Below are 54457 nucleotides of genomic sequence, written 5' to 3' on the forward strand. Positions count from 1 at the left end.
GCGAACGTTCCGAGTGCGGCATCGATGCGGCTGACGGCGGTGGTGATGCCGACGGCGCTGGCGCGGACGTGGGTGGGGAAGATTTCGCTCGGGAAGGCCCACTCCAGGATGCTGGGTCCTCCGGAGAAGAGGGCGTAAGTCACCAAGCAGCCCACAATGATGGCCAAGGGGGCCGGCCGGACAAAGCCCAGGATGAAGGGCGGGATGGCCAAGTTGGCGAAGCACCAGCTGATCAGCGGCCTACGGCCCAGGTTTCGATCAGCGTCCGCGCCTGGTTGCAGCCGACGAAGAAGACGAAGTCGAGCATGACTGAGCCGAGCTTGGAAGGTTGCCTTCGCCCATTCCGAATGTCTTCAGGATGCTCGGGCCGAAGGTGAAGATCGCGAAGAACGGGCCGACGTGCAGTGCGTAGAAGAGGCGCAAAAGATGCTGCGCTTACCGAGTTGGCAAGGACTTTCATGCCCCTGGTTTCGTCTCTTCCGCGGCTGCCGCAGGTGACGAGCGCGAACTCCTGATCACGGACAGTTGTACCACCAGCGAGTGCAATTCATGACGTGCACATTGGGCACCAAATAAGTACACAGGGAAGAGTCGCCGTTCCAGCAAAAATACATGGAGCACAGCACTGGACAAGTCCCGCCCAGTTGTACTGGCAACAGGTACCGACTGGAGCACCATATGGCAGGCAGCAGCTGTCCCGAGCCGCGATCACGCCCTGTGACAAGAGGCCTTTCGAGTACTCGCTCGGCTACACCTCTCTAACAACGTCACCATCGGTCCAAAAGACCATGATCGCATCTCGATCGTACTTCCTGGCCCCTTCTCCTTCGTGTAAACGAACACAAATTCGTCACCGAGTGTCAATGCGCACTTACCAATTTGAGTTCCGCGAGGGCTTACAGAGATCATCGCCTGCGCAACGGCTGCCTCGACGGCTGAACGCGCATAGCCGGCATCAATCGCCGCCTTCTGGGCCCGCTTTCTAAGCTCGCTTAGCTCCCCCTTCGTAGCTTCGCGGGTGAGGGCACCTTCTGTCTGTCCCACGGAACAGTGTCACTGGGCGTTGGCGCCGCAGAAGCGGCGTTCGCGCCGGCCGTACCGAGCGCGACGGATGCCGCTCCTGCGAGTATTCCCTTGAGAATTCCTCTTCTTCCGAACATGATTTACTTCCTAATGTTTTGTCATTTGCCTAGGGTGCGATAGTTGACGGTACCGAGTAGCCCAATCAGCAACGCGCCCGAAATTGTGATCACGACGTTGCTGATACCTAGTGGGCCGGACGTGAACATTCCGAGAACGACAATGGCGGCAATTCCCAGGTTTCTGATCAAGAGGATCGGACGAACCTTCTGCCTTCCGGACCCCGCGCATCCACAATCTGTCTCGATTTTCCGAATGAGGACGGTGCCGATCGCGATCGAGAACACGAGTAGCAGAAGCAGCAGGATGACCCCAGCGGAAATCGTGAGATAGCCCGTGGCAAAGAGCATGCCCAGAACAAACTCGGTGGGAGGCAGATACGAGGCAATGAGTCTGGCTTGGATCGGGCTAGTGAGCCTGTAGCCCATCACTTGAGTCCAAAAGTCTGCAATACGGCCGAACTTTGATGTGCCCGACCAAATAAAGAATCCACCGCCAATAAGCCTGGCAACATCCAGGAAAATATCCACGCAAAACCCCCAATCATCCATACGTTGAACTGCTGTCTCCAAGCTGCCTCGGCGAGGCTCCGGGTCCGCCGTCGTCGCGACAAACCCAAGCTTTTCAAACCATTACCTAGGCGCTATTTGTTCTGGAATTGTTGAGGCGACCCCCTCGGCGTGTGAAGCTGAGATGATCCATCGCCGCAGGCCGTTTCCAAGGCGACCGCAGGACCGCCCACGAGCACCCCTCGAGTGCTCTTAGCAATGACCCGTATTCCGTATCCCTGGGAAGGTATTTGGGCAGTCGTTGCGGCCAAAACGCCTTAGATCGGAATCGTCGCCGCGTCGATGGGGTTGCTGCGCCCGACGATCTTCTCGTCCGCGACGGCGATGGAGACCGTCATGCGAACAACGAACCAGGTCGAGGCCACGACGCTGGTCGCGATGACGGTTCCAGACCTGCCTCTCTACGATCTTCTGGACGGCCATTCGGATCCCCGCTGCCGCATTTGTGAGTAGATGATCCAGGCAATGGAGCCTGCAAACGGCAACAAAAGGATCGCGACGGTAATCGCTACTTTGACTGGAGCGGGAATCCATTTTGACGCCATCAGCGACGCAAGCGCGACGATTACCAACACCAAATAGACGACCGCGAACACAGGAGTTGCCCAAGAGTTGACGGCTGGGTTAACCGGATCAGTTGGGCTCAACACGACCGACCTGCTTTGCTTGCTTCTTATAGACAACCCACGTCGCGAGGTTTGCCCCGGCTGCGGCTAGGGACAGTATCCCCATGATGATCTGATTGGTAGAGAACGCGATGGCGGCAACGATCAAGAGCATTGCAGCGGCGGAGAGGGTCAGAAGTTTCATGACGCCGTCATCCACATCCCGAGGCAAGCGATGGGCCGGCAAGTTGGTGCCGGTTCATAATCCCCCCAAGGGTTAGGTCGACATAGCTTGGCTAGGAAGACTGGTCAGTTGTTGAGCTAATGACTCCCAATCCTGAAAGAAAGATAAACCTGCGAATACCCGTCTCCGTGTGGATTAGTCGAATCTCCGTGCGTTTTACGCCAATCTCCGTGTGAAAATCGCCAAATTCAGTGGAGAAGAGCCGGCATCTACGTGTTTGGTGCTACGTGTGTCTATGTGTCACCCACAGCGCCGTCGTGCTTCACGACGGAACCACACAGAAAGTGAATGCATCCCGCCCACGTGCCGGGCGCCGTCGTACCCCTCGACCTCTGCGACGCAACGCGCCGCCTAGTCCTCAGCCTCCGGCAGTTCCTGCGTCCCGGACCCAGGGTCCTTCCTCGGAGACTCGCCGTCCGGGCTGAGCTCGTCGGAGTAGGGTGCGCGACCTTGGGGGAATGTGTCGATGAGTTCGTTGGCGGCCGTGGCCAGGAGGTCGCGCTGAAGGACGGGCAGGGAGAGGAGGCCTTGGAGGTAGGCTTCAACCTCGTACTCGCCAACTTCGCCCCCCAGGCTGAAGTACTTGAGCCAGAGTTCGCCGACGTTGATTTTTGCTGACTTCATGGCAGCTGCCAGCATGCGCTGCTGTTGTGGTTCGTGCGGATCGAAGCCCACGGGCTGACCAGGTCGCGACTGTGGAGGGACTCAGCCAAGGCTTCACTGGCCAGGATATTCGCAAGCAGCGTTGCAGCCGGGGCGGCAAATAGTTCCAGCACTCGGGCCGCGTCCTCGCAGAGGGGTGCTGACCACTGAACGGATAGGCATACCCTTCACGGCGTCAGTCCAGTCCGGCCACCGGGGATCGGCGCTTGCCAGGGGCTGAGCGGAGAAGGCTCAGACCTCACCTTTGGTGGTGCTGGCTCTAAGGTCCAGCGTGGGCTTGGGGGACTGGACGATGTTCTCGGTCGCCGCCCAGGAGGCGAGGAGTTTGAGGGCTTCTTCGGAGGCGCTGCCGGGAATGGCGGGGTAAACAGTCAGGGTATGGCCTGGGTCGTCTTCGAGGTCCATGGCCTGGTACGTCAGTTCAAGGAGCCCGACAACGGGGTGGTTGAAGAATTTGGTGCCTGAGTAGTGGCGGCGGACGTTGTGTGCCGCCCAGCGCGTACGGAATTCGTCGCTGCGCATGGAGAGCTCGCCAACGAGTGCTGCGATGTCCTTGTCGTGGGGGTTGCGGCCGGCATCGCGGCGCAGAATCGCCACGTTGACGTTCGCTGCACGGTCCCAGTCGGGGTAGAAGTTGTGGGCCCGGGAGTCCAGGAAGATGAAGCGCGAGTGGTTCGCGGGGCGTGCCGGGCCACGATACATCTCGGAGTAGAGGGCGTAGCCGAGGGCGTTGGCGGCGACGATGTCCATGCGGTTATTGCCGATAAAGGCCGGTGCGCCGGTGATGGCGTCGAGAAGATACTGCATCACGGGCCGCACTGCTGACGCAGGTGTGTCGGTGGAGAGTTTCCTTCCCGAGGTACCGGCCGCACGTGCCAGGTCATAAAGGTGGTCGTGTTCGGCGCGGTCAAGCTCCAAGGCCCGGGCGATTGAGTCGAGGACGCTGTCCGAGACCCCCGTGAGGTTTCCACGCTCGAGGCGGGTGTAGTAGTCGATGCTGACGCCGGCGAGGCGGGCGACTTCTTCCCTTCGGAGACCCGCCACGCGGCGCCGGCCGCCGATGGGCTCGATGCCCGCCTGCTCGGGGGTGATGCGTCCTCGGCGGGAGACCAGAAACTCTCGTACCTCGGCTCGGTTATCCATAAGGAAACGGTACGGCGTAACTAGGAACCGTTGGGAGGTTCTGTCATAACCCGTTTCGACAGGGCCCTCGCTACGCCTGCGCATTGCGGGTTTCATGGAAATCGAAGTCAGGCATTCGATGAAATGGAGCACCAGCGTATGCGCGCAACCATCATGCACGCCCCCGGAGACGTCCGCGTCGAGGAGCGGCCCAAGCCCGCCATTCAGCGTCCAACCGACGCGATCATCAAACTGGTCGCGGCCTGCGTATGCGGCTCGGACCTGTGGCCTTACCGCGGAGCCGACAGCATCCAGGCACCCAGGCCGATGGGACACGAGTACGTGGGCATCGTCGATGAGATCGGCGCGGACGTGCGGAACGTCCAGGTCGGCCAGTTCGTGGTCGGATCTTTCTTCGCCTCCGATAACACGTGCGAGATCTGCCGCTCCGGCTACCAGACCGGCTGCATCCACCGCGAGGGTATCGGCGGCGCCCAGGCCGAATACTTGCGCGTGCCACTCGCCGACGGCACCTTGGTTGCCACGCCGGAAATGCCCGACGCCGACAAGGTCCCCTCGCTGTTGGCCGCGTCCGACGTCCTGGGCACTGGATGGTTCGGTGCGAAGGCCGCGGAAGCAGGGCCGGGTAAGACGGTCGCCGTCGTGGGCGACGGCGCCGTGGGCCTTCTCGCGATCCTCGCGGCGAAGCAGATGGGTGCCGAGCGAATCATCGCCATGTCCCGCCACGCCTCCCGGCAGGCCCTTGCCCGGGAGTTCGGCGCAACGGACATCGTCGAGGAGCGCGCCGACGAAGGTGTGGCGAAGATCAAGGAACTCACCAACGGCCTCGGCGCACACTCGGTCATCGAAGCCGTCGGGACCCAGGAATCGATGATGCAGGCCATCCGTGCCACCCGCGCCGGCGGGCACGTCGGCTACGTCGGCGTCTCCCACGACGTCGAGCTCCCGGGACTGGAGCTGTTCTTCTCACACGTCCACCTGCACGGCGGCCCGGCCCCCGTCCGGGACTACCTGCCCGAGCTGATCGACCTCATCCTCCGCGGCGAGATCGACCCCGGCAAGGTCTTCGACCTCGAGCTGCCCCTCGAGGAGGCCGCCGAAGGCTACAAGGCCATGGACGAACGCCGAGCCATCAAAGTGCTGCTCCGCCCGTGAGCACCTCAATCACAACGCAGGCACGGTCGGCAGGGACTGTCCCGGCAGCACTCGTCGCCACTGTCATTTTCCTCACGGCTGTCGCGCCCCTCGCCACCGACATGTACGTCCCGGCGTTCCCACGCGTGTCAGAAGAATTCGGCACCTCTGCGTCATCGGTGCAGCTGACTCTGACGACGTTCTTTGCCGGGATGGGGCTCGGGCAACTGGTCGGGGGTCCGTTCAGCGACCAGCGCGGCCGACGCATGCCGCTTGTGGCAGGCACGATACTCATGACCATCGCGACGGTTGGCTGCGCCCTGGCCCCGAGCATCGGATTCATGATGGTTGCCCGGTTCCTGCAGGGCTTTGGCGGGGGATGGGCCATGGTGATCGGCCGCGCCGTCATCGTGGACCTCGCCCACGGCCCGCAGCTCGTCCGAGTGCTTAACATCGTGATGGGTATTGGCGGCGTAGCCCCCATCATCAGCCCCTTGCTGGGCGCGGTGATCCTGCAGCTAACCGGGTGGCGGATGACCTTCTGGACACTGGCGGCCCTTGGTATCCTGATGACCCTTTGTGCTCTGTTCGTCGTGCCGGAATCCCTGCCGCCCGGGAAACGTCACGCGGGCGGGCTGAGTGAATTCGGACACGCGGCGCGGACTGTCCTGGCGAACCGCCGGTTCGTTGGATACGTCATGGTGGCATCTTCGGCATTCATCGCGTTGTTCGCCTACGTCGCCACGTCCGCGTTCATCCTGCAGAACATGAACGGATTGTCACCGGTGGTGTACTCCATCGTCTTTGCCGCGAACGCCGGAGGGATGACAATCGCCGCCCTCGTCTCGGCGCGGTTGGCAGGCCGGGTGCCCACCCGACGAGTCATCCTCGCAGGGCAGACCATTGCGCTGGCCGCCGGCGTCGTCATGCTGGCCGGCGCACTTTGGTGGGGTACTCCCTTGCTCGTGGCCATGGGAAGCTTCTTCGCCCTCATGGTGGCCCAGGGACTGATCAATACCAACGGCGGTGCCCTTGCCTCGGCTGAAGTCCCTGCGCACCCGGGCACGAGTTCTGCCGTCCTTGGCCTGGTGCAGTGGACCACGGCTGGCGTCGTCGCGCCGATCGCAGGGTTGGGCGGCACTCACACAGCCGTCCCGATGGCAGCCATCATGATCGTCGGGGCCTTGCTGTCCCTCTTCGGCCTCCTCATCGTGGCCCGGCCCAGCACGGACGCTCGGCGTTCATCAGCCCGGATATGATCCGAAGCAAGCCGAAATTGGTTGATATGACGTGGGTCACTTATGCTGGTAGAGGTCAAGCAGCTGGCTTTCTCGATTTAGTACGAGGAGGTCAGTCATGGCACCTATTCACCCCAGTCACCCCCGCCTCCATGGTCAAGGGGCGGGCCATCGCGATGTTAGTAGCGCTGCGCGGCGCGGGGCATCCTGGACGCGGGACACCTCCAGTGAGGCTTGGCGGGGCCACCTACCCAGGCATAGCGCAGTTCAACAACTGTTTCGGCGATGGCCATTCGTGCCCTCGCGCGAATTGGAACGCATCCGCCTCGTGCTCCTTCACTGCGACGAAATAGCCTACCCGGCGGCAAGCCACCGACTCTCCGAACCAGCCCAGGCGTTGCTGGATCTCGTGACGGGCGAACTGGAACGACGACGCGAATCGGGACATCATCACCCGCTCAGCGACAGCTCGGCTACCGGGCCTCTCGCACTGCCCAAGCGTGCTCCCGCACGCCGTCGGGGAGAGCTTCTCTGATGGCGGGACACTTTGAAGTGTTCACTGACAACGGAGGCAGCTGCAGGGTGAGGCTGGTTGACGAGCTCGGGAAAGAGCTTGCCGTCTCCATCCCTTTCCGGGACACGGACACTGCAGCCCGGAGGATTTACGCCTTCCGTGAGATCGCGGCAAGCGGACTCATTGAAGACCACCGCTCGCGATTCTGAGCTTTTGTCCTTGCTGGGTGCGTCAGCGCGGCGGCGGCTACTTCTTCGACGAACGCGGTTTCGCGGCTTTCGGCGGAAGAGTTGCAACGTAGGCGAACGCCTTCTCGATCCAGTCCGCCGTTTGCTCTTCGTTGTCGCTCCAGGCTTCGGGCAGGCCGATGTAGCCGCCCATGGGGCGACCTTCCGGGCCGAATGGAAGCGTTTGGTGACCGGCCTCCAGTTCCGCGCGGTCGGCGTCGGAAAGCCTGACGCCGATCATCGGGCCGAACAGTCCGGCGAACATATTGCCGTTCACGAATGCGCCCAGGTTCCCGAACATCGGCTTGACGACGACATCAGGGTTCTCTGGCACCACCGCGCGGAAGCGGTCTTTGTCGGCGTCGGACGGTTTGGGGATCTGCATGTGCGTACTCCGCGGTAGGGGATCGAAAGCCTAGGACTGCATGCAGCATACGACGGCGGGATGCGGGCCGCCAGCGTCGGGGCACCGTTCTCCTTATGAAACGGGAACAGGTCAAACGAGGAAAGTAGGATGGGCGGATGTCGAGTTCACCGGAAAACGAACCTGCAGACCAGCTTCAAGGCATTCTTGATCTTCAGTCTGTTCTGGTGCGCGCAGAGAATGCCTCTGAATTCCTTACCGGGCTCACTAAGCTCGCCGCTGCCGGGATGTCTGAAGCGGCCGGCGACGCGATCGAATGCGCCATCACCGTCAAAGTCAGACGCCGGCCCCTTACTGCTGCGGGCAGCAGCTCACGCGCCGTGCAGATTGACCGGTTTGAGCAGGCGATCGGTGACGGCCCCTGCATCGCGGCACTCCGGGAGATGTCTCCTGTGATCATCGATGACGGTTCGACAGATCTGCGCTGGCCGGAGCTCACCAAGAAATTCGCAGAGATAGGCGTTCATAGCTCGTTGGGGATTCCCATGGAAATCAGCGAGGACGCAAGTGCCGCGCTGAACTTTTTCGCATCCAAGCCAGGCGCATTCACCCCCGATGTCTTCAACAAGGCCGTGGGCTTTGCCGCTGCTGCCCGCAACATACTCCACCTGTCTGTGCGCATCGACTCCGCACACCATCGGGCAGAGGACCTGGAATCAGCCATGCAAAGCAGGACCGCCATCGACGTGGCCTGCGGTGTCATCATGGCGCAAAACCGATGCTCGCAGGCTGAAGCGATGGAAATCCTTACCAAGGTCTCCAGCAACCGCAACCGTAAACTACGGGACATAGCCACCGAACTGATCGAACAGGTTTCGGGGAGCGGGATCGAAACTCACTTCGAGGGGTAGGAACGGGCTCAGCCGGAGTGCCGTCGCAGTTTGGATGGCCCCGGTAGGACCGCTACTTGTGGATGGGCTTGGTCAACGCGAGGCTGATTGTCTGGCCCGGGGCGAGCTCACCGGTGGGTAGGTCGGTGAAGGCGTACCAGACGCGGCTGGTACCGGTGAGCGGTCGGTTCGCCCACTCCAGGTCAGGCATTCCGAAACGGAAGGAGATCTGGCGTTCGGTGTCCCCGGGGGCGGTGGTGTACGTGAGTGGGATCCCGTCGGCGTCGGCAGTGAAGCTGCCTTGAGCGCCGTCGATCTTCAGCTCTCCTGGTATCAGTCTCACCCTGGTGCCCGCGGGGATGGGCCGGTCCCCGGCCAAGGAAGTGTTGTACTGCAGCAACTGCTCGGTGGTGCACCGGAATTTGTAGCCGATGCTGTCGAAGGAGTCGCCCTCGACGGTGGTGTAGAAGATGGTCTGCCCGGATGAATTGTTGACGGTTGTTCCTGTACCGGATCTGCTGTCGACGGGATTCTTCTGCAGCTGGATGTGGTTCCCGGCACGGACAAAGTAGGTGTTGCCCTTCTCGTACACATACGGGACTTTGTTCGCTTCTGCCAACTGCTCGCCGGTAATTCCGAACCGGTAGGTAATCCCGCCAAGGGTGTCACCGGCCTCGATGACGTAACTCGTGGGGATACCGTTCCCGTCGACGGTAGCCGTCCCCTTCGCGCCGTAGATCGGACCCGGAACCGGGATCAGTCGAAGCTTCGTATTGGGTGCCAATGCGTTCACGGGCTGAAGTCCATTGAATTCGGCGAGTTCCTTCTCCGTGATGTGGAATGATGCGGCCACCGCTGCCACAGTGTCACCGGACACGGTGGTGTAGTAATCCACGTTCCCAAACGAATCGGTAACAGTGCGCCCAGTCAGGGAAGACTTCCCGGCGTCGGACGGTGTCGTCACAGCGGTGACGGTCGGAGCGGCAGCCGTGTTGACCGGACCCGTTACTAAACTCGAGGCCACGAGTACGCAGGCCGCGACCGCAGCTGCCGCAAGCCCCACTGCGGCGAGACGCACCCAATGACGTTTGGCCCGTGTGCGGTGGAAGTCCTGGACGGATCCGCCGACCGCGATGTGAGTGATATCGGAATTCACGAACGAGAGAGACCGATCGCGGCTGCGCTCCAATTCCTCGTCGGTGATCATGAGCGCAGGATCGGCAGCTGACAGCAGATCGGCGAGGGACAGGTCCTTGCTCATTCTGTTGCTCCTTCTGACACTGTCTGCTCCTGAAGTATTCGGCCTAGTTCCTTGCGGGCCCGGTGCAGGCGCATTCGCACGGCAGTCGCCGTCGTGTTGAGGAGATGGGCCACTTCGACGGCGGTGAGTCCGTCCCAATACGTCAGCAGCAACACTTCCCGATCCTTCGGACCTAGGTGGTCGATGGCATCCCGCACGGCGGATTCCTCCGTGGGTGTCCCGGGGACGCGCTCCGACAGCAAAGCACCGATGAGCCCCGCAGAACGGGACAAGGACCTGTCATGGTTACGGAGCACGTTCTTGGCTATTCCGAAAATGACGAGCACCGGGAGCTCAGCGTCCTGTCCGGACTTCTCCCAGGCAATCCTGAAAACCTCCGCGCACAGATCCTCGGCGGTGGCGGTGCCGTCCGTCCTGCGCCGAAAATAGCGGTAGATACGGTCGTGGGACCCCGTGTGGGCGGCAAGGAACCGTTTTTCCCTCTCCAGATCCACCCGTTCCCCCATTGTTTGCAAGCTCATGCCTTGTTAATGTCCGGCAGCCAACAAACTGTAACGAGAATCTTGAAAGAATCTGGGCCATTCAGAAGGTTCGCGGCGAGTCACGAAGTGAGGACCAGCGATTGCCGATCAGTTGTCACAACCATTCGTGCAAGAATCGCGGCATGGATGAGGATGAGCGGCAGATGAGGCAACAATTGATGCTCCACGAGGCCCTGGTGAAGGCGACGGATCGGCGGGACGAGGTCTTCCAGGTGATCGAGGATTCAGAGGACGTGGACGAAGCAATCCGTCGGGTGGGTCAGCTGTTGGGCGTGGGAGAGCTGGGCAGCCGTGCAGTCCTCAACCTGCAGGCCAGAAGATTCACCCGCGACCAGCGTGAGGCAATCGCTTCCTATGCAGAAGAACTCAGATCAAGGCTGCCCGATGGGCGCTGAACAGGTCGCGTGCGGTTGATCGTCCTCGCCTCGGCGCCCTAGACCTGCTGGGCTGCTGTGACCGTGCGGTACATCAGCCCGGAATTCTCGCTGGCACGGCTGAACCCGAGGCACTGCAATGCCTGTACCTGTACATCTGTGGTCGTAAACAATATGTATGCCCAACCGGGGCCGAGGTCCGGTACTAGTGTCCGCAATGCGGCTTCGAGCTCGTCGGCGGTGGCTTCCGGGTCGTGGGCCAGGGCGGTGACGATCCACAGCTGCCTCACATCATGGCTTCTTTTCCACCTCGGCCCATTCAGCCTGAGGCCACGCGAGCGGTGGAACCTTATCGACGGCAAGATGGCCACTATCCAGCCGATGCTGATCAACCCGAGCGTCGCCGGCCCCCACAAGCTGTACGTTGCGGGAACGGTCGTCGCCATGAGAGTTCCCAGCGCGACGCCGATTGCCGCCCCGATGAGAATTCTGAAACCGGTTAGCACGTGGTACGCGCGCTCCGTTCCTGCTACTGCCGCGACCGAGCCGCGGCCGATGACCATGCCGATGAGGGATGCCGTTGTCAGTGAGATCACGCCGGAAATCACGGTGCTGACCCTTTGCGCGCGGCTCCGATCTCCCAAGGCCGCATAGCGTTGTGCGGCTTTCCACGCCTGCGTCGGGGCGAGTTCGCCCCATTCGGTGTCTGTTGAATTCCTGCTCACGCCTGCCCCCTGTTAGCGCCTACATTTTGTGATCCTTCTCCAAGGACTCGATGAGCCCCCTGAAGTGTATAGCTCACGTTTGGTTCCATCGATCTCGGCGCGCGGCGGCTCGAAAGGCCAGATCCGCCCGTGGGGTCGGTGAGCCGCATCCAACGAGGGATCCGCTCACGGGGTTCTTTCTCAGCCGTCGACAGCGGACATCGGCAGGGCCGCCCTCCGCACACGTCAGGGGCGATGTTGTCCAGCTGCGGCCGTCTCCCGATGACTGGAACGTCAGTTAGAGTCAGGGGATGAGCTACTCGGAGTAATCTCGGCGAACGCAGCAACTTGCGCGCGCTGCGTGCGCGACGCTTGAGGATTCAGGTCGGTGCACCATGCCGGATAGACGCGGAAACCACGTTTACCGGGATGAACGTCGGAGCTGACGTATCCGAGCGAGATCAGGTGGGTTTTGGTGAACTGGAAGTACCCGAACCGATCCTGATCCTCTACGAAGACCAGCAGTCCGGACATCGACTCGTCAGCCGTGAAGGGCCTGGTAGATCCGCCTTCTCCACGCTTCCAGACCGCGACGAAGGCGCCTGGTTTCGTCGGTGTGATCCGGGCGGTGCGGATTCGCCATAGCTCATTCCCGATGTGGGCGACCCCGGATTCGTAGTCGCTGTCCTGTTCTTCAACCTCGATGACAGGCTGTGCAGCGGCAAGAGCAGGCGCAAGATCGAAGAAACGCCTGAACGCGTGGAAATTCACTCTCAAACTGTATCCGCATGCCGGGTGAGGGACTGGCTACCGCACCGTCGTGAAGTGCTCAACCACCGGGAACGGATCGTAGAAATGGTGCAACAGCTCCTTCCACCGCTCATAGTCGGCAGACCCACGGAAGCCGTCGGAGTGGGCTTCCACCGAATCCCACTCAACGAGTAGAAGGTACAGGTTTGGGGACTCGATCGAGCGGGAAATCGAAAGACTCCGGAAGCCCTGCTGCCGGCTGATCAGAGGTTGCGCCATCCGGAATGCCTCTTCGAAATCGGACTCGCTGCCGGGACGGACGGGGAGGATTGCGTGCTCCAGAATCATTCCCTCAGCTTCTCACGGTCGTCCGATGAGGATCCGCTAACGGTCACCGGGTGACAAATTGGCGTTGGGGAAAGTTCGTCACTTATCGCCGCGAATCCGGGGCTCGTCGGGTGTTCCGAAAGGGGAGCGCGTTCAACACAGCATTGCGGATCGTGATACCCGATCGGGTCTTGGGTACGAGGAGGCGCGATGCGATGCCGGCGCCCCGTTGTAGCGAGTGCACGTGTTTGCGGTGGCTGCGTTCATAGCCGGCGAAAGCGGCGGTGTGGTCATCCGGGTAGGCGGCAATCGCGTCGGCGAGGGTCTTGGCTCCAACGATCGCGCTGCTGGATCCTTCACCGAACAGCGAGATGCAACTCGCCGCGTCACCGAGCAGCACCACGCGGCCGGCAGACCACTGCGGTACTTCCATGCGGGTGACTGCGTCGAAGTACCTTTCGTCGGACGCGCCCCATTCCTCGAGCGCGAGCGGGGTGAGCCATCCGCCGTCGGCGTAGGTGGACTCGACGAGGCGTCTGCCTTGGTCCGCGTCCCGGTAGTCGAAATGGTGCTGCCCCCGGAAGATGAATGCGAACCCGGGCTTCCCGCCCGCCGGATGAATGGTCAAGGAGGTTCCCGGTTCGTTGTACAACAGCACGGTGCGCGGATCTTGGATCGGTGCAGCGGCGCGCACGGTGCCCACGAACATGCCGAATGGGCGGGAAAAACGTTCTTCGGGGCCGAATACCAAGCGCCGAACTGTGGAATGGAGTCCGTCGGACCCGACGACCAGGTCGAAGCGACGGGAAGGAGTCCGCCGAAACTCGACGTCGATTCCGCCGTCGTCCTGGTGCAAGGCGGTGATCGAGTCGTCCCGGATGATGCGGCTTGTCTCCTGGGCCTTCTCAAGCAACAGGCCGACGAGTTCAGTGCGTGCGATCTCCACCTCGACATCCCCGTCGCGGTCGGCGCGTCGCCGGGTGGGGATGGTGGCCTGCGGCCGCCCGTCGGCATCGACGAAGACCAGGCGTTCGACACCAGTGGCGGCCTCCTCCAGGCGCGACCAGATGCCCATTTGCCGTGTAATAGCGACCGCGTCTCCGCGTACGTCGATGGGGTTGCCACTAGATCGCGCATCGGCCGATCGTTCCACAATCGTGACTGACCAACCAGCCTTCGCCAGCCAGTACGCGGCGGTCAAGCCGGCAATGCCGCCACCGGAGACCAGTACGCTTCGATCCACCATGCCCTCATTCAAGCACTCAACACCAGAGGTAGTCTTCGGGCGTTGCCGCGGTCGACGGCGGCCCCCTTTATGGTTGGCTGACGCCGTCGATCTTGCGCTCGAGCGCAGCTCGTTCGGCGGCGTTCCCGCACAGCTCAACGGCCTGCAGGAGAGCGGACCGCGCTTCGTCTCGACGACCGAGCCGGGTGAGCATCTCGCCGCGGATCGCGGGGAGCAGGTGCGAACCCGTCAGTTCGCCCCGTGACGAGATCGCGTCTACCAGCTCGAGACCCTCCGCGGGGCCGGTGGCCATCGCGACCGCGACCGCTCGGTTGAGTTCGATGACGGGCGAAGGCGTCAGCCGTCCGAGGGCTTCATAGAGGATTACGATCCGCTGCCAGTCCGTTTCGGCAACCGAGCGAGCCACCGCGTGACACTCGGCGATGGCGGCTTGGAGGCCATATGCGCCCAGTCCACGTCCGGCCCCCACAGCCTGTGCCAGCGCCGCACGCCCGCGCCGGATCGCCGCCTGGTCCCACAGCCTCCGGTCCTGGTCCTCCAGAAGGACCGGGCGGCCGGACGCATCAAGTCGGGCCGGGAAACGGGCTGCCGTGAGTTCCAGCAGCGCGAGCAGCCCGAATACCTCCGGCTCGGGCGCGAGCCGCACCAGGACGCGGGCCAGCCGGCGGGCCTCGCCGGCCAGATCGGTGCGGATCCACTCCTCGCCGCCCGACGCAAACGAGCCCTCCGTGAAGATGAGATAGACGACCTGCAGCACCGAGCCGAGCCGTTCGTTCAACTCCTGCCGGTCGGGCACAGCGAAGGGCACCTGCGCGGCGGCCAGCGTCTTCTTGGCCCGCGTGATGCGTGCCTGGATCGTCGCCACCGGAACCAGGAACGCCTTGGCGATCTCGTCGCTGCCCAGTCCGCCGACCACCCGCAGCGTCAAGGCGATCCGGGCCTCCTTCGACAGCACGGGATGGCAGGAGATAAACATCAACCCGAGCACGTCGTCATCAATTGCGTCAGGGTCGAACAGCGCGTCCGCCCCGGGCGTCGAGTCGTCCAGGCCCCGGGCGAGAAGAGCGTACCGTTCGTCGCGCCCGGCGCGCCGCCGGAAAGCATCGATGGCACGACGGCGGCCCGTAGTGAGCAGCCACCCTGCCGGTTGGGCCGGCACCCCGTTTACGGACCAGGACACCAGCGCCTCGGCGAGGGCTTCCTGGGCGAGATCTTCGGCCAGCGAGAAGTCCCCCGTATAGCGGGCGAGGGCGCCGACGATGCGGGCGGACTCCATCCGCCACACAGCCTCGACGGCGCCCCGCGCCTCTGCGCTGCTCACCGTCGGCTCAGAGCTGCCCGGTCAGCTCGCGCCACGCCCGTTCCTTCTGGATCCACTGGTTGTCCTGCGGGAACTCATCGATCGTCGTCACGCGGCGGATCTCGGTCTTGCTACCCGCCGTGAGCGGCGCCCGCTTGGCCCACTCGACGGCCTCCTGCTTCGATGCGACATCAAGGATGTAGTAGCCGGCAAACAGCTCCTTGGTCTCTCCGTACGGGCCATCGGTGACAACCGGCGTCTCGCCGGTGAAGTCGACCACGACGCCCTCATTCGCGTCGTCCAGCCCCTCGGCCGCCAGCAGGACACCGGCACGAATCAACTCGTCGTTGAACTTTCCCATGGCATCCATGATTTCGGCGAAGTCCGTGTTCGCGAAGTTCGCGAAGGACTCGTCCGTGGGACGCATGATCAACATGTACTTGGCCATCGAATGCTCCTTGATTCCGGAAGGTCGCTTTTTCGACCTTCTCACCCACAGGTCGAACGGCGCGAGGCCGGATCGACGCAGACCGAAGAATCTTTTTTGTTTGCTTCCGCGGTGGACTGCTTGCCATCGTTTGACCAACGCTAGCTGACCAGCGGTGCCTGACCGTAGGGGTCAAGGACGCGCAGGCCCACGCCCGTAAGGGGATCCCTCACCGTGCACATGGATACAACCAGTGGAGAGGTCCGGAGAGGGACCGATGCTTACGGGCGGCGCGACCGCAGCGGCGGACTGCCATACGGCGCAGCGGGCGGTACTTGTCGAAATCCAGCGATGAAGAGCGACTCGTTGCCGAAACGGAGGCTACGGCCGGCCACTGTTGTCGTCACTGGGCTGCGTCCGGGCCTCCCGGCTTTGTGTGGGCAAGGAATCTGCCAGCCCGCTGGAAGTCGCGAACAACGAACATCGTCCCAATCACCAAGACAACCACGCCAGCCCCCATGAACCATGAGATGAACCCGGCTCCTCGTATGACTTGGGGAATGAATACAAGCGGGAACATGGACATCCAGATGAGCTGTGTGGCGACATTCTTTCGCAGTTGCACAGCGGCGGCCCGCGAGACGACAAGATGCTCCGGATCAACGGAGGTCTTCCCGAGAACCTGGCGCCGGATGTTTTTTCGCTCTTCGTCCTCCAGTGAGAGCAGCACGTCTATCCTGCCGGGCTCCACTGCGGGCCCGATCTTCTTCGCGTTGTAAATGAGTCCACCGATGGCGGCACCCAGCCACGCGAGGAAAAAACCTACCTGCAAAGAGGACGGCCAGTCCGCCGGGCCGCTTCCGAAGACCAGCATCCCGCCCACTGTCCCCACCGTGACAAGGATGATTACCTCGGCCGGGAAATAGAGCGTGTAGTACGCCTTCAGGGCACCGCCGAGGCCCAGTTCTGCAATGCCGTGCGCTCTTCTTGTCGCGGTGACCCAACGGTCGTCGGACTTGGGTATGAGATCGTCGATTCCGGTCATCGTCCGCTTCCCTCGACACGAGTAGTGATGCAAGGGACCCCGGCAGTCATCCGCCGATGCCACTGAGCCTGATGCTCAAATCTTGAACTATCTCCGCCCATAAGCCAACAGCATGGGAATTGACGAAAAACTTAGGGAACGGCCAAAAAGCTAAGCATTTCCCGTACCATCGCCCACACGGACTGTCCGTTCAAGGATCCTCATCGGAGCGGTCGTCTGGGAGTTGCGGCCCGCGTGGCAGCAGGCTGTTAGGGTCGTCAAATGATTGAAGTCATCGACTACGACCCTGCCTGGCCGGCACGGTCTGAATCACTTCGTGCGGAGTACGCCCGTGTGTCCGGGAAGAACACAATCGTCCAGCGAATACTCGAAGCCTCCAGGCTGAGCGAGAAAGACCCCGCCGCCATCGTGGCCAACCAACTCCCCGTGAAGCACGGAGCACGATGCGGCGGCTCTGTTCCGCGTAGCAGATGACGTACTTTTGTCCCGTCTGCGGTTACCCGGACCTCGACGAGCCTCCGTACCTGAAAAATGAGGCCGCCGGCTACAACATCTGCCCTTGTTGCTACGTCGAGTACGGTTTTGATGACGGCGGCCGGCACGGAGAGGACCTGCAGCTTTGGATTGCGGAAGCCCGGCGCGCTTGGATTAATCAAGGTATGCGCTGGGGCAGTTCTTACACCGATCCGCCCGCGCATTGGGATCCGCTCAGCCAGTTGGAGAACCTCAAGCAAGACAAAGGACCGACCGCCGGCCCTGAGCGTTACCGCTTTGAAAACGTGCGATCGGGGACAGATCGGATTTGTGACAGTTGATCAACGGTTCCATCCGTGGTCAAAGGCAGCGCCTTCCCTTGACTTCTGCACTGTGCACGCTGATGGATCGGCTAACGTGCAGTTTCCCCTTACCATTCAGAAATCGAGGTATCCATGGATCCCGCCGGTCGTTCGCCGCTCCACTACGCAGCACTCACCGATGATGCCGCAGAGGTGACTCGACTGATTGCCGCGGGCGAGTCGCCCGATTCGTCCGACAGCCAGAGGTTCACTCCGCTTCACCTTGCGTCCCAGGAATACGCACTGACCGCGGCGGCCGCGCTGCTCAAAGCCGGTGCGGCGGTCGACCCAACGAACTCCTACGGCAATACACCGCTGTTCGTCGCGGTCTTCAACTCCCGCGGGCGGCCCGGGATGATCAATCTGCTGCGTTCACGCGGTGCCGACCCGCTGCATGCAAACGTGGCAGGGCAGACCCCCTTGGGACTGGCCAAACTAATCGGCAACTACGATGTGGCAGCGTACTTTCAGGATCTCCCCTGATCCCCGAAGCCAGCACGTCCACCAGGGGGTTTCGGAGGGTCGGCTTGAGCATTGTCCTGGAATGCCACATCCGCCGTTTTAGCTCGCTGGCAGCCGGGCAGCAACGGTCCAGATCAGGCCTACGCTTTCGCCCCAGTGACCGGGGAGCGCCACCAGGACCCAGCCGCTGCCATCCCCCGCCAGACGGAGGGTGAACGTGCTGCCTGCCGTCGGCACGGGGAAGAAGCTGATGCCCCGGGTCCCGAACCTCATACCGACGTCAGGCGTGCCTGCCACTGCCAACTCCAGGAAGAGTCCGCCGGGCTTGAGGGACGCGGACCGGACAACACCGGTGAGTTCCTGCCACGGAACAGACCCGAGACGGGTCACCCTCCGCAGCCGGTGGACCGCGAGCACTGTCCACAGTGTGCAGCCGGCAAGCGGGAAAGTCAGCCAGATACCGGAGAGAACGACCGCAAATATGGCTCTGCCCTGATACCCCGGAAGACCCGCCCAGCCGTGGTCGTCCGGGGAGTAGATCATGGTGACCACGGTGCCAATGGCCGGTGCCTGGTTGCACGGATTCCCGAAGACGACGTGGTTGCGCTGCGGCTTTCCGTCAATGACCGAGTTAAGGCCGAGATCACAGTTGGTGTATTTCGCGACATATTCGCGCTGACTGACCACGGTGGCATCCACATGAGGCCAGTGGCCCCAGAACGGCTGGCCGACGTGCCAGATGATGCCGGAGGTCGCGGCCGCGAGAATAAAGAGCACGATGACGGCGATCCTGGCCTTCCGTGCCATCCGTCGCCGAAGGTTGTCGACATCCCGTGCAGGGGTCTCCCCGAACGGCTTGCCAGTAACGGGCAGCTCGACGCCAGGTGCGAATAGGACGGTGCTCATATTCCCCCGGTACCGTGCGCCGTTCGGCGCAGCTATCGCGAGTATAGCCTGTTACTTTCGGCGCTATTTAGCGGTGTTTTATGATCGCGAAATTGCGCGCAGAGCTAGGGAGTGAGGGCTTGGCCTAATCCCGCAGTCTCGTATCCCGACTGTTTTGAGACGAACCCTCTACGAGACACTTTCTTCTGGGGTGTTGGAATGCTGTGAATCGTAGACTCATCTGAATCGTTTTTCGCAGCGCTATATGGCATGGCCCGCCGGTCCCCGCGCGTCCCGTGAGCGGGTGGCCGAACGGGTTAGCTTTCGTCAGCTTTCGCGGCCCACAAGCTTCCAGGCGAAGTCGACGAGCTCGGAGAGAGTCTGATCGCGACGCTGCGGCATTTCGTCCCAGACGTCCAAGAGGTACACGAGCTCGTTCAGCTCCATCGGCTGTCCCAGTGGGAACCACCCAACTCGGCACATGACCCTCGACCCGGGGAGGATGTCGATCCGCCCTTCGACGATCTCCTGAGCCCAGTACTCAAGGAGAAAATTCGCTGCTTGCTCATCGTCTTCGCGGCGGATGCCGAGTTCATCGCGGACCACATTCCATATGTCCGCCGAGTCGGCCCGGTCTCCCGTCGGAAGGCCGGCCAATCCGCGAAGTGAAGGGGTGTCGTATCCCAGGATTAGGAGTTCAGCGGCAAAGTCAGGCAGCTCGTGGGGCGCGATCAGCCCCGTCTGCTCGCAAAGGAAGATTGCTCGCGCCCTCGCGTTGGCTTGACTATTCATACGGGAAATATGGCCCGGCGGGACAGACCCTGCTTTGTACCGTCCGGTGAGGTATACCTCACCGGGCGGTACTGATGGCTAAATGGCTCGTTTTTAGCATCGCTGTTGGCGCGTCCATCTCCCGTCCGGTAGGCCGATTTCTAACCGCTCATCCATGTGGTTTTACTCTCAAGCGCAAGTGGGTATCGAACACTCTAGTTAGGAAGCTTGCTGATTGTTTACCGTGGCTAGCAGCATGTTCACTGTTACGCGAGATCCGTTGCGCGAGAGAACAAGGCCAGCGTGGTTCGGGCATGCTTGCGCCAGCACGTCACGCGGCTTCGTGACGTCGCGATGCTTGGGGGACACGAATGAATGCCATAACAATGATGATTTTTGGTCCGCGAAGCAGACATACCTGCGGAACCGTTCAAGGAGTCAGCCGCGATGGAGGGCGATGAGGAAGAATCCGCTCTGGTCGCCCGGGGCCTTGAGCAGCTTCGAGTCTCGCGGTTGCGCTGGGGGATCCTTGTCGGAGCTTGTGTGGCTGTGGTGGTTCTTTTCGGGATGGCCGGCGCTGTGCTTTGGCGCTGGTGGCCACTGCGGGAGTGGATGTTCCCGGCGCTGCTCCTCCCCGTGCTGTTTGTGGTCCTGGCACTCTTCTTTCTCAAGGCCCCGGAAAGAATCAGAAAGCGGTTGTGGGTCCGTCGTGGGGTCCTGATTGTCCCGCCAATGCTGGTATGCCTCCTCGTGTGGTGGGCAGGCAGCGACCTCATCGGTTCTCATGGCGGTCTTTACGGCGGACTGGGCACCGGTATCGCCCTTGCCCTCATCAACATCATGCAGCGAGGATGGCCCCGCTGACGAATGATCCCACCCGACCTCAAACGAGGCTCCGCCGGTTTCGACGGTACGTGGAACGGGCGCCCTGTTCTGACCGGCTCGTTGACTCCGTTCCCAACGCGTGGCGTCTCGTCGTCCGCACGGGGATCCTCCACCGGACTCGTATGACGTCCGCCAGGAATTCTTTACGAATGGAAGACGGTCGGTCTCAGATGACCAAACGGCATAGCTAGGGCACCGAATCAGACGCTCTTGCCGTCGGCATCCAGGCCTATTTGAGCCTCTTGATTCGTGCCGTCATCGCGAAAGCAAATGCAACCGCAATGACCACTGTTACCGCAGTTGTTGCAACCGGCGGCCAACCAAGCACTTTGCCGGCGAACGCCCCAGCAAGCGAAATGGCAACAAAAACGACACCCGTAGCCACAACGCGCCACAGACGTCGCTTCCTCAACTCAGGCATGGGAAGACGCTAACAGCGAATTTTTGTCTTAGGCATCCGCCGGCACGCACCGCACGATAGCCGGTCGATCACCGTGCCGCGGTAACCCGCCGCCCGGCCCGCGGAATTGCTGATCACGTCCATATGTACGTATGACCCGCACGATGAAATGCACGGTGACGGGGGGATTACTGCAACCATTTCTCCCAGTCGCCCAGAGCAGCGAGGTGATGTTCTCGGCGGCCAGGTTGAGCCGCGGCCACGAAGCAGGGAGCCAGTCGTCCGCCGGTGCCGGCGGGTGGTCGGGTGATCGGCGATCCCACGTCCGCGCAGAAGGGTCCGGAACGCCGGGACGAGGCACGGCCTTGACAGGCGACCGGGGACCACTTCGGCCCAAGGCTATTACCTGTGCAAAGCCTGTCCGAGTCCTGTGCAAATACTGCGCCAAGTGAAGCGGGTATCGACGCATGCTTAAACACGCGCGGATAAAGCGTAGACGCACTTCCGGGGGGAGGAAAACGATACATGGGCAGACCATAGCGCGCCTCTCTCAGCGCCGATCTTTATCGAATCACGGATGTAACCCGTCCAGCGGATGACAAAACCTCGCACCCACGATGCCCACGCGGAAGCCCGCTTCAAGGGCGTCCCTTTGAAAGGAACCTCAATGAGCTCAGCTGACCCCTTTGGCGCGCCGCAGCAGCCGCAGCCGCAGCCGCCCTACGGGCAGACCCCGGCAGGAACCCAGCCCTATCCTGGCGCGCCGGCACCCTATCTGGGGGGCCCCGCCCTTGGCGGATACGGCGTCAGTAGCAAGTCCTTCCTCGTTACTTGGCTACTCTCCCTGCTCCTCGGCGTTTTCGGTGTGGATCGGTTCTACCTCGGCAAAGTCGGTACCGGCATCCTGAAGCTGTTTACCTTCGGTGGCCTCGGCATCTGGGCTCTTGTTGATCTGATTCTTGTGCTCGCCAACAAGACCCGCGACAAGCAGGGTCGTCCATTGGACGGTTATGACAGGCACAAGAAGGTGGCGTTGATCGTCACCGCCGCCTTCATACTCCTGAGCATCATCCTGAACACCACCCGAGCGGCCGCCGTCCAAACGTCGGCCACGACCACCCCCGCACCGGACTTGTCTGCCGTCACACCCTCTGCGGCTACAGCGGCTGAGGTCGCTGCTTCTGCCAAGGCTTCGGCCGAGGCTTCAGCTAAGGCTTCGGCTGATGCTGCCGCCAAAGCGAAGTCCGATGCTGACGCCGCCGCCAAAGCGAAAGCTGATGCTGAAGCTGCCGCTAAAGCGAAAGCTGATGCCGAGGCCGCTGCCAAGGCGAAAGCTGATGCCGACGCTGCAGCCAAGGCTCAGGCCGAGGCGGCTGCCAAGGCGGCAGCAGGGACGGTCAGCCAGCAGAACGCTCTGCGTAAAGCTGCCGAATACCTCGGGTTCACCGCCTTTTCGCGCACCGGACTGATCGGCCAGCTTGAGTTCGAGAAGTATTCAACGGAGGATGCGACCTGGGCTGTGGACCGTGTGAAAGTCGACTGGAACCAGCAGGCGGCTAAGAAAGCCAAGGACTACCTAGGATTCACTTCCTTCTCCCATTCCGGGCTGGTCGACCAGCTGATCTTCGATGGTTTTACGCCGGAGCAGGCAGAGTACGGAGTGAGCCAGGCGGGTCTCTGACGGTCGAGCTCAGTTCCAAAGTGGCCGTGGTGGACGCATCTTGTTTCGGCGAGTGCAGCAGCTGTGACTGATGGACTGGCATGGCCCCGAGCGAAGAGGGTAGCTGAGGAGTCCTCTTAGGCTCACCGCCCCGCCACGCACCCCGCGACATACTCCGCATCCACGCCCACCCCGCCGATGATCGACGAGTAGTGCCCCGTCAACCACGGCAGCCCGACAACGTATAGCCCCGGTTGCTCGGTGACGCCGCGGGTATGTCGCGGGTAGCTCCAGGCGTCCAGGACAGGAATATCCACGAAGCTGAGGTCCAACTGGTAACCGGTCGCCCAAAGTACCGAGGTGATGTTCTCGGCGGCCAGGTTGACCCGGGGCGAGGCAACAGGCAACCAGTCGTCCACGGGCGCCGGCTGGTGTTCAGGCGCGTCTATTCCAGCGGCAGCGGAATCAAGAAGCGATTCATATCGAGTTGACTGAGGATGTTTTTCCTCAACAAGGAAAAGTGGTTGTATCTGTCAGTTCAGAATTCTATGCAGAGGCCGAACTCAACTCTGAGCGCTTCATTAATATCATTGGATGGGTTCTGGAAATTGATCTAAGCTAAATTTCCGGGAAAGCGAATATGAGAGGACGCTTAGTTTGATGGATCGCCGGGAAGCAGACTCGGAGTCGCGCATCCGTTGGTTCCTACAGCAGACCATCGGGAAGCCTGCGGGATCGCTGGCCTGCCTTATCCCTCCCATCTATCCCGCTTATGCCCGGGTGCTGAATCCCGCTATGTCGCCAACTGGTCGACGTCTGCGCTGGTCACAGCTTGCCGGTGACCGGATTGAGGTTGACGGTGCCACCCAATGGAGCGAGATCGTCGCGGCGTGCGGTCCCGATCCGAATCAAGTCTACGAACCCCAGAACGGTTCTGTTGATTCCGTCGTTGCCGAACGGTTGGTTTCCAGGTTATCCAAGGGCGCCAAGCCGTCACCTGAATGCTTGTTTTTGGTGTGGGAGGGATATGGCGACCTCAATAGCCAAGTTCGAACCTCGCCCGTCATTGTCAATGGTCTTGGGCGGGGTCTTCATGTGTTGCGGGGGCCGCTCGAACTGGCGCTGGAATCCATCGAGGACCGTCCTGGCGGAAGTCTGCCCGTGAACTGGCTGCCTCTCGATGGGGCGTGGTGCGTCGCTAATGACATCCATGCTCGCTCGGTCTTCATCGGAGGTTCAGCATCCCTGATCGGTGGAATACTGGGCGATCGTGATTTGGAGGCTTATTACATCCGGCCCAATCACGCGTTGGTCTCGGAAGATTAGGAACGAGCAGCTAAGAATGCCCCGCCACGCACCTCGCAACATACTCCGCGTCCACACCCACTCCGCCGACGATCGACGAGTAGTGTCCCGTCAGCCACGGCAGCCCCACAACATACAGCCCAGGTTGCTCGGTGACGCCGCGGACATGCCGCGGGTAGCTCCACGCGTCCAGAACGGGAATGTCCACGAAGCCAAGATCGAGCTTGTAACCGGTCGCCCAGAGTACTGAACTGATGTTCTCGGCGGCCAGGTTCAGCAGGGCAGGCGACGCAACTGGAAGCCAGTCGTCCGCGGGCGCCGGTTGGTGTTCGGGTGCGTCGATGCCGGCGGCGGCGATGTAGGCGTCGAGCGCTCGGCCCATGCGTTGGCCGAACCCGGCCTCGACTGTTGCCAAGCGTTCGGGGAGGTCGTCCGTGAAGGTGAGTTCGCCGTCGTCGGCTGCTTCCAGATGCCCGTGCAGCCGGATGCCTTGGCGGCCGAGCTCGCGGAGGTGGATGTCGTGGCCGCCGTCGGTGCCGGAGAGCAGGGGGTTGCAGGCGAACCGGGCGGCGGGGGAGGGCAGCTGCCCGACCGTCAGGGCGTTGACCCCGTACTCGGGCCCGTGGATTCCAGCTTGCAGGAGCCAATAAAGGATGTCGTGCCCGCGATACCGGCGCGGCCCCTCCGGGCACGTCGACACCGCCAGATGCACCTCACGCCCGGCCGCGAGCAGGTCTTCCGCGATCTGCCCGCCAGACTGCCCGGTCCCTACAATGAGCACAGCACCGTCAGGCAGCTGCTCCGGATTGCGATAGTCGTGCGTGTGGAGCTGGAGGACGCTCCCGGGAAGTCCGGCGGCCGGGGCCGGGATCTTCGGTATTTGATACGCGCCGGTGGCCAGCACCACATTGCGTGCCCGCCAGCCGCCGTCGGACGTTTCAACGCTGAAGCCGCCAACCAACGTCGAGATCCTCGTGACGTCCGTGCCGGTCCGGACCGGGGCGTCGATCCTCTTCGCGTAGTCGCGGAAATAGTGCACGGCGTCGTCGCGCGCCATGAACGCCTCCGGCTCCGGCCCCACGTACGGCATGCCCGGCAGGTCCAGTGAAAAGTTCGGTGTGTTCAGCACGAACGCATCCCAGCGATCCTGCCACGCGCCACCCAGCGCGGGCCGCCGTTCAAGGACCAAGTGCTCGACGCCGGCCCGGCTGAGGAAGTAGCTCGTGGCCAGTCCCGCTTGGCCTCCACCGACGACGAGCGTGTCGATTTCGAGGGGGCGGTTCTGTTGTGTGGTTGTGTCCTGTTGTACGGCTCTGGGCTGGTCAGTCTCCATGAGCGGTCCTCCCGGTCCCTTGGCAGAACTTTACGCCCGGAGATTCGGGTGCGGGAGGTGGACAGCATTGTCAGGTGCGTGGTTGCGTGGAACTGTCGCTATGGCCGCCAACGGGAGGAACATCAGTGAGCAAGCTAGCACTTATCACGGGCGCCAGCTCCGGTATCGGCTGGGCATTCGCCGAACGCCTGGCCGCCGACGGTTACGATCTGGTGATCGTGGGCCGACGACAGGAACGCTTGGAACAGTTCGCCGATTCGCACCCCAAGACCGCTGTCCGGACCGTCGTCGCCGACCTATCCACGGCTGAGGGTATCGACTCGGTCGCCGAGATTTGCTCTGACGAGCCGGTGACAATGCTCGTGAACAACGCTGGCGTAGCCCACTACATGCCCCTCGCCGAGCTTCCTGCCGACAAGGCGGCGGAACTCGTCAACGTCAAGGTCCTCGCTCCCACGATGCTCAGCCGTGCGGCAATCCCGGGCATGCAGGAACGCGGCGAGGGCACGATCATCAACGTGGCCGGCATGATCGCCTTTGGCGGCCCCGCCCCGCACGCCCAGATGCCCCGCCGCGTCGTCTACGGCGGGAGCCTGGCGTATCTCGTCGCGATGTCCCAGACCCTCAGCGCGGAACTGGAGGGCACGGGAATCACGGTGCAAGTCGTGTGCCCGGGGGTGGTGGCCACCGAATTCCACGAACGCCAAGGCATGGACTTGAGCATGATGCCGCGGATGAGCGCCGCCGACGTCGTCACAGCGAGCTTGCGCGGCTTGGAACTGGGCGAAACTGTCTGCGCCCCGGGCGTGGAGAACGCCGGGTTCCTCGACGCCGTCTTCCAAGCAGACCTCGCCGCTTTCGGAGCGCAGAGCCCCGAGCTCGCCACGCGGTACCGATAATTCCCGCTAATTCCGGCGGACGAACTTGATGCGATCCTCCGGAATCGGTCCTAGAGTGTTGGCCATGGCTATCGCACGCTTCCCCGCCGTCGTACTCGACTGCCCCGATCCGAAGACCCTGGCCGAGTTCTACAGCGCCCTGCTCGAGTGGAAAATCGAGCGGAACGACGACGACTGGTGGTCCATCCGCGCCGATTACGGTGATTCGCTGGCCTTCCAGAAAGTCGACTCCTACAGGGCGCCACAATGGCCCGGCCAGGACGTCCCGCAGCAGATGCACCTCGACGTCGTGGTCGATGACCTCGACACCGCTGAGGCGGCTGTGCTCGAGCTCGGCGCGACCAAGCACGAATACCAGCCGGGAACGTCATTCCGGGTCTTCCTCGACCCGGCGGGTCATCCTTTGTGCCTCTGCCTGGACTGATTTGACTTGCAGGGTGGGCAGCGCTGCGGGGTGCCGAGGTCTCTGCCACGAGGCTATCGGATACCGGCTCCGCTGCGGTTTCCGTTAGAAGTCTGGTCACAGTTGTCGATCTGCGCTTCTGGCGCGCGTCGTATGAGTAAGAGCCCGAATGGAAGGGCTTTCTGGCAGCGACGAAAGGAACAGACCAATGTCCAAGAACCAGCCCACCAACGCTCAGCCCGAGACGACCGACGAGATCCGCAGCCTCTTCGCCGAGATCTACGCCGCATGGGCAGACAATGATGCGGATGCTTTTGTGGCACCGTATCGGGACGATGCCACGGTGGTTATGCCGCGAGCGTATCACCGCGACAAGGAGGAGATCCGGAGTTCCATGGCTGCCGGCTTCCAGGGTCCGCTCAAAGGTTCCCGGGCGGTTGATGAACCTCTGAGTATCCGCGTTATCGGGGGCCACACGGCGATCGTAGTCAGCAAGGCAGGCATTCTCATGGCGGGAGAGGCCCAACTCCCGGTCGACCGGGAAGTCATTGCCACGTGGGTATTGGTTCGAGAGGATGGGCGTTGGCTCGTCGCCTCGTATGCCAATGCGCCCGCCCACTGAAAATCGTGTCGAAGAGCTGAATCCGCAAGGTGTTCGGTGTTCATGGAGCGAAAACTCAAACCAGAGTTCAGACGAAGGGACTGCGAAATGTCAAAGTATTTGGTCCTGATCTTCCAGGACGAAGTGGCCACGAAAGAAGTCGCGGGCGAGACGGTCAGCGCCGACTACCAAGCGTTCATGCAGCGCCGCGGGCGGTCGCTGCTCGGCGGGGCCGCACTCGAGCCGGCGGAGACGGCGACGTCCATCCGGCGCGACGGGTCCGGCGGATTCTCGGTGACGGACGGCCCCTTCGCCGAGTCGAAGGAGACGCTTGGCGGCTACTACCTGATCGAGGCCGCCGACCTCGATGAAGCGCTGGAGATCGCAAAGGAGGTTCCCGCCGGGGTCGGAGTCGAGGTTCGGCCCGTGCGAGTGGCAAGCTGATGCCGGCCGCCAGCTCAGAGGTCGCTGCTGCGGTCGCGGAGGCGCACCGTCGGGAGTGGGCGTTCGTGTTGGCGGCCACCGTGCGTATTGCCGGTGATATCGACACAGCGGAAGAAGCCGTGCAAGATGCGTACGCCAGCGCATTGTCGACGTGGGGTACGCGTGGCATCCCGGAGAACCCTGGAGCCTGGCTCACCGTGACCGCGCGGCGACGAGCAGTGGACATGCGCCGACGCGCCGCGACCGCACAGCGGGCGCTCCCCAAACTTTTCGACCCGGAGGTCCAGTCGCTCGACGACCCGGGCCGCGAGACGGAAGACATCACCGATGACCGGCTGCGGTTGATATTCACGTGCTGCCACCCCGCCCTCGCGCCTGACGCGCAGGTCGCCCTGACGCTACGCCTTTTGTGCGGGCTGTCCACGGCGGATGTCGCGCGGGCGTTTCTGCTACCGGAGGCGACGATGGCTGCACGGATTACCCGGGCGAAAAAGAAGATCGCGGCCGCGCACATCCCGTACCGCGTGCCGCCCGCGTCCGAGCTGCGCGAGCGTATTGACGGCGTACTGTCCGTGATCTACCTGGTGTACACGACCGGGCACACCGCCCCATCAGGAGCGAACCTGATGCGCAGAGATCTCGCCGAACGAGGCCATGAGCTGGCGAGAATGCTGCGCGTCCTGCTTCCCGGCGACCGCGACGTCGCAGGGCTTCTCGCCCTCGTGCTAATGACCGACGCCCGCAGGGGCGCCCGGCTCGATGAGCACCGTGAACTCGTGCTGATGGAGAACCAGGACCGATCAAAATGGGACCGATCGGCCATTGATGAAGGGGTAGCGCTCCTGCACGAGGCTTTGAATATACGGCCACCGGGCCGTTTCGCTCTCATGGCGGCGATCGCGGCCGTCCATGACGAGAGCAAGTCGTGGTCCGATACAGACTGGCAGGAGATCCTGGGTCTCTACGACCTGCTCATGGAGACGTGGTCCTCTCCGGTCGTCACACTTAATCGGGCCATCGCCGTCGGCTTCGCGGTGGGCCACGCGGAAGGTTTGGCCGAGCTGGATGCGCTCGGAGCCGAACCGCGACTCGCCCGATACCCGTATCTTCCCGCTGCACGCGCCGACTTCCTGACCCGGCTAGGCCGTTTCGACGAGGCCCGGGTCGCCTTTGAAGAGGCGCTAATCCTCACCGAGAACGACACCGAACGAAACTACCTCCAGGCCCGACTGAGTGAACTGATGGAATGAATCCAGCAGGCACCAATCCGTCGGGCATCTCCACCGGTGGCGCAATTTGTCGGTCTGACGGGGCCACCGTGTGCGCTGGTCAGGCACGGTCGTGGAGGGTGATTTGGTATCCGTCGGGGTCGGCGAAGGTAAAGGTACGCCCGAAGGGGCCATCGAACGGTTCAACCACGATTTCGGTACCGGCTACCGCTACATGTTGAGGACGTGCGTAGCTTCGCTGCAACCGGCTACCGCAGAAGACGTCGCGACTTGGAAGTGAACAGGTGACCGATAAAGCTCGGCGCCCTTGTGCGAACACATCGGTCAGGATCGGAGAAGCGGTCAGTGGGGCCTCCGCATAAAGTCGAAATCACGAAGCAACCCACCTCACTGAAGGACATGCCATGACCGCCATCGAATCAGTCACTCTCGAAGTTCCCGACCCCGCCGCCGCAACCGCTTTCTACGACGCCGCCTTCGGATTGGGTCCGCGGGTGCGCGTGCGCGCCTCGGACGCTCCTACTGACGGCTTCCGTGGGTTCACGCTGTCGCTCGTCGTGTCGCAGCCGTCCACCGTCAGCAGCCTCATCGACTCCGCTGTGGAAGCCGGCGCCACGACGCTCAAGCCGGTCACGAAGTCATTGTGGGGCTTCGGCGGCGTCGTACAGGCTCCGGATGGCGCGATCTGGAAGGTCGCGACGTCGGCGAAGAAGGACAGCGGTCCGGCCACCCGAGAGGTAGACAAGATCGTGCTCCTGGTGGCGGTCGCGGACGTTTCCGCGAGCAAACGGTTCTACGGCGACCGGGGCCTTTCCGTTGGGAAGAGCTTCGGCAAGTACGTCGAGTTCGCCATGCCATCGAGTCCCGTCCAGCTCGGGCTCTACGCGCGCCGCGCCCTCGCAAAGGACGCCGGCGTATCGCCCGAGGGCACCGGATCGCACCGACTCGCGATCGGCAGCGACGCCGGCCCGTTCACCGACCCGGACGGGTTCGCGTGGGAGTCCGCCTAAACCGCGAAGGAGAAGCCGTGCTTTTTCTCTCAACTGGTAACGACGTTCTCGCTCCAACCGCGTATGAAGTCATAGTGACGGTGCTGGCTTTGGCCTCAGTTGTCGTCTTTGTCTGGGCCTTGATTGTGCTCGCGCGCAGCGCCAGGAGTCTGACGAAACAGGAACTGGTTCTCTGGCTCTTGCTGGTCCTGTTCATTCCGCTCATCGGCCCGGTGGCTTGGATCGCAACCAGCGTGAAGCATCGGAAGCGATCTTTGATTTCCTAAGTAGGGGCCCTACCGCGATTCCCATCGGAACCAGCGGATTCCGGTGAAGGCGAACACCCCGATGTAAGCGACGCACGCCAGGAGCGAGCCGGTGTCCTGGCCGCTCCAGGCCGACTGGTTCAGGACATCCGAAAAGAGTGTCATGAGGCCTCCGACCGGAGACCAGTCGGAGATTACCTTGATCGTGTCGCCAAGGATGCCGGTTCCGCCGAAGACGCCGAGGAGCAACAGGACGATCATAAGCAGCCGGCCGATCGCGCTGATGGCGTTGCTGGATCGGATCAGGCCAACGAGTGCTTGTCCTATCGCCAGGAAGACGGCGGCCCCGAGTATGGCGACGGCGATGACCAGGAGGTACTGGCCGGCATTCAGTGTGAGGCCGTGAACGATCGCACCGACGATCACCACGATGATGGAAGCGATCAGGTTGGTGACGACCTGCACGATGAGGCGGCTGGTTATGATCATCCAGTTCGGCGCTGGGGTTACCCGCAGCCTTTGCAGCACGCCGATGTCCCGGTCGTGTGCCAAGGTCAGCGTGAAGCCGAGCAAGCACGACGTGAGCAGACCGAGGGTCAAGGCCAAACCGATGATGAGGGTTGATCCTCCAAGCCGCGATTGCCCTTTGCCGAAGGTTGTGGCCACGAGGATCACGATCGGCAGCAGGGCGCTGAGGACAAGCGAGGTCTTGCTGTTGAGCATCACAATGGAGTCCGCGCGAAGCAGCGAACCCATCGCTAAACCGAGCGGCGGGCGCGCGGTATCGACCCTGGCGTTAGTCACGGATCTCACTTCCTGTCAGCCCGATGAAGACGTCTTCCAAGGTGGGCGCACCGTGGGCCACTGAGAGCACGCGCGGATCCTCCCGGTGCTTGTCGATCAGCTCCGATGGTTCTCCGACCGTGAGAAGCACGCCATGATCGATGATTGCCACCCGGTCGCACACGGCCTGTGCTTCTTCCATGGAGTGTGTAGTGAGGAGAATGCTGTTGCCTTCGCCACGAAGTTCTTCGATGCGACGCCACAGTCCGCGGCGTGATTGCGGGTCCAGCCCTGCGGTTGGCTCGTCCAGCAGCAGGAGAAGGGGGTTGTGGATGGTGGCAATGAACAGCGCGAGGCGTTGCTGCTGGCCGCCCGACAACTGTTTGAACCGTTTGCCCAGCTCCTGTTCGAGCCCGATGGCCCGCATACTCGTGCCGATCTGCTCACTCGAGAGGTTGACCCCGTAAGCCCGCCGTAGAGCTTCGCTATCTGTTGAATGGTCAGTTCGGCCTGGAAGCTTGAGGACTGCAGTTGCACCCCGAGGCGCGCTTTCGCGTCCAGTGGCTCTTGTTGAACGTCGATTCCGTCCACCAGCAGCCGCCCGGATTTCGGCTTAACCAAGCCCTCGATGGCACTGAGTGTGCTCGTCTTGCCTGCACCGTTCGGACCCAGCAGGCCGAAGATCTCACCGCGACGAATCTGAAAACTGACGCCGTCGACGATGGTCCGCTCGCCATAGGCGACGCGTAAGTCGCTGATGTCCAAAACCGGCGGTTGTGCCGGCACATTCACTTCACTCATCGAGCCGCATCCCTCTCAGGGTGGCCGAAGCGCCCAATGGCAGGGGGCAGTTGCAGCGAGTCTATATCCGGGAGCCTGAGGTTTTGGTGAGAGAAGACAAATGCCTTGCAAATTTGTAGCGGCCGAGATTTCGGACGATTCTCGGTACTTCCTGGCCGCTGCGATCTTCATATAGAGCCTCAAGCTATCGGGCGAGCCGTGCTGAAGGCGTGCAGCCTCTAACTGTCCTGGTGCGACCCCCGAACACTCACACGCCCCGCCGAGTGAGTTCACAGATTGCCCCCAATTGACACTCAAATTGGGCTCTTCGATTACTCAATTTGTGTATTTTCGCCACTCACGCGCCAGTTCCGGCGCTAGTCTTCCATGCACTGGCAGTGGGGATTACGAGCCTGGTGGGCAGCAGATGGAAGTATTGGTTCGGCCGCTGATTCTAAGCCCGTCATCACAAATCGATGAGAGAGAAGCATGAAAACGTCCTTAAGAAGAGGCCTTTTTGCAATCGGATTGACGGCAACACTTTTAGTGTGCGGTATCGCTCCATCACCTGCACTTCCGCCTCAATCGGAGGACGGCGCGATTTCAGTCGCTCCGGAACTAAAAAATCACGCGGCCCTCCCGGAACGGGTGGTCTCAGTCAGAAATGGCGTCGAGTATATCTCGGCGGGAGGAAATGAGATTTCGTTCCCGACTACGGGCGATGGATTTGTGGAATTGAAGAGTGACGCCACAAAGATCAAGGTTGGACTGCCTGCTTCGTCGGATTCACAAGGCACTCGAGGCTCGGTTGGTGTCACGTACCCTCATGGCAGGGATGCAACGACCGTCATACCTAAGACGGACGGTTCAGTTCAGATTGCTACGACAATATCAGGGCCCGAGTCACCGACGGAGTTTGCGTACCCTGTCGAGCTGCCGTCGGCGGCGAAATTGGAAGTGACGGACGCCGGATTCGTGGTTGCTACCGATCAGGCAGGCGGGTTCCTAGGTGGCTTTTCTGCCCCATGGGCGAAGGACTCTGCAGGAAAGGCGATACCGACTCGCTACGAAGTGCACGGCACCAAACTGATACAGAAAGTAGAGCATCTTAGGGCTGGCGTCCAATACCCCGTTGTGTCGGATCCATGGCTTGGTGTGGACCTTTATCATCAGCCCTGGTGGAACAGCAGGAATGGCGGTTGGACCGTGAATGTTACGCCGACCGCCTGGGGAGTAACGTTTTCGAACGCTACGACTTGGTGGGCGCATCGCGACGAGGTCCGATCCAAGATGGGGGCCGATTCATGGCGCTGGACCGGTTCAATTGAACAGCAGTTCTATTGCCATATCGCTGGCCTGCCACTTTCACTACCCGAGTACAATCTCGAGTCATGGCGGCCTGCCTGGAATTGGTTAAGAATGGCACGATACAATTGCAATTACCCGGAAGGTGGGTGGGGATCAATTTGGCGTTAGGACGAAATGATATTTACCCGGCAACTATGAGATGGGGAGCCCTTCGTGGCGGCATCCAAGATGAAAACTGCTTTAAAGACTTCAATCACAATCGCGATTCTAGGCGCCGCCATTTCAGCCGTTAGCCTTTTGACGTACTTCGTACGATACTCACAGCATGACGCAAAGATCGGCCTGATTCCTTACGACGACTATCTTGAACTTACGAGAATGACGCTGATCGAGAAGTACTTCCTGGCGGCTGGCTCAATATCGTTCTTGATAGCGGCGGTCGTTGCAATAGTTATCCTCGTTCGAATTCGCAGGCGCCGACAGTAATTTTTCGGTCGGTCGAGACATCGCCATGAGCCACTTATGGCAGACGAAAGGGGTCCGCTGCTTCAGAGCAGCGGACCCCTTTTGCTGGCCAGGCTGTCACCGCCTGATCTCTATGCCGCTAGGGGCGCCAGAGGAGGGGAGACGGGAGCTAATTCCCGGGTGACAGGACAGTGACGCCGGCGTCAAGGGCAGCGGCGAGAAGTTCGCCGTCGTAAGCCACCAGCAGATCCGCCTGGAGCCTGATCGCGGTTGAAGCTCGGTGTAGAGAAGCATCGAAGCTACGAGGCGGCTTCCGCTTGCGGACGCAGTTGAAAATACTCAGCGACGGCTGGGGATTCCGGCTCGCGATCGGCAGCGACGCCGGCCCGTTCACCGACCCGGACGGGCTCGCGTGGGAGCCAGCATCAGTCTGAGCGGGCGTGATGCCGCTTCAAACAACCCGATCCGCCCGCTCCCAGTGGTCCCGCAACAACGCGCCGAGCCGGTCGGGTTCGATACGGTGCGGGGGATCGAAATGGTGGCGGTGCGGGAACACTTCGAGGCGGAAGTCCGGGAACACCGTGGACAACCGCTCGGCAACCTCGCCATAGTCGTCCGGGTTGCTCAGGCCGCCAAGGACGAAGAACACCGGCCGGTCGAACGCAGCAAGTCGCGCCCTATCCAGATCGTAAATTTTGAAGTCCCGCAGAAACGCCCTGATCCCCGCCGGCCGCTTGGCCATCCATGGCGGCGGTCCGCCTTCGGGCGGTGGCGGAAGGACGACGTCGGGCTTCACTCCCAGCCTCATGAACGCGGCCATGAACTGATCAGGCGGCAGCGTTTCCAGCGTCTCGTATTCCTTCCAAAGCTGGGCGTGCGCCGGACTCCAACCCCAACTACCCGCCCACGCGGGCTCCAGGAGCGTCAGGCTGAGCAGGCGCTCGGGGTGCTTGGCAGCGAAGGCCAAAGAGGCGGCTCCGCCTCCCGAATAACCGAGTAAGTGGAACGTCTCCCAGCCACGGGCATCGGCCTCGCGAAGCACACCGTCGATCTCCGTGTCCAGGCTCCAGCCGGGCGGCGGCTCGGCGCCGTCGTACAGTTCCAGGTCCTTCGCGACGGTGTCGACGTCGGGACCCAGCGCTTCGATCAGCGCCCCGTAGGCGGGTTGGGCGGGAAGAACGCTCCCCGGAAGAAGGACGACCCGAATCGGCTCCATGGCGGAACTCTACGCCGGTTAGGTCGCCAAGGGAGCGGAGAAGGGCTATCTTCCGGGTGAGAGGACGGTGACGCCGGCGTCAAGCGCAGCGGCGAGGAGCTCGGCGTCGTAGGCCACCAGCAGATCAGTTTGGAGCCTGATCGCAGTTGCCAGATGGATCGCATCCGCGCTCCGCAGCCGGCCGGGAAGCGCGGCGGCATACATCAGATCGGAACGCGCAACATCCACCAGGTTGATGCCGCTCAGGACGGTATTGACTGGTTCTGAGCCCAGTCTCCGCCGCCGCGCCGCGCAATGAAGCTCGGTGTAGAGAAGCATCGACGCGACGAGGCGGTTTCCGCTTGAGGCCGCAGTCGAAAGGTACTCGGCGACGGCTGGGGATTCGGGCTCGTCGACCAGAAGCTTGAGGATCGCCGAGGTGTCCACATAGGTGATCACCGATCGCCACGCAGATCTTCCAGCATGTCCGAGGTGCTTATCTCGCTCTTGATACGGGGCACAAGCCTGAAATCCACGGGACTCTCAGCGGCAGCGCGGACGCCTCCTGACTGCAGCAGTCGCTCGAACGGCGAAGCGGAAGGCGGAATGAGCGTGGCCGCAATTTCCCCGTTGTTGGTCACATCGATGATTTCGCCGTTTTTGACGCGCTCCAGAATCTTGCTGCTGTTGTTGCGGAGTTCGCGGTGCGGGATCGTGGTCATTTGGTGCCTCCGTAGCAATCGTAGCACTGCCCGTGATGCGCGGTTTGGTTCCGGTTCAGATAGGCCCGGCAGCAATCCGTTCCAGCGCCCAGTCCCAACGAATCAGCTCCTGTTCCAGGCGGAGGCCGTTTCCGTAGCGGTCGTTTCCCAGCGACTTGTAGACCTCCGCTTCCTCTGCGGTGAGCCTCGCCAATTGGGCCCGTGACGGTGACACTTCCACACTCCACGCCTCCCGATGGGCGAGCAGCGTCGCCTCATCCATGAGAACGCTGGACACGTGCGGGTGAACAGAGCGGAGCTGATCCAGGATCCGGAAGCCGTGTGTGTCCAGATCTCCCCAGTACAGGACCTCGCAGTCCCGTAGCCACTCGGCGTCCCGCAGCGCTGAGAAGCCATAGCCGGCGCCAAACAACGCCATTGACTGTGGTCGATCCGGAAGGGCAAGGAAGTTCACCAGATTCTCGGTGATGAGCACAGAGGTGACGGGGAGTCGGAGCGTACTGAATGCCTCTGCCGTGACCATAACGTCGCGAGCGTCGCCCAACAGCGGAATGTCGGGGTCCAGCAGCCGGAAGCGCACGAGTTCGGGCGGATGCAGGAAACCATGACGCTCGGCGAACCGGGCTGCCGGTGTGCGCGCTATCGGGCTGAGCAGCGGGCCGTCAGTTCCGTCCAAGGCAGCGTCCGAAACAGCGCCGTCCGAAGCAGTGACACCGGCCTCAAGCAGATCATCCTCCGGCGGCCTGTGCTGCAGTACGGCCAGCATTTCGTCAATGACCCGCCGATGAGTCTCGATGAACTTCGTGTGGACTCCGGGAAGGCTCAGTTGCCTTAGATAGATCCCCGGTCCGGGATTCGCCCTCAGCCACAGCGCTATCCGCGCAGCGGTCAGGGCGGCATCGCTTAGAGCCAGCAGTTGAAGGGGGCGTTTCATTGCCCAGGCACTTAGTGCCGGATCCACACCGGCAAGCCGTTCGGCCAGTGAACGGACCTGCCCCAGCTCCCGGGTCTTGCCCGCGAAGGCAACCTCGTCCTCCACCCTCGCGAACACTGCCGCGGCGGGAAGGTGGTTGGAACCGATCGTGGTCCGCCCGACGTCGACCGTTTCCAAAGTGTAGGTCCCCACCGAGGCGAACAACTCAGTTGCCCACTCCCGTGCGGCGGCATAGTCGTCCCGCAGCTCGGCGGCCGAGGGCCGCTTCAGCGCACGACGGCGGGGGTACGCTTCTGTTGGTTCCAGCGCCTCGCGCAGCAGTTGCCCACGTTCCCACGCGGCAGCGGAGAGCGAACGCAGCCCCGCCAGCGTGGTCCAGGTCCGGGCTGCACCCGTGTTTTTAGCCGGCACGGCGATCCCGTTCCTCGCGGTATTCCGTGATGGTCATGTTTCGGAGCTGGGAGTCGTTGCCGTCGGTGTTCGCTACGAAGCCCACGTGTGCTACAAAAGGCTCGATCACGTGGATCTTTTGTAGCGGCGTGACGATCAGTAGCTGTAGCTTCATGCGCTGGAAGAGTTCCAGGCCGTACCGCGCGGACTCGTCCGAGCCGCGGCCGAACGCCTCGTCAATGACCACAAAGCGGAAGCTGCGACCCTTCGCCGCACCCTTCCCCACGCTCTTTCCGGATGCAAGTCCGAACTGGAAAGCCAACGCGGCCGCGAGGATTGTGTAAGCCAGTTTTTCCTTCTGGCCGCCCGACTTTCCGCCGGAGTCGGTGAAATGCTCGAATTCTTCATCGGTCTCGGTCCACTTTTCCGAGGCTGAGAAAGTGAACCAGTTCCGCACGTCCGTTACTTTGGCTGTCCAACGCTCGTCGAGCGCCGTGTAACCATCCCGTCCACGGAAGCGTTCGATCAGCCTCTCCACCTGCAGGTACTTCTGTTCGGAATACTGGTCTTCGTCGCCGATAGTCCCCTCGGAGCAGGCCCGCAGGTCGATCCCGAACTGGCGCACATCCAAATCGGTCGAGCTCTGGTGCTCCAACTGGATATGCCTGCCCGGGTTGTATTCGATTCCCGCCAAGGACACGTTGATCTCACCGATCCGACTCACGATGTCCTGACGCCGGCTGTCCAGGAAGGCGTTGAATGCCACCACCTCGTGGATCGTGTTCTGGGTCAGGGACTCTTTGAATCGCGCCTCGAAACGTGGCAGATCGTCCTTCTCCAGCTGCTCAAGCAGCCGGTTGAACTCTTGGGCTGCTTCCAGCGAGGCGTCGATGTCGGTGGTTTCGTTGGGGTACTTGCCGCGGAACTCCGTCATCAAGCGAACGGTAGATGCTGCTGCCGTGGCGATGCGTTTCGTGAGCGCATCGATCGACGCGGTCAGCCCCGAGCGGACGGAGCTCTCGGCGGTGCCCGTGTTCTTGTACGTGAGTGTCCTCTCGCCGAGCACCTCGGCGGCGAGCCTCGCGACGGCGGCCAGTACGCCGCCGTCGTCGGTCATCGGATGCTCCAGCAGCGCCAGGCGGCATTCCTCGATCCCCGCAGCGATATCTTTGGCGTCCTTCTCGTTGGCACCGAGTCGCTGCTGGATTTTGTTCGACTTCTCCTCGAAGCGTCCGAGCTTCCCGCTCACCTCGGTCTCTTTGGCCGTCAGTTGCTGCAGCACGCTGCTGGCCGACTGGAGTTCGTTCCTTTCCGCCTTGAGATCCTCGATCCGCCGCGCGGTCAGTTGCCAGCCGATCTCAGCGAAATCGGCCACAGAGCGGATCGTTCCGAGCTGCTGGTTCCGGCGCCCGAGAGCGCCAAGGGCGGCGTCCACTTTGCCCAGCTGGGTTTCGACCACGCTGGCCTTGCCGTCCACCTCGTCCCGCTCGGCGAGGAAACGAGTGATCTTGTCATGGTTGTCCCAGCCGAGGACGTAATTGCGCGGGTCCGCGAGATCCCGGCGATCATCCTTCTCATGCCTGCCCCTGCCGCCCTTGAGCTGGCCGTTGACCGTCAGGGCTTTGGGGTAGCGGCGGAAGTCCTCCATGGTCTCGCAGCAGACATAGTCGAACCGGGTGCTGAGTTCGTCCAGAAGGAAAGTGCGGAAGGGAGTGCCTTGCTTGATGGCGATTTTCGCCGCCAGTGTCCCTGCGTCGGCAGGCCGCGCCGCGTTCGAATCTCCGACCCTCAGGTAGACCAACCTGGCCCGGAGATTATTGGAATCCACCCAAGCGCTAACCGCAGGATAGTGCTCGGCAGAGACCAGCAGGGATAACGCGAAACCACGCAATGTTCTTTCCGCTGCGCCCTCCCATTCCGACTCGCCGTCGCGCACCCGCAGCAGTTCGCCGGCATAAGGCAGCGCCGTTTCCGCGACGCCGATTCCCTCACACAGCCGACGGCGGAGCTCCAGTTGGGCGAGCGGCAGCAGGGTCTGGCGGGACTGCAGGCTAGCTAGTTCGGCGTCGATGTCTGTCTTGCGGCTGCTGAGTTCGGACCGCTCCAAAGTCAATCCGGTGCGGCGTTCCTGCAGCCCACTGGACTCAGCAACAAGCTCCTGTTCCACCTCGCCCAAACGCGCCCGGTTCGCGTCGAAGAGCACACGGTCTTCCGGCATCCTCAAACCGAGTTCGACGGCGGCGGCGGAGTATTGCTCGAAGCGCTTGCGTTGGGAGCGGGACTCTTCCTCCAGCCGTGCGATGTCGGCGTCGATCGCGGCGAGCCGGCCCCCACCGTTGGTTCGGATGTCCTCCTGGACCACTGAGAGTTCATGGCGCAGCCGCGACATGTCCGCGCTGAGCTGGGTGCTGTCCTCCAGCAGTTTGACCCCGGTGTTTTCCAGCTCCCGCTGGTGTTCCAGGCTCAGCGTCAGCTGCTGATCCGTGAACCACGGATGCAACTGGTCGCGCTGCTGCCGGGCAAGGGCGTCTTCGCCACTCAGCTGCTCATGCACTGCGGCACCGTCACGGATCGGCTTCAGCAAGCCGATCTGGTCCTTCGCCTTCAACACGGCCTCGTGGGCCTTCTTGAGGTCGTCGAAGTGGTGGATGAGGTTGTCGATGCGCGACTTCACGTCATCGTCTTCGAGCATGTTGCTCCGCACGAAGTGGGTGATGTTCTCCACCTGTTTCATGGAGACGGTGCGGTGGAACAGATCCATGGCCTGGTTGCCGCTGATGCCGAAATGACGCTTGAAGGCCGCGGCGTAGGGGTCAAAGGTGTCATGGACGGCCGTGCCCGCGGCACGAAGCTTCTTTTTCAGCTTGGCCGGATCCTGTCCGAAGTTGGAGAAGTCTTCCGCAATGGACTGTTCAGTTTCGGCCAGCGAGTAGAAGCGGCTGGGCTGGCCCGCTTCTTGCATTGTCCAGAGGGTGACGGCAAGCGTGACGGACTTCTTGAGGACCGCGTTGTGGAAGACGCCGAGGACTACCGTGAGGGCTCCAGGTGCCCGGAGTGCCACGGGTTTGGAGTACTCGCCGCCGGTGCTGCGCGTGCTCTTGTGGAAGCCGCGAACGTACGACATGAGCGTGCGTTCGCGTTTCTGGGCGCCCGCGGCTTTGTTGTAGTCGATCCGGTTGGCAGGGAGCAGGAGCGTGGTGATCGCATCAACTACCGTGGACTTCCCCGAACCGATGTCGCCGGTCAGAAGGCTATTGGCGCCATCCAAACGGAAGGTGCGGACCCCGCCGTGGAATGTTCCCCAGTTGAGCAGCTCCAGGCGGTGCAGCCGGAAGCCCGGGAGGGCGCCGTCGTCGTCCTTTTGCCCCGACGGGAGCTCGTCCAAGCTGAAGAGGCCGTCCTGCAGCTCGGTGGTCATGCGACTTCCGTTTCCGTTGAAGCTGCCGGCTTCTGCCCGGTGAGTGAGCGGCGGTAGTCCGCCAGCCGGGCGTCGAATTCTTCCAGCCACTGGGCATCCACGTACGCCTTGAGGATGCGCGCCACCTCGTAGGTGCCGGTTTCTCCGCGCAGTTTCCGCAGGAAACCGAGCTCTACGACCTTCTTGATGTTGGCACCCAGCTTGTCCAGGATCCGGGCCTCATTGCTGGACTCGGGCAGGAACACCGAAACCATGTCGGCGATTTCCTGTTCCGTCATGATGAGCCGGGTCTCGCTGCTATTCGTGTCGAACTCGAGCATCCGGGCACGCAGGAGGGCCAGGAGCAGGCTGACATCGAAGGTCAGTTGGCGTCGGGGGATAAGCCGGGGGAGCGTGACATCGGGGTCCTCCCGCGATTTGAGGAAGGCGTAGCCTTCGGATTCGTCCAGGATCAGGTCCAGTCCGAGGACCGCAACATAGTCGCGGACCTGGGAGGCCAAGGCCAGAAGCGCCTGCCAGGTCTTCTCGTCGGTTTCGGAATAGACCACGCCTTTGAAGAGCCTCGTAACGACGCCGGGCAGTTCCTCGGGAGTGCGGGTGTCCGGTTCCATGATGGTGTTCATGCAGGCCTCACAAAGATGATCTGATCGATTGTCGCTTCGCGGATGCTTCCGTCCGGCAGGGACCAGGACAGTTGCTGCGTCGCCTCCGGGTTGATGTTCGCCCATTCCGACTCGGCAGCCAATTGGTAATAGGCAACCAACTCCGCCAGGCCCTGCGACAGGGGATAGGCGGCGGTAATGTCAGCCAACGTGGCCTGGTCCGCGTCCTCCAGGACCGCATCGATGTGGGACTTGAGATGCTCTTTGTCCACATAGAACTGACTGAACAAGGCGCCGGCGTCAACATCGGCGTCGTCGGCGGTGACGACGTCGTCCATCACCAGGACCCTGCTGCCCGGCTCGTAGAGGGGACGTTCAAACGGCAGCGCGACATCCACCGACGGCGCGGCGATCTCCATGAAAATGCCCGACGGCGGTTGGGCTCGGGTGGTGAGGGCGGTCGACTCGACGCTTCGGATCAATTGCATGATCCGCTTGTTTTCCAGGAAGACCTTGTCGTCCAGGAGCCTGCGCATTTGCTGGGACAGTTGGCGGACAGTGGCTTGTGTCTGCTCGACGGCAGGGAGCCAGTCCTGGTGGAGATTGGCTACGGCATGGAGATTGTCCATGCGCGACAGTGCTTCGATCTGTGTGGCCCGCTGCAGAAGGTCCAGTAGCTCCGTCCGGAGTTGTGGCGACATGAGGTAGTCCCAGAATCCCTGGAAGGTGCGCCCCTGCAGAGAGCTGCCAATATCCTGCTGGTTGGCAAAAATGGAGTCGAGGAGCTCGCCTTGGCTGCCATCCCACGTGGCGATCTGCTCGCGCACCTGGCGGTCCAGCCGCCGGAAGTTTTGTTCGACTTCACGGAAGTCGGAGAGCAAGTCTTTTGCCAAAGTGGTCAGCTGTTGGAAGTGGTCCAGTGCTTCCGGAGCGCTCATGACCTTGATGTTGCCCTCGCGTAGGCGCTGCATTTCGGCGTCGATCCCGTCGCGCTGGCGCTGCAGTTCTGCCAAGCGCACTTCCGGGTCTGTCTCGGATTGCTGGACGAGCGTCTTGAGTACGGCGAAAATGCTGGTCAGGCGGGACTGGGTGGCTACGAACTCCCTCCCGCGCAGGTTTTCGACCCACCGCACCACGTCTTCCGCGGCTGCGGTGAGATCATAATGGGGTTCGTCCTCGCCGGGAACGTAGTACTTCCGCAGCCAGGCCCGCTCCGGATCGGCCCAATCGTCGAGGTATTCCGCCGCTTGGCGGGGAAATTTTCCCTCACCGAAGGACTCGCGGACGCCGAACAGCACATCCTCCAGAATGTCGACGAGTTGCTCGCGGCCGATGTTCCGTTGGTTGGGGCCGGTAAACGCGGCCATGAAGAAGTGCACAGCCAGCGGAGCGTTCTGGGCGCGAAGCAAGGCCCATCCTGCATGGTTTTCACGCAGTGAATTTATTGCGCAGTAATCCATATGATCCTCTGGTTTCGGCCAGGCAGGCCGCGTTCATGCAAGGGGCACTTCAGTGGCAGCACTCCGTGACTCTAGGCTAAGCGAGGTCCCGGACATTATTGGGGTCAGCGTGTGCGTAGGCGTCCAGTTGGCGGCGCGCGTTACGGCGCGCGGCAGATGAAGGTTTTTAACAAATAGTAGCCATCCGCCGAAAGCCCTGTATGCTTGTAGCTGTTGTTGTGTTTGGCATTTGGTAGTTCAGGCAGTTCCCGCGGTTCATCAACCGCGACCTTCTGAAGTAACGGTGGAGAACACCCCACACCGGAGGCCCGACAGTCGGGACAACCTCCACCTTCAGTAAGGAAACTGAAAAAATGGCTACAGGTATCGTCAAGTGGTTCAACTCTGAAAAGGGCTTCGGCTTCATCTCCCCGGAAGATGGCAGCCAGGACGTTTTCGCTCACTACTCTGCAATCAACTCGGGCGGCTACCGCTCCCTCGAAGAGAACCAGAAGGTTTCCTTCGATGTCGAGCAGGGCCCCAAGGGTCCCCAGGCAGTAAACATCCAGGCTCTCTAAGCTTCGGATTTCAAAAAGCAGGGCCGGTCAATGACCGGCCCTGCTTTTTTATGCCTATTTCCGGGTTGAGTGACTACTTCGCGACGCGCAAATTACCCGGGGATGCGCTAGATCCCTGTCGACCCCTGAATACGGAATACAGGTGTCGGCAGGGATTTGGCGTGCCGCCCAGCTTTTGCTGTAGCGCTCGGCCCTGGGCTTGGTCTTGTCCGTCCCGGGATCGTCTTCGCTCGGATGTGGGATTCTGCTCAATCACTCGAATGGACAAATGCCGGGCCCGTGGAATCACGGGACCGGCAACTTCGGCGAAGAGAATGATCCAGCAGAATCCGACGGTGTCCCGAGGTTGTCCTTTGTAACCCTTATTCGCAGGCTATGCCGTCGCCATCCCTATCCAACGCAGGCCGGTATCCTGGCTGCCCCCGATAGATCGGTGCGGCGCCGGCGGCCCGGGCGGCCGTACAGTTCGCGTAGTAGACGGACGACGGCGCCACGGGCGGCGCGACCGGCTGTACCTGCCTCGCCTGGGCTTGGTCTTGTTGTGCCTTCGCTGCGGCAGCATCGGCGTCGGCCTTTGCCTGGGCCGCAGCCTGAGCTGCCGCTGCCTGAGTTGCTGCGGCATCGGCAGCCGCTTTGTCAGATGCGGCCTTGTCTGCCGCCGCCTTCGCCGCCGCTGCGGTTGCTGCCGCACGTGCATCCGTCACTCGCTTGGACTCTGAGCTTTCCATCCAGAGGAGGACTCCCGTGTCCGACTTGGTGCAAATGAACTGCTTGGGTGGATAGCTCTCTGTTGCGTTCTCCGTCACGCAGGACACTGACTTTGGCGCGGTCGGCGTCGGCGTTGGTGTTGGGGTGGGAGTCGCCGAAGCCGAAGCCGATTGGGTGGCGCCGGCCTGCGAAATTGTTGGGCTAGCTCCGCCACACGCGGCAAGGGAGAGCGCTGCGGCTATTGAGGTGACGATGGCAAAGACCTTGAAGCCGGCCTTGCGAGATTTCAAAAAGTCGTGCGACGCGTGTTTTATTTCCCCGTTGTTTTTTGGCGCGCGAGTATTCATTTATTGCCCCCAATGATTCAGTTTTCGACGCGAATGTCAGCAGATCCTAGCATCTGAAATGCGAGAAAAGAAGAAGTTGTCCACATAGATGGGATGGCCTCTTGACGGGGCTCTCAAGAGTGCGGCAAAGGGTCGAGATTAGAAACTATGTTCGATCTATAAAAAGAAGACTCGAATAAATATCCACATGCGCGAGGTTCGGTCTAGAGGCGGCCACGAAACCCTCGTAGCGTCGAAAGCAACAGACCACCACCAGGGGAGTCATGGAGAAACCACTGCCAAACGTCACCTCCTTGGACGCCGGGGGAACACTGAGTTTTCATTGGCGCACACGGAGATGCGGAACAAAACCCCACGTCGGCACACGTAGACGCCTCCCGGCGCACACTGAGTTTCGCCAAAACCACACTTAGACGGCGGTTTCGGACTTTACGGTTTCCCTTGGAACGAGGTTCGTCAGCGCACCCGGGGGTTCCGTGGGAGTGCTTGGGAGTCCCCCTGCCAACGCCCGGCTTTGGGCAGGAAACAGTTGAATCGTCTGGACCTCGCACCACCTAGGGCCGGAGAGTGCTGGATTAGCGCATCAGAGAAAGTTGGATCGCGAGTGTTCGATCAAGAAGTTCGGCGAACGCTGGACTACGTTGCTCGCGGAATGATGGTTCGAATTGTCGGCGCGCCTGGCAGCGGCCGAACGAGTGTCGCGCAAAAAGCTATCGCCGATCTGGAAAAGACCGGAGCAACGGTCTACTCCATTTCGGGACTCCGCTCACATCGCGGAATACCTTTTGGTGGAATACATAGCCTGAGCCTGGATATTCGAATTGGCCAATTGGGAGTTCTCGGTGTTGCTGACACCCTGGCAAGCCGACTCTCGAGGCCAGGTGAGCGTGTGCTTGTAGTCGATGACCTCGAGTTCGTCGACACGGAGACTGTGGCGGTTCTGGACGCCGTCCGGCGTCGGACAAAACGGCCCATGATCGTCACCATGAGCGAGTCTTCGATCTACTCGGTGGCCCAGCCTGCGGTGCTCAGCCCCGGCCCGGAAGCCAGGGTTCACCTGAGTCCGCTTCGATACGAGCAGGTGAACGAGCTCCTCACCGACATTCTGGGAGCTCCTGCGGACGCCGACACCACTGCCCGGATCCTCACGAAATCGGCAGGGAACCCCCGGCTTGTGGTTCGCATCGCGGAAACGGCTTCCCTCAGCGGCTTGATTGTCCTCCGCCATGGGCAATGGCATATGACGGGCGAGACCCTGTGGAACGAGCACCTCCATGGCACGGTGGAATCCCTCCTCGAAGGACTTGAACCCGACGAACTCACGGGCCTTCAGGCCATGGCCATCGCCGGGACAACGCCCCTCGATGTACTGCAGCAGGTAGTCCATTCCGACGTCCTCGACAGGCTCGAACAGCGCGGCCTCATTTCCGTCATGGAAGATCTCCACAACACGGTCTGCGCTTCGATCACGCCGCCGGTCCTGGCCGACTACTTCCGCGGTCAAAGGGTTCTCACAAGCAGGCGGGTCCTGAAGAGTCGAATCACCCGAGCCCTCAGCGGTTTGCCCCAGGAATCGCACGTTGACGTCAACTCGGCTGATTCGCTGATGAGGGTACTGGCCGCGCTGCGCCTTGAACGGAGCTCAGACGCAGCCACGGCCCGCCATTTTCATGAGCAAGTTTCCGTCCTGGAGCGCCAGCGCTACGAGCTGTGGAATGCCGACAGATCGGTATCGAATGCTGTGGCCCTTCTGAAGGTCTACTGGGGCTCGCCTATTGACGCATCGAGGATTGAGCGTGTCCTTTCCCAGACCTTGACCTCGGAAGGAGAATCGTGCGATCTCCTGTTCCTGGCATTTACCAAAGCGCTTTGGGCGATCCATAAAGGCAAAGGACTGGATTCTGCAGCCGGCGCCCTCAGGAGCTTCGGGGAGGAACGTCCCAAATGGTCCGCGGAGGCCGAAGCGGCGGAGCTATTCCTCGTGGCGTCCTACGATCGAATGCCGGAGAACCTCGACGAAATCTTCGCGCGGCTCCACGATCGTCACCCTGAAAGCGGTGTCATATCCAGCATCCGAGGCATCTTGGAACTCTACCGATTCAAGCCTTCCGCCGCCCTCAAAGCCATCGACACTTCAGGCGGGGTAAAGGGCATTCCGGGAATCGAGCCGTTCATCCGCGGAATGGCATTGTTCTCCTCGGGGCGGATTGAGGAGTCAATTGTCTTTGCGCTTGACCAGCGCGCAGAAGCCCGCCGCAACCTGGACCAATTCGGGATGGTTTCCAACACGTATGTGGCTGCCCAGGCCCTGATCTACCGCGGCTATTTCGACGACGCCGAATACCTCATGGGCAGTGTCTTTGCCATGGGGCGGCCAGGCTTCCTGGTGGCTTCCCTCCACGATGCCATGCTCAGGCTCGCCGGGCTAAGGACGGCGACGTCCGCGATCTTGCCTGCGGCGACCCTTGCCACCCAGGCGAGGCGCGAAGCTGATGACATCGGCCCACTCCCCGGAACCGCTAGAGGAGTGTACGAGCTCGTCGCCGCGCGGCCCCTCATCCCAGCTGTATTCGACGGGAAGGCCGCGAAACTCATTCAACGGCAGCTCGAACGTGGCTATGTCCTTGAGGCGATCCATTCCGCGCTTTTCTTCACGTGCCTGCTCCCTGGCCGCAAGGTTCTCGAACTCCTTCGGCAGACCTTGAAAGAGTATGCCCCGTCCACTTCCCATGATCAGCTTTTGGCAATTGCCGGTGCGGTGGTGGAGGACGACCACCAGATGCTAGGCGTGCTGCTCGAGCATTACGAGCCCGACGTCGATTTCTACCAGGTACGGATGCTGCTCCGCGGTGCTTTCAAGCGGTATGCATTCGTGGACGACACCATCGGTGCGGCCGCGATGGACCGGGCATACTCCATGTTCGCGACACGATATCCGTCCCCGGATGAGCCCGTCGCGTTTAGCTCCGGAAGCTATTCGCCCCTGACTGTCCGGGAAATCGAGATAGCAGCCCTGGCCGGTCATCGCTCCAACCCCGAGATCGCCGAGCACCTGGGAATCAGTATCAGGACCGTGGAAAGCCACATCTCCAACGCGCTGCGCAAGACAGGAAGCCCGTCGCGCACGGCCCTCTTTGACCTTGTCCGGGATTCTGCTCCGTTCCGCGAGAAGCGGCCTTCCGAGTGAGCCGGCAAATGGGCTTCGGTCTACAACGTTCCTCCTTCCTGCTTGAAGACGAAGGAATGCCTAACGGTTAGTTGCTCCGGAACTGTGTGGGAGATGAGGACGACTACCTTGTGCTTTGCCCACTCGCCGAGCTCGTCGGTCAGGGCGTCGATGCCTCGAACGTCCAAACCGTTGAAAGGCTCATCGATGGCGACCACAGGGGTATCGGCGACAGTGCACATGAGCAGCCAGAGCTTCCGGATATTGCCCGTCGACAGCATGGAGACGGGTTGCTCCACCCAGTCTTCCAGTCCATACCTGGCCAGCCGGGCGAGCCCGGCCTCCGGGCCGACCTGACGGCTACGTGCCGCAAGAGCCAGATGATCGTGAACCGTCATGGAGGGGTAGAGCGCTGGCGTCGTACGGCAGACGCTCCGCACCTGGCGCGCGTCGGGAGAGCCGGCGTCGATCCCGCAAAGACGAACGCTTCCGGCCCAAGGTTGGAGGAAGCCGCTGATGAGCTCCAGAAGAGTCGATTTCCCGCTGCCATTGCTGCCGGCCACCCGGTAGAGCCCCGGCTCGTTCAGACTGAGACTGAGTCCGTCCAGGACCGGTGAGCCTTGCCGGTAGCCGGCGGTTACAGAATCAATTTCGATCGAAGCCTCAAAAGACGTTGGTGCAGGCATACGGCGGCTCCCAGGATCAAGAGGATGGAATAGCCCAACAACAGCACGGCGCTGAACTCAGGGCTGACAACAAGGATGAGCGAGCAAGGAGAAATCAGGAGGAGTGTGAAGAGTCCATCCATCACATCGTTGGATTTGGTGCCGTCAGTGGTGGTCGGCGGACGGGAGAGTGATTCCGCGACGACGCCGGACGCTGTGACGATCAAGCCCGCGAGGACAGCGCCAGGAACCGGAAGGTCCAGGGCGAGAAGCGCCCCTAGGAAAACAAATCCACCGATGGCCGCCCCCGCCATAACGTAAATCCCTACGAGCCGGACAACGATCGCGGCGGCGGAGAAGCCGTTCTCCCACGCAAAGCGGTAGTGGTGCAGTTTCGCAGTGGGCCCGATCCGATAGAGCATCGGTTCCGTGACGGCCAAGCTCAAGAGCACGGCAATGCCAACCAAGGATTTGTGCAGCTCCCCGGAGCCGAGCGCAGACGGCAGGGGGAGAATGCCCCTCGCTCCCAGGAGGATGCCAACGACGGCGATCCACGCGAGGACGATGGTGGCGATCACCGAGCCCTGTTTGCTGCTCAACAGATCAGTGACAACGAATAGCCCGAAGCTTGTCACCGCTCGCTGGCTGCCGCCCCGTTCGGTGCCGAGGGAGATCCTGCGGTAGCTGAGGCGGCGCCAAGCGCGGACGCTGAGGAGGATCAATATCCCGGACGCGGCCGCCGCGAGCACATACAACGCTGGAAGGAAGCGCGACGGGTCCTCGGCGAGTTCGTCAATCCGGGAGAGCTGAGGCAGGAGAAAGCCAGTGGCAGCTCCGAGCAACAACCCGAGGATGAGAGCCAAGAGGCAATACCGCCAATGGAGCCCTATCCGTCGCGCAGGTGTTGAGGCGAAATGGAGAACACAGTAGACGCACGCACAGGAGGCGAAGACCATGACGGAGACCGAAGCGGCCACGACGTCGAGGTAGCTCGGCGATTCCTCGAAGAAGACCACCAGGAATACCGCAGCCGAATACCAAAGGATGCCTGTGCGGCGGAGCGCCGGGACCAGGCCGTATCTCACCACAACCTGCTGCAGGGGAAGTTCCATCGCCCGGAATAGCTCCAGGTGCGGAGTGCCGGAGACTGCCAGCCGTCGGCTTGAAGCTACCTCGGTGAGCACCGTGGCGACGGCGAGGTAGAGGATCGCGAGGAATCCCCAATTGAGCACAGCGGCCGTGTCGTGGCGGAGCGGGCCGTCGCGGAGAACAGACATCGTGGATGCGAACACCAGTGTTCCGAGCAGGACCAAGGCTACCGAACCGGAGACCGCGAGGGCCCTGAAACCATCCAGCGTGAGCGGCAAACGCAGCGCATTGACGATTTCAAACGCCCGGAAGTCCCGCAGGATTCGGTAATCGGACCGCCGGACGGACGCCGAAGGGATCCTGGCGTTCGAAACCTGACCTTCGACATCGGCGGGAGAGACCTTGGTCGCCATCAGCGCCTAGAACTTGCTCCGCGGACTCTTCTTCTGGACTGAGTCCATGAAGGCCACAATGGTGAGGACCGCGAGTCCGAGCGCACAGACGGCGGCGACGGCCGACGTCGTTCCCTGGAACGGGACAACTATCACCGGGCTGAGGGCCGCCGCGTGCGCAAAACCGGCGACGGCGAAAACGGCCGCCTTGAGCGGTAGCCATTTCCCGGCCGGGCTGAAGGCCGCAATCAGGGGTGCGGCCACGCCGAGGACGAGAAGTACGGTGACGGTCGTGTTCTTCACGGCGAGGGGATCTATGTTCTTGAGGCCTTCCGGGGCAGGAGAAGCCCAAATCAGGCCGAGGGAAATGCAGGAGAATGCAGCGACCAAGAGGCCAACGATTCGTAGAAGAAGGCTGTAGAGCTGAGTAGTCATTGAGAATTTCTGTCCGTGGGTGGTGGTTGAGGAAGGTCAGCCGATGGCAACTATTGTTGACAGAGCTATGGCTGAAAGCACAACGAGGATCTTCCTGCCTGTGGAAAACCAGCGCCAATGTCGGTGGAAGATCGCCAGGGCAAGTACGGCCATCGAGGGGAAATAGGCCCAATATCCGGGCACATCCCTCGGTTGGATGACGCCGAAGACCACGCTGAATAGGTTCACGGGGATCGTGGCGAGAATGGCGATCACAAAGAAGGACCCGATTTTGAAGCGGCCCGCGATGACCGATTTTCCCGGGATCACTCTTTTGTCCAGGAACGCGGCGAGGGAGAAGTACAAAGCGATGATGACGGCGTAGACGAGGAAGAACAAAACGGTGCCCACCGTCATGGAGAGGCTCAGCAGTCGATCGTCCCCGATTTCCGAGCGCACGTCCGCCGGAACGTTCGCGTTGAGGTACTTCCTGGTCAGCGGAAGTCGCAGAGCCACCAAAGCCATCAGCAGGATGTAGCCCGCGATCCACAGACCGCGGGATGTCGAGATCCATTCCCTGCCTCCCGTTGGCTCGGGCCGCAACTTTCCGACCTTAGCGACGATAATGACGGTTTCGGACTCCCGGCCGTCTTCCGTGCTGGTCATGAATTCCTCCTCAGGTCCTTAGCTGAATCACGATGGCCTCGATGGCAGCACCGAGGACTATCAGGGCGATGGCAATGAGCAAGGTGCCGAGGGAACGGGCCATGTCGTCGATGAAAGACCTCAGGGTTGCCGGCTCGTTCTTCGTCAGCAGCCTGCGAGCCAGGCCAGCGGCGGGCTGGAATCCGGCGGTCGCCGCCAGCACGAGGCCGAAGAACTCGAACGGGACATACCAAATCACGTCGGCAACCAGGCCGGCACCCCCGACGGAATGCACCCCGAGGGATACCGTCGCCCCGACATACAGCGCCAGGATTCCGGCCCCGAGAAGCGTCGTGAGCCCCAGTGTCGCGACCCCCGAATAGAGCACCAAGGCCGCGCCGACGTTCCGCCCAAGGATCTGGAGGAAGTCCTTGCTGTAGAGAGGACTCCCACCCATGTCCCTCGCGTCCCGGATCCAGGACAGGTCCACGGCCGAATATCCGAAGACGGCTATGGCTGCCATGGCCAGACCCGTGCTTGGGAGCAACCATCCAGGGATGCCCCCAAGCACGCGTGCTGTCTTAGCAAGCATCGATTTACGCGACTGCTTGCGCCCGGCCGATGCGGAAGAGGATTCCTCGAGCCGTTGCGATCAAGGCACCAGTGATTCCTGCCCCGAATATTGTGCCGATGACAACGAGAGCCCAGCCTCCGACCTCGATGGCGTTCATGATCTGGGACGCCGCCGCGGCAGAGATGCCGAGGGACCCCGCGATCCATGAAACGGCCAAGCTCGCGCCGAAGATGCCAACCACAGCCAGCGCAGCCGCCGCCGCGGCCTGAAGGCCGGTCCTTTTCGTCATTGTTGATTCCACTACAACCCCATTTCTCGAGTAGAACGGCCAACGGTATTGCTGGCCTTGAAACGTGGTGCCCCTCCTCAAAGGAAGGCCATCCACGATTCAGATTCTCTCGGTGAAATTGGCGTCTACGTGTAAAAAACGGAAAAATCCGTGTGCCAAAGGCCGTTTCTCAGTGTGAACAAGCCGGATCTCCGTGTGCGTTCGGGCCCGTCTACGTGTTCACAGGGCAAAACACTGAGAGCCGGAAGCGGTCGTTGGAACGGTCAGGAGCCGCTTGCGGCTTGATCATGGCCGCGGCAAAGCTACCGTCGCGTAGACGGTGCCTTGGCCGGAGAACCGACAATGAACGGCCGTGTGTTGAGCGGTTCGACGGGAACGACAGGAGGCTTGACGTCGGCAATCGGTTCCGAACGCTCACCGCGGGAGCCGGTTCCGAGCCCGCGAACCGTCCAGCCTTGCGCCCGCCATGCCGCAGCGTCCAGGACGTTCCGCGCGTCCAGCACCAGCCGGCGTCGTACGAGCGAGCCGACGGCGGCGGGTGAGAGGGCGCGGTATTCGTCCCATTCGGTGAGCAGCAGCACCAACTCAGCGCCTTCGAGCGCGCGCGTGGTGGACGCTTCGAAGCGGAGCTGGGGGTAGCGCATCCACGCATTGTTGATGGCTTTGGGATCGGTCACCGTAACGTGGGCGCCCGCCGCGGCCAGTTGGAGTGCGACGTCGAGGGAGGGGGAGTCACGGATGTCGTCGGTGTCCGGCTTGAAGGCAGCGCCCAGTACGGTCACGGTGCGGCCGGACAGGAAGCCTTTGCACATGTCACGGGCGACGTCGACGGCCCGGGCGCGCTGGCCCAGATTGATGGAATCGACCACACCCATCCACTCATCGAGGGAAGACACGGACAGCGCTTGTGCCTGCGCGCGGAACGAGCGGATGTCCTTCGGCAAGCAGCCGCCGCCGAAACCCAGGCCGGCGTGGAGGTACCGGTTGCCGATGCGCGGATCCAGGCCCATCGCCTCACTGAGCTCGGTGACGTCCGCCCCCGAGGCGTCGCAAAGTTCGGCGATGGCGTTGATGAAGCTGAGCTTCGTAGCGAGGTACGCGTTGGAGGCGGACTTGATGAGCTCGGCGGTGGCAAAGTTGCAGACCAGCCGCGGGATCCCGGCGGAAATCAGCGGTTCGTAGACGGCGTCGAGCGCAGCCGTGATCGGGGTGCCGGCGGCGGAGTCCTTGCCGCCCGGAACGCCGTACACCAAACGATCCGGTACCAGGGAGTCCTTCACTGCCGTGCCTTGGCGCAGGAATTCGGGGTTCCAGCCGAGCAGGATATCGGGCCTACGGGCAAGGATGCCGCGGAGCATGTCCACTGTTCCCACAGGAACGGTGGATTTGCCGACGACGGCGGCGCCCCTCGCCAGATGCGGGAGAAGGCTCTTCGTCGCTGCGATCACGTAGGAGAGGTCCGCGGTATCCGAGGTCTTCGACTGCGGGGTGCCCACGCACAGGAAGTGCGTTTGGGCATCGGCGGCATCGGCGAAATCGGTGGAGAACGTAAGCCGCTTGGTAGCGAAGCCGTCCCGGAGAAGTTCATCAAGGCCGGGTTCGTGGAAGGGCGCGAAACCCTTGTTCAGGTGGGTCACCTTCTGGGCGTCGACGTCGATGCCCACCACGGTGTGGCCCATCGACGCGAGCGTTGCGGCGTGCACTGCGCCAAGATAGCCGCAGCCTACAACGGAGATTTTCATGCTGGGAGTCCTTTGCTGGAAGTCACGGAAATGGTGGCAGGCTCTGCCGGCTGGAGCTCGGCCGGCTGAAACGCGGTTGCCTGAAACTCGGCTGCCTGAACCGGGTGGCTGGGAGCAGTGGCCGGATCCACAAGCGCTTCACCGGAGATCACTGCCTCGTAATGCTCGACGAGTTGGGCGCTCAGCACCGGCCAGGTCCGTCCTTGGACCGACGCGAGCGCTGCCAGTCCGAACGCGCGGCGTTTGGCATCGTCGCCCACCAGGTCCTGCACGTAGGCCCGCAGCTGCGCGAGGTCCCCCGGCTCGTAAAGCCAGCCGGTGCGCGAGTTCTCCACGAGATCGAGGGGACCGCCCCGGCCGGTGGCCACGACGGGAACTCCGGACGCCATGGCCTCCTGGATCGTCTGGCAAAACGTTTCGAACTCGCCGGGATGGACGAAGAGGTCAAAGCCGGCCACAACGTGAGCCAATTCGTCGCCGCCCAGGAAGCCGGTGAAGAAGGCGTTCGGCAGGGCCGCTTCGAGGGCAGCGCGTTGCGGGCCGTCGCCCACAATGACAAGCCTTGTTCCCGGCAGATCCGCCAACACGGCGAGGTCCTCCACCTGTTTCTCGATCGCGAGGCGTCCGACGTAGCCGATGATGCGCTCGCCGTGGGGCGCCACCGAGGCGCGCCACGCCGTCGAGCGCTTGGTGGGGGAGAACCGCGCGGTATCCACACCGCGCCGCCACATGCCCACCCTGAGGATCCCGCGGCCGCGCAACTGGTTGAGCGCGAACGTGGACGGGACCAGTGTCCGGTCTGCACGAAGATGAATGTTGTCTACCCGGTTCCATGCCCAGTTCTCCAGCATGGGGAGGCCATACCGGGCGGCGTAGCTGGGGACCTCGGTTTGATAGATGGCAACCGTGGGGATGCCGAGCTGGCGCGCAGCCTGCACAGCCCGCCATCCGAGGACGAAAGGGGATGCGAGGTGGACGACGTCCGGTGCGTAGTCGGCAAGGATTCTCTTGACCCGGCTCACACCGCCCAACGCCACCCGCACATTTGTGTATCCGGCCAAGGGCACGGAGGGGAGGCGATGGACAAAAGCGCCGTTTACGACGTCCGAGACAGCAGTGTCCGACGTCGATGGCGCAATCACCATCACTTCGTCGCCTCGCTCTTGCAGATGCTCCAGCACCCGCAGGATGGAGTGCGTGACCCCGTTCATGAGCGGCAGGAATGATTCGGCAACGATAGCGATCCTCACCCCTCCACGGTGTGCGCGGCGGTTGGCGAAGCGGGGGAATGGGCGTGACTGCGAGGGGAAGGTTTGGTTAACAAATTGATGTTGTTTCCCCGAGTGGAGGATCCGTAGGGACGGAAAATTCGCCACTCTAGGCAATTACGGAGCTGAAAGACGGGTAGAAGTCACTCTTATCCCCCAATATCGGCCCGATTTACGGTGACAACGGTAGTGAACCTCGTGGCCATGACTGGGGCTTGTCCCGGGCACCGGGGTATTTCGGTAAGCGGGCGATGACTGGGCGGCGCGCCCGCACATGCTGAACAGCGTTGGGTGATTCACCCTGCGCCGCCCGTATGTTCGGCCAGGCCGTTGTCTAGAATCGAGCCAGACCCTATGAAACTCTTCAACCGTACTGACCATTTTGACCAGCACCGGATGTTTAAGGGGACGATCTGAACTGCCGTGGAGATCTCGGACAGTGGGCCCTCTTAAGATGAGGGTCTACCGA

General features: G+C 62.0%; 58 protein-coding genes and 2 pseudogenes. 21 read left to right on the forward strand and 39 right to left on the reverse strand.

The genetic code is table 11. The annotated features are described in order from the left end of the window. The 5 genes from AC4CS3_RS21165 to AC4CS3_RS21185 form a co-directional block, all read right to left on the reverse strand. The coding region (locus AC4CS3_RS21165; protein ID WP_490785082.1) for an MFS transporter at positions 1 to 212 on the reverse strand (212 nt) is incomplete at its 3' end. A 969-nt stretch (positions 213 to 1181) separates the two neighbouring features. Further along, positions 1182 to 1670: a MauE/DoxX family redox-associated membrane protein gene (locus tag AC4CS3_RS21170; RefSeq protein ID WP_490785083.1), complete on the reverse strand. Its 489-nt coding sequence runs from the start codon at positions 1668 to 1670 to the stop codon at positions 1182 to 1184. Positions 1671 to 2342: 672 nt separating this feature from the next. Continuing rightward, complete coding sequence (locus AC4CS3_RS21175; protein ID WP_490785084.1) at positions 2343 to 2519, reverse strand: hypothetical protein; 177 nt, start codon at positions 2517 to 2519, stop codon at positions 2343 to 2345. Between the two features lie 390 nt (positions 2520 to 2909). Beyond that, entirely contained in the window at positions 2910 to 3182 is a 273-nt protein-coding gene (locus AC4CS3_RS21180) for a hypothetical protein (RefSeq protein ID WP_490785085.1), read from the reverse strand. Positions 3183 to 3452: 270 nt separating this feature from the next. Beyond that, positions 3453 to 4364: a helix-turn-helix transcriptional regulator gene (locus tag AC4CS3_RS21185; protein ID WP_490785086.1), complete on the reverse strand. Its 912-nt coding sequence runs from the start codon at positions 4362 to 4364 to the stop codon at positions 3453 to 3455. A 138-nt stretch (positions 4365 to 4502) separates the two neighbouring features. On the opposite strand from AC4CS3_RS21185, the gene AC4CS3_RS21190 reads away from it, so the two are divergent. The 4 genes from AC4CS3_RS21190 (at position 4503) to AC4CS3_RS21205 (ending at position 7459) form a co-directional block, all read left to right on the forward strand. Further along, the gene (locus AC4CS3_RS21190; RefSeq protein WP_490785087.1) at positions 4503 to 5519 is read left to right on the forward strand and encodes a zinc-dependent alcohol dehydrogenase family protein; all 1017 of its coding nucleotides are present in this window, start codon (positions 4503 to 4505) and stop codon (positions 5517 to 5519) included. Then, entirely contained in the window at positions 5516 to 6757 is a 1242-nt protein-coding gene (locus AC4CS3_RS21195) for a multidrug effflux MFS transporter (RefSeq protein ID WP_490785088.1), read from the forward strand. Before AC4CS3_RS21190 ends, AC4CS3_RS21195 begins: the two co-directional genes overlap by 4 nt. A gap of 274 nt (positions 6758 to 7031) precedes the next feature. Continuing rightward, positions 7032 to 7271, forward strand: a complete 240-nt coding sequence (locus AC4CS3_RS21200) for a hypothetical protein (protein WP_490785089.1) — start codon at positions 7032 to 7034, stop codon at positions 7269 to 7271. Further along, a complete protein-coding gene (locus AC4CS3_RS21205) occupies positions 7271 to 7459 on the forward strand; it encodes a YegP family protein (protein WP_490785090.1) in 189 nt (62 codons plus the stop codon). Before AC4CS3_RS21200 ends, AC4CS3_RS21205 begins: the two co-directional genes overlap by 1 nt. A gap of 37 nt (positions 7460 to 7496) precedes the next feature. On the opposite strand, the gene AC4CS3_RS21210 is transcribed toward AC4CS3_RS21205, so the two are convergent. Then, positions 7497 to 7862, reverse strand: coding sequence for a TfoX/Sxy family protein (locus AC4CS3_RS21210; RefSeq protein ID WP_490785091.1), 366 nt, complete (start codon positions 7860 to 7862; stop codon positions 7497 to 7499). A 137-nt stretch (positions 7863 to 7999) separates the two neighbouring features. On the opposite strand from AC4CS3_RS21210, the gene AC4CS3_RS21215 reads away from it, so the two are divergent. After that, entirely contained in the window at positions 8000 to 8752 is a 753-nt protein-coding gene (locus tag AC4CS3_RS21215) for a GAF and ANTAR domain-containing protein (protein WP_490785092.1), read from the forward strand. Between the two features lie 52 nt (positions 8753 to 8804). Here AC4CS3_RS21215 and AC4CS3_RS21220 read toward each other — a convergent pair whose 3' ends face one another. Continuing rightward, positions 8805 to 9992 (reverse strand): muramidase family protein, encoded by a 1188-nt coding sequence (locus tag AC4CS3_RS21220; RefSeq protein WP_490785093.1) that lies wholly within the window; start codon positions 9990 to 9992, stop codon positions 8805 to 8807. Beyond that, positions 9989 to 10513: an RNA polymerase sigma factor gene (locus AC4CS3_RS21225; protein WP_490785094.1), complete on the reverse strand. Its 525-nt coding sequence runs from the start codon at positions 10511 to 10513 to the stop codon at positions 9989 to 9991. The genes AC4CS3_RS21220 and AC4CS3_RS21225 overlap by 4 nt, the downstream gene beginning before the upstream one ends. Positions 10514 to 10656: 143 nt before the next feature. Between AC4CS3_RS21225 and AC4CS3_RS21230 the strand changes: the two genes are divergently transcribed. Beyond that, positions 10657 to 10929: a DNA gyrase subunit A gene (locus tag AC4CS3_RS21230; RefSeq protein WP_490785095.1), complete on the forward strand. Its 273-nt coding sequence runs from the start codon at positions 10657 to 10659 to the stop codon at positions 10927 to 10929. A gap of 38 nt (positions 10930 to 10967) precedes the next feature. On the opposite strand, the gene AC4CS3_RS21235 is transcribed toward AC4CS3_RS21230, so the two are convergent. The 7 genes from AC4CS3_RS21235 to AC4CS3_RS21265 form a co-directional block, all read right to left on the reverse strand. After that, complete coding sequence (locus AC4CS3_RS21235; protein ID WP_490785096.1) at positions 10968 to 11633, reverse strand: hypothetical protein; 666 nt, start codon at positions 11631 to 11633, stop codon at positions 10968 to 10970. Between the two features lie 273 nt (positions 11634 to 11906). Continuing rightward, positions 11907 to 12383, reverse strand: coding sequence for a MepB family protein (locus AC4CS3_RS21240; protein WP_490785097.1), 477 nt, complete (start codon positions 12381 to 12383; stop codon positions 11907 to 11909). Positions 12384 to 12419: 36 nt separating this feature from the next. Beyond that, complete coding sequence (locus AC4CS3_RS21245) at positions 12420 to 12710, reverse strand: antibiotic biosynthesis monooxygenase family protein (RefSeq protein ID WP_490785098.1); 291 nt, start codon at positions 12708 to 12710, stop codon at positions 12420 to 12422. An 82-nt stretch (positions 12711 to 12792) separates the two neighbouring features. Further along, a complete protein-coding gene (locus tag AC4CS3_RS21250) occupies positions 12793 to 13935 on the reverse strand; it encodes an FAD-dependent oxidoreductase (RefSeq protein WP_490785099.1) in 1143 nt (380 codons plus the stop codon). A 67-nt stretch (positions 13936 to 14002) separates the two neighbouring features. After that, on the reverse strand, positions 14003 to 15256 hold the full coding sequence (locus AC4CS3_RS21255) for an RNA polymerase sigma factor (protein ID WP_490785100.1): 1254 nt from the start codon (positions 15254 to 15256) through the stop codon (positions 14003 to 14005). Positions 15257 to 15263: 7 nt separating this feature from the next. After that, positions 15264 to 15683: a YciI family protein gene (locus AC4CS3_RS21260; protein ID WP_306962323.1), complete on the reverse strand. Its 420-nt coding sequence runs from the start codon at positions 15681 to 15683 to the stop codon at positions 15264 to 15266. A 382-nt stretch (positions 15684 to 16065) separates the two neighbouring features. Beyond that, the gene (locus AC4CS3_RS21265; RefSeq protein WP_490785101.1) at positions 16066 to 16707 is read right to left on the reverse strand and encodes a hypothetical protein; all 642 of its coding nucleotides are present in this window, start codon (positions 16705 to 16707) and stop codon (positions 16066 to 16068) included. A gap of 261 nt (positions 16708 to 16968) precedes the next feature. On the opposite strand from AC4CS3_RS21265, the gene AC4CS3_RS21270 reads away from it, so the two are divergent. Continuing rightward, the gene (locus tag AC4CS3_RS21270; RefSeq protein ID WP_490785102.1) at positions 16969 to 17181 is read left to right on the forward strand and encodes a hypothetical protein; all 213 of its coding nucleotides are present in this window, start codon (positions 16969 to 16971) and stop codon (positions 17179 to 17181) included. A 455-nt stretch (positions 17182 to 17636) separates the two neighbouring features. Next, entirely contained in the window at positions 17637 to 18026 is a 390-nt protein-coding gene (locus AC4CS3_RS21275; RefSeq protein WP_490785103.1) for an ankyrin repeat domain-containing protein, read from the forward strand. 78 nt (positions 18027 to 18104) lie between these two features. Here the strand turns inward: AC4CS3_RS21275 and AC4CS3_RS21280 are convergent, their stop codons facing one another. Further along, a complete protein-coding gene (locus AC4CS3_RS21280; protein WP_490785104.1) occupies positions 18105 to 18911 on the reverse strand; it encodes a hypothetical protein in 807 nt (268 codons plus the stop codon). A gap of 306 nt (positions 18912 to 19217) precedes the next feature. Further along, on the reverse strand, positions 19218 to 19682 hold the full coding sequence (locus AC4CS3_RS21285) for a hypothetical protein (RefSeq protein WP_490785105.1): 465 nt from the start codon (positions 19680 to 19682) through the stop codon (positions 19218 to 19220). A gap of 426 nt (positions 19683 to 20108) precedes the next feature. Between AC4CS3_RS21285 and AC4CS3_RS21290 the strand changes: the two genes are divergently transcribed. After that, positions 20109 to 20525 (forward strand): hypothetical protein, encoded by a 417-nt coding sequence (locus AC4CS3_RS21290; RefSeq protein ID WP_490785106.1) that lies wholly within the window; start codon positions 20109 to 20111, stop codon positions 20523 to 20525. Positions 20526 to 21613: 1088 nt separating this feature from the next. Beyond that, entirely contained in the window at positions 21614 to 22627 is a 1014-nt protein-coding gene (locus tag AC4CS3_RS21295; protein ID WP_490785107.1) for an Ltp family lipoprotein, read from the forward strand. Between the two features lie 122 nt (positions 22628 to 22749). On the opposite strand, the gene AC4CS3_RS21300 is transcribed toward AC4CS3_RS21295, so the two are convergent. Beyond that, positions 22750 to 23025, reverse strand: coding sequence for a hypothetical protein (locus tag AC4CS3_RS21300; protein ID WP_490785108.1), 276 nt, complete (start codon positions 23023 to 23025; stop codon positions 22750 to 22752). A 241-nt stretch (positions 23026 to 23266) separates the two neighbouring features. Between AC4CS3_RS21300 and AC4CS3_RS21305 the strand changes: the two genes are divergently transcribed. After that, the gene (locus AC4CS3_RS21305; protein ID WP_490785109.1) at positions 23267 to 23932 is read left to right on the forward strand and encodes a hypothetical protein; all 666 of its coding nucleotides are present in this window, start codon (positions 23267 to 23269) and stop codon (positions 23930 to 23932) included. 10 nt (positions 23933 to 23942) lie between these two features. On the opposite strand, the gene AC4CS3_RS21310 is transcribed toward AC4CS3_RS21305, so the two are convergent. Further along, on the reverse strand, positions 23943 to 25244 hold the full coding sequence (locus AC4CS3_RS21310; RefSeq protein ID WP_490785110.1) for a flavin-containing monooxygenase: 1302 nt from the start codon (positions 25242 to 25244) through the stop codon (positions 23943 to 23945). Between the two features lie 125 nt (positions 25245 to 25369). Here AC4CS3_RS21310 and AC4CS3_RS21315 point away from each other — a divergent pair, with 125 nt between their 5' ends. The 5 genes from AC4CS3_RS21315 to AC4CS3_RS21335 all read left to right on the forward strand — a co-directional run bounded on the left by AC4CS3_RS21315 (position 25370) and on the right by AC4CS3_RS21335 (position 28841). Then, the gene (locus AC4CS3_RS21315; RefSeq protein ID WP_490785111.1) at positions 25370 to 26143 is read left to right on the forward strand and encodes an SDR family NAD(P)-dependent oxidoreductase; all 774 of its coding nucleotides are present in this window, start codon (positions 25370 to 25372) and stop codon (positions 26141 to 26143) included. A 64-nt stretch (positions 26144 to 26207) separates the two neighbouring features. Beyond that, entirely contained in the window at positions 26208 to 26567 is a 360-nt protein-coding gene (locus AC4CS3_RS21320) for a VOC family protein (RefSeq protein WP_490785112.1), read from the forward strand. A gap of 187 nt (positions 26568 to 26754) precedes the next feature. After that, positions 26755 to 27168, forward strand: a complete 414-nt coding sequence (locus AC4CS3_RS21325; protein WP_490785113.1) for an SgcJ/EcaC family oxidoreductase — start codon at positions 26755 to 26757, stop codon at positions 27166 to 27168. An 87-nt stretch (positions 27169 to 27255) separates the two neighbouring features. Then, complete coding sequence (locus AC4CS3_RS21330) at positions 27256 to 27591, forward strand: YciI family protein (RefSeq protein WP_490785114.1); 336 nt, start codon at positions 27256 to 27258, stop codon at positions 27589 to 27591. Next, positions 27591 to 28841 carry an RNA polymerase sigma factor gene (locus AC4CS3_RS21335; protein ID WP_490785115.1) on the forward strand — a complete coding sequence of 417 codons (1251 nt, stop codon included), beginning with the start codon at positions 27591 to 27593 and terminating at the stop codon, positions 28839 to 28841. The genes AC4CS3_RS21330 and AC4CS3_RS21335 overlap by 1 nt, the downstream gene beginning before the upstream one ends. A gap of 79 nt (positions 28842 to 28920) precedes the next feature. On the opposite strand, the pseudogene AC4CS3_RS21340 reads toward AC4CS3_RS21335, so the two are convergent. Then, positions 28921 to 29022: pseudogene (locus AC4CS3_RS21340) on the reverse strand (VOC family protein); the annotation flags it as partial. Between the two features lie 202 nt (positions 29023 to 29224). Here AC4CS3_RS21340 and AC4CS3_RS21345 point away from each other — a divergent pair. Both AC4CS3_RS21345 and AC4CS3_RS21350 read left to right on the forward strand, forming a co-directional pair. Further along, a complete protein-coding gene (locus AC4CS3_RS21345) occupies positions 29225 to 29830 on the forward strand; it encodes a VOC family protein (RefSeq protein WP_490785116.1) in 606 nt (201 codons plus the stop codon). A 17-nt stretch (positions 29831 to 29847) separates the two neighbouring features. Beyond that, positions 29848 to 30096 (forward strand): PLDc N-terminal domain-containing protein, encoded by a 249-nt coding sequence (locus AC4CS3_RS21350; RefSeq protein WP_490785117.1) that lies wholly within the window; start codon positions 29848 to 29850, stop codon positions 30094 to 30096. 9 nt (positions 30097 to 30105) lie between these two features. On the opposite strand, the gene AC4CS3_RS21355 is transcribed toward AC4CS3_RS21350, so the two are convergent. The 3 genes and pseudogenes from AC4CS3_RS21355 to AC4CS3_RS21365 form a co-directional block, all read right to left on the reverse strand. Beyond that, complete coding sequence (locus tag AC4CS3_RS21355; protein WP_490785118.1) at positions 30106 to 30879, reverse strand: ABC transporter permease; 774 nt, start codon at positions 30877 to 30879, stop codon at positions 30106 to 30108. Continuing rightward, entirely contained in the window at positions 30872 to 31297 is a 426-nt protein-coding gene (locus AC4CS3_RS21360) for an AAA family ATPase (protein WP_490785136.1), read from the reverse strand. Before AC4CS3_RS21360 ends, AC4CS3_RS21355 begins: the two co-directional genes overlap by 8 nt. Positions 31298 to 31329: 32 nt before the next feature. Further along, a pseudogene (locus tag AC4CS3_RS21365) lies at positions 31330 to 31659 on the reverse strand (ATP-binding cassette domain-containing protein); the annotation flags it as partial. 468 nt (positions 31660 to 32127) lie between these two features. On the opposite strand from AC4CS3_RS21365, the gene AC4CS3_RS21370 reads away from it, so the two are divergent. Continuing rightward, positions 32128 to 33114 (forward strand): DUF2599 domain-containing protein, encoded by a 987-nt coding sequence (locus AC4CS3_RS21370; RefSeq protein WP_490785119.1) that lies wholly within the window; start codon positions 32128 to 32130, stop codon positions 33112 to 33114. Positions 33115 to 33862: 748 nt separating this feature from the next. Here AC4CS3_RS21370 and AC4CS3_RS21375 read toward each other — a convergent pair. From AC4CS3_RS21375 to AC4CS3_RS21405, 7 genes are read right to left on the reverse strand one after another with little or no spacing between them, the layout of a single operon-like run. Next, complete coding sequence (locus AC4CS3_RS21375) at positions 33863 to 34627, reverse strand: alpha/beta fold hydrolase (protein ID WP_490785120.1); 765 nt, start codon at positions 34625 to 34627, stop codon at positions 33863 to 33865. 45 nt (positions 34628 to 34672) lie between these two features. Beyond that, positions 34673 to 35065: a type II toxin-antitoxin system VapC family toxin gene (locus AC4CS3_RS21380; protein WP_490785121.1), complete on the reverse strand. Its 393-nt coding sequence runs from the start codon at positions 35063 to 35065 to the stop codon at positions 34673 to 34675. Continuing rightward, the gene (locus tag AC4CS3_RS21385) at positions 35062 to 35328 is read right to left on the reverse strand and encodes a type II toxin-antitoxin system Phd/YefM family antitoxin (RefSeq protein WP_490785122.1); all 267 of its coding nucleotides are present in this window, start codon (positions 35326 to 35328) and stop codon (positions 35062 to 35064) included. The genes AC4CS3_RS21380 and AC4CS3_RS21385 overlap by 4 nt, the downstream gene beginning before the upstream one ends. Positions 35329 to 35383: 55 nt before the next feature. Beyond that, positions 35384 to 36673 (reverse strand): Wadjet anti-phage system protein JetD domain-containing protein, encoded by a 1290-nt coding sequence (locus AC4CS3_RS21390; RefSeq protein ID WP_490785123.1) that lies wholly within the window; start codon positions 36671 to 36673, stop codon positions 35384 to 35386. Then, positions 36663 to 40070 (reverse strand): ATP-binding protein, encoded by a 3408-nt coding sequence (locus AC4CS3_RS21395; protein WP_490785124.1) that lies wholly within the window; start codon positions 40068 to 40070, stop codon positions 36663 to 36665. The genes AC4CS3_RS21390 and AC4CS3_RS21395 overlap by 11 nt, the downstream gene beginning before the upstream one ends. Then, positions 40067 to 40693 carry a DUF4194 domain-containing protein gene (locus tag AC4CS3_RS21400; RefSeq protein WP_490785125.1) on the reverse strand — a complete coding sequence of 209 codons (627 nt, stop codon included), beginning with the start codon at positions 40691 to 40693 and terminating at the stop codon, positions 40067 to 40069. Before AC4CS3_RS21400 ends, AC4CS3_RS21395 begins: the two co-directional genes overlap by 4 nt. After that, complete coding sequence (locus AC4CS3_RS21405; protein WP_490785126.1) at positions 40690 to 42132, reverse strand: DUF3375 domain-containing protein; 1443 nt, start codon at positions 42130 to 42132, stop codon at positions 40690 to 40692. Before AC4CS3_RS21405 ends, AC4CS3_RS21400 begins: the two co-directional genes overlap by 4 nt. Positions 42133 to 42485: 353 nt before the next feature. On the opposite strand from AC4CS3_RS21405, the gene cspE reads away from it, so the two are divergent. Then, a complete protein-coding gene (cspE, locus tag AC4CS3_RS21410; RefSeq protein WP_028266315.1) occupies positions 42486 to 42689 on the forward strand; it encodes a transcription antiterminator/RNA stability regulator CspE in 204 nt (67 codons plus the stop codon). A 362-nt stretch (positions 42690 to 43051) separates the two neighbouring features. Here cspE and AC4CS3_RS21415 read toward each other — a convergent pair whose 3' ends face one another. Further along, positions 43052 to 43495 (reverse strand): excalibur calcium-binding domain-containing protein, encoded by a 444-nt coding sequence (locus tag AC4CS3_RS21415; protein ID WP_490785127.1) that lies wholly within the window; start codon positions 43493 to 43495, stop codon positions 43052 to 43054. A 1138-nt stretch (positions 43496 to 44633) separates the two neighbouring features. On the opposite strand from AC4CS3_RS21415, the gene AC4CS3_RS21420 reads away from it, so the two are divergent. Then, on the forward strand, positions 44634 to 46931 hold the full coding sequence (locus AC4CS3_RS21420; protein ID WP_490785128.1) for a helix-turn-helix transcriptional regulator: 2298 nt from the start codon (positions 44634 to 44636) through the stop codon (positions 46929 to 46931). Positions 46932 to 46951: 20 nt separating this feature from the next. Here the strand turns inward: AC4CS3_RS21420 and AC4CS3_RS21425 are convergent, their stop codons facing one another. The 8 genes from AC4CS3_RS21425 to AC4CS3_RS21460 all read right to left on the reverse strand — a co-directional run bounded on the left by AC4CS3_RS21425 (position 46952) and on the right by AC4CS3_RS21460 (position 53970). After that, the gene (locus tag AC4CS3_RS21425) at positions 46952 to 47596 is read right to left on the reverse strand and encodes an ABC transporter ATP-binding protein (RefSeq protein ID WP_490785129.1); all 645 of its coding nucleotides are present in this window, start codon (positions 47594 to 47596) and stop codon (positions 46952 to 46954) included. Further along, complete coding sequence (locus AC4CS3_RS21430) at positions 47548 to 49077, reverse strand: hypothetical protein (RefSeq protein WP_490785130.1); 1530 nt, start codon at positions 49075 to 49077, stop codon at positions 47548 to 47550. Before AC4CS3_RS21430 ends, AC4CS3_RS21425 begins: the two co-directional genes overlap by 49 nt. A 6-nt stretch (positions 49078 to 49083) precedes the next feature. Further along, positions 49084 to 49491, reverse strand: a complete 408-nt coding sequence (locus AC4CS3_RS21435; RefSeq protein WP_490785131.1) for a hypothetical protein — start codon at positions 49489 to 49491, stop codon at positions 49084 to 49086. A gap of 36 nt (positions 49492 to 49527) precedes the next feature. Then, positions 49528 to 50136 (reverse strand): hypothetical protein, encoded by a 609-nt coding sequence (locus AC4CS3_RS21440; protein ID WP_490785132.1) that lies wholly within the window; start codon positions 50134 to 50136, stop codon positions 49528 to 49530. Positions 50137 to 50146: 10 nt separating this feature from the next. After that, entirely contained in the window at positions 50147 to 50707 is a 561-nt protein-coding gene (locus AC4CS3_RS21445) for a stage II sporulation protein M (protein ID WP_490785133.1), read from the reverse strand. A gap of 4 nt (positions 50708 to 50711) precedes the next feature. Continuing rightward, entirely contained in the window at positions 50712 to 50978 is a 267-nt protein-coding gene (locus tag AC4CS3_RS21450; RefSeq protein WP_345449998.1) for an uberolysin/carnocyclin family circular bacteriocin, read from the reverse strand. Between the two features lie 302 nt (positions 50979 to 51280). Next, on the reverse strand, positions 51281 to 52720 hold the full coding sequence (locus tag AC4CS3_RS21455; protein ID WP_490785134.1) for a UDP-glucose dehydrogenase family protein: 1440 nt from the start codon (positions 52718 to 52720) through the stop codon (positions 51281 to 51283). Further along, positions 52717 to 53970, reverse strand: a complete 1254-nt coding sequence (locus AC4CS3_RS21460) for a glycosyltransferase family 4 protein (protein WP_490785135.1) — start codon at positions 53968 to 53970, stop codon at positions 52717 to 52719. The genes AC4CS3_RS21455 and AC4CS3_RS21460 overlap by 4 nt, the downstream gene beginning before the upstream one ends. Positions 53971 to 54457: the final 487 nt, after the last annotated feature.

Source organism: Arthrobacter sp. SE2 (assembly GCF_058244265.1).

Bases quoted from the DNA above. Each gene is read 5' to 3' on its own strand.
- AC4CS3_RS21435 (WP_490785131.1), bottom strand. From the start codon at position 49,491: ATGACTACTCAGCTCTACAGCCTTCTTCTACGAATCGTTGGCCTCTTG.
- AC4CS3_RS21335 (WP_490785115.1), top strand. From the start codon at position 27,591: ATGCCGGCCGCCAGCTCAGAGGTCGCTGCTGCGGTCGCGGAGGCGCAC.
- AC4CS3_RS21275 (WP_490785103.1), top strand. From the start codon at position 17,637: ATGGATCCCGCCGGTCGTTCGCCGCTCCACTACGCAGCACTCACCGAT.
- AC4CS3_RS21220 (WP_490785093.1), bottom strand. From the start codon at position 9,992: ATGAGCAAGGACCTGTCCCTCGCCGATCTGCTGTCAGCTGCCGATCCT.
- AC4CS3_RS21265 (WP_490785101.1), bottom strand. From the start codon at position 16,707: ATGACCGGAATCGACGATCTCATACCCAAGTCCGACGACCGTTGGGTC.
- AC4CS3_RS21325 (WP_490785113.1), top strand. From the start codon at position 26,755: ATGTCCAAGAACCAGCCCACCAACGCTCAGCCCGAGACGACCGACGAG.
- AC4CS3_RS21280 (WP_490785104.1), bottom strand. From the start codon at position 18,911: ATGAGCACCGTCCTATTCGCACCTGGCGTCGAGCTGCCCGTTACTGGC.
- AC4CS3_RS21430 (WP_490785130.1), bottom strand. From the start codon at position 49,077: ATGGCGACCAAGGTCTCTCCCGCCGATGTCGAAGGTCAGGTTTCGAAC.
- AC4CS3_RS21245 (WP_490785098.1), bottom strand. From the start codon at position 12,710: ATGATTCTGGAGCACGCAATCCTCCCCGTCCGTCCCGGCAGCGAGTCC.
- AC4CS3_RS21175 (WP_490785084.1), bottom strand. From the start codon at position 2,519: ATGAAACTTCTGACCCTCTCCGCCGCTGCAATGCTCTTGATCGTTGCC.
- AC4CS3_RS21305 (WP_490785109.1), top strand. From the start codon at position 23,267: ATGGATCGCCGGGAAGCAGACTCGGAGTCGCGCATCCGTTGGTTCCTA.
- AC4CS3_RS21385 (WP_490785122.1), bottom strand. From the start codon at position 35,328: ATGACCACGATCCCGCACCGCGAACTCCGCAACAACAGCAGCAAGATT.
- AC4CS3_RS21370 (WP_490785119.1), top strand. From the start codon at position 32,128: ATGAAAACGTCCTTAAGAAGAGGCCTTTTTGCAATCGGATTGACGGCA.
- AC4CS3_RS21395 (WP_490785124.1), bottom strand. From the start codon at position 40,070: ATGACCACCGAGCTGCAGGACGGCCTCTTCAGCTTGGACGAGCTCCCG.
- AC4CS3_RS21230 (WP_490785095.1), top strand. From the start codon at position 10,657: ATGGATGAGGATGAGCGGCAGATGAGGCAACAATTGATGCTCCACGAG.
- AC4CS3_RS21295 (WP_490785107.1), top strand. From the start codon at position 21,614: ATGAGCTCAGCTGACCCCTTTGGCGCGCCGCAGCAGCCGCAGCCGCAG.
- AC4CS3_RS21405 (WP_490785126.1), bottom strand. From the start codon at position 42,132: ATGGATTACTGCGCAATAAATTCACTGCGTGAAAACCATGCAGGATGG.
- AC4CS3_RS21320 (WP_490785112.1), top strand. From the start codon at position 26,208: ATGGCTATCGCACGCTTCCCCGCCGTCGTACTCGACTGCCCCGATCCG.
- AC4CS3_RS21185 (WP_490785086.1), bottom strand. From the start codon at position 4,364: ATGGATAACCGAGCCGAGGTACGAGAGTTTCTGGTCTCCCGCCGAGGA.
- AC4CS3_RS21450 (WP_345449998.1), bottom strand. From the start codon at position 50,978: ATGACGAAAAGGACCGGCCTTCAGGCCGCGGCGGCGGCTGCGCTGGCT.
- AC4CS3_RS21225 (WP_490785094.1), bottom strand. From the start codon at position 10,513: ATGAGCTTGCAAACAATGGGGGAACGGGTGGATCTGGAGAGGGAAAAA.
- AC4CS3_RS21440 (WP_490785132.1), bottom strand. From the start codon at position 50,136: ATGACCAGCACGGAAGACGGCCGGGAGTCCGAAACCGTCATTATCGTC.
- AC4CS3_RS21445 (WP_490785133.1), bottom strand. From the start codon at position 50,707: ATGCTTGCTAAGACAGCACGCGTGCTTGGGGGCATCCCTGGATGGTTG.
- cspE (WP_028266315.1), top strand. From the start codon at position 42,486: ATGGCTACAGGTATCGTCAAGTGGTTCAACTCTGAAAAGGGCTTCGGC.
- AC4CS3_RS21425 (WP_490785129.1), bottom strand. From the start codon at position 47,596: ATGCCTGCACCAACGTCTTTTGAGGCTTCGATCGAAATTGATTCTGTA.
- AC4CS3_RS21345 (WP_490785116.1), top strand. From the start codon at position 29,225: ATGACCGCCATCGAATCAGTCACTCTCGAAGTTCCCGACCCCGCCGCC.
- AC4CS3_RS21260 (WP_306962323.1), bottom strand. From the start codon at position 15,683: ATGGCCAAGTACATGTTGATCATGCGTCCCACGGACGAGTCCTTCGCG.
- AC4CS3_RS21180 (WP_490785085.1), bottom strand. From the start codon at position 3,182: ATGAAGTCAGCAAAAATCAACGTCGGCGAACTCTGGCTCAAGTACTTC.
- AC4CS3_RS21290 (WP_490785106.1), top strand. From the start codon at position 20,109: ATGGAGGGCGATGAGGAAGAATCCGCTCTGGTCGCCCGGGGCCTTGAG.
- AC4CS3_RS21310 (WP_490785110.1), bottom strand. From the start codon at position 25,244: ATGGAGACTGACCAGCCCAGAGCCGTACAACAGGACACAACCACACAA.
- AC4CS3_RS21190 (WP_490785087.1), top strand. From the start codon at position 4,503: ATGCGCGCAACCATCATGCACGCCCCCGGAGACGTCCGCGTCGAGGAG.
- AC4CS3_RS21400 (WP_490785125.1), bottom strand. From the start codon at position 40,693: ATGAACACCATCATGGAACCGGACACCCGCACTCCCGAGGAACTGCCC.
- AC4CS3_RS21215 (WP_490785092.1), top strand. From the start codon at position 8,000: ATGTCGAGTTCACCGGAAAACGAACCTGCAGACCAGCTTCAAGGCATT.
- AC4CS3_RS21270 (WP_490785102.1), top strand. From the start codon at position 16,969: ATGATTGAAGTCATCGACTACGACCCTGCCTGGCCGGCACGGTCTGAA.
- AC4CS3_RS21285 (WP_490785105.1), bottom strand. From the start codon at position 19,682: ATGAATAGTCAAGCCAACGCGAGGGCGCGAGCAATCTTCCTTTGCGAG.
- AC4CS3_RS21455 (WP_490785134.1), bottom strand. From the start codon at position 52,720: ATGAAAATCTCCGTTGTAGGCTGCGGCTATCTTGGCGCAGTGCACGCC.
- AC4CS3_RS21250 (WP_490785099.1), bottom strand. From the start codon at position 13,935: ATGGTGGATCGAAGCGTACTGGTCTCCGGTGGCGGCATTGCCGGCTTG.
- AC4CS3_RS21330 (WP_490785114.1), top strand. From the start codon at position 27,256: ATGTCAAAGTATTTGGTCCTGATCTTCCAGGACGAAGTGGCCACGAAA.
- AC4CS3_RS21375 (WP_490785120.1), bottom strand. From the start codon at position 34,627: ATGGAGCCGATTCGGGTCGTCCTTCTTCCGGGGAGCGTTCTTCCCGCC.
- AC4CS3_RS21205 (WP_490785090.1), top strand. From the start codon at position 7,271: ATGGCGGGACACTTTGAAGTGTTCACTGACAACGGAGGCAGCTGCAGG.
- AC4CS3_RS21210 (WP_490785091.1), bottom strand. From the start codon at position 7,862: ATGCAGATCCCCAAACCGTCCGACGCCGACAAAGACCGCTTCCGCGCG.